The organism is Bacteroides sp. OF03-11BH (genome assembly GCF_003604005.1).
Taxonomy (GTDB): Bacteria; Bacteroidota; Bacteroidia; order Bacteroidales; family Bacteroidaceae; genus Bacteroides; species Bacteroides ovatus.
Window position 1 is genome coordinate 1 of record NZ_QTMW01000008.1, and the last position, 57,671, is coordinate 57,671.

Sequence of the window (57,671 nt, forward strand, 5' to 3'; positions counted from 1 at the left end):
ATATCAAGAAATAAAAATACCACTCAAAAATTATTTTGAGTGGTATAAGTGGTCATGTCGTAAAATATATTGGAATATCACGGGTTATCGGAATATTCCGTCCATTTCCTTGGCGAACTTTTGGTTGGGAATACTGGGTAAATCGGAAACGGGTTCCCTGTACTTGGACTTGTAATAGTCTTCATCAATATCCAGGTGTTTCAGGATGGCTTCCTTCCATTTGTCCTTATCCTGCCCCGGCAACTGCTCCCTCATCAGGGAAATCAGATAGCATACCCGTATCTTTTCCCTTGGCTTTATTTTCAGTACGCACTGGCAGGGATGCAGATTCATGCAGGCATAGAAATCCGGTGCGGTAATGTCTTCAAACTGTTCCCCTGCACAAACTTCATGAATTAGGGAAATCAGCTTCATGCTGAAATATTCAGGCAATCCGGCAGTCGTAGCTGTAGTCGATGCGGTTGTAGTTTCAGCTTCCGGCTGGCTGTCTGTACGGCTCTGCCTGTCTGCTTCGTTCGGTTGGCTTTCTTCGTCCGGTACATATTTGGTCAGGATGCCCATGAAGTGTACGCTAAGCAGGTAGATGTCGTCGCAACGGTTTTTCATGTATTGCCGGGCTTCTTTCCAGAGAAGGGTTTGCTGCTCATAAAGATGGTCCAGCTGGGCTTTCTCCCTTTCATATTCAGCCTTGCAACGCTCATATTCTCTTTCCGCCAGCTTTTCTTCTTCGGGTGTATGCTCTCGGTAGCCAATGGAATCATAGCGGTTGTTGGCTTCGTTCATCGGTTTGCGCAGCCTGTTTACCACTTCCATCTCTTCCTTGATGGTTTCCTTGTAGCGGTCTGCGTATTGGTAGCATACACGTATGATCACTTCGTCATGGAGAAGGCGGTAAGATTCATAAAGCCGTATGTATTCTTTGACTTCCTTTTTCAGACTTTTCAGCAGCAGGGTACATGGTTCTGGCGGTGTATGCAGCACCAGTTCAAGGATAGCTTGCTCAAAAGCCTTTATATCGCTCCATTCCGAGTAGAAATCAACGATGAATTTCTGCTTTTCAAAAGAGAAAGTATGGCTTACAATCCAATCTTTGCAGATTCTGTTCAGCTCCCCGTATTGAGGAATGAGGGTTGTTATCGTTTTCTGCATGGCATACTCTTATTATTGGGGATCCTTGTCAAGGAAAGAAGCCAGTTCTTCTTCCACTTCTTCTACGCTGGGCAACGCTGATTTCAATTTCTCGGGAATCGCCTTGCTCAATTGGTAATCGCTGATGCCGATGGGCTGGTCATAGCCGGAAAGGGCATACTGGGCAACCACTTCGTCCTTTCCTCTGCACAACAAAAGACCGATGGTCTTGTTGTCGTGTTCTCCTCTCAACTTATCATCCACCACGTTGATGTAAAAGTTGAGTTGTCCGGCATATTCCGGCTTGAAAGGAGTGGCTTTCAATTCTATGACAATATATGCGTGCAACGGAATGGAATATAGAATCAGGTCGGCAAAGAAATCGCTGTTTCCGACTTGGAAGTGCTTCTGCCGGGCAACGAAGGCAAAACCGTTGCCCATTTCCAACAGGTAGCGGGTAACGTGTTTCACCAGCTGTTCTTCAATATCCCTTTCGTCTGCTTTTTCTTTGGCTCCTGCCAAATCAAAGATGTACGGGTCTTTGAGTAGGTAATTGGCAAGGTCGCTTTGTGGAGCCGGAAGTGTGGTCGTGAAATTGTTTACCTTGTTGTTGCTGATTTGTCGGCTATACAAATCACTGTCAATTTGCATTTTCAATACATTGCTGCTCCATCCCATTTCCACAGACTGCTTCATGTACCAGTAGCTTAGACCTAAAGGTAGCGAACTGTCAAGTATAGTCATTTGGCTTGTCCAGTTTATTTTGGCTATAGGAGAGGTCAAGAAAACTTCTTCTATTTCCCTGATTCCCATCCTGTAAATGGCAGACACGGTTTTTCCCACATCTTCAAATTGCGCAGGAACTTCCTGCGTAATTGCTAATGATTGACAATCAATCGATTGTATTTGCGCAGTAAGTTCCTGCGTAAATTGCTTGTCATTCAGTTTTAATACTTCATTGGTCACACTCTGTATGGTTGGGACAGACAGGCTTGCATCTGTTTCTATGAAACTTTGCAACGCTCTTAAAGGATATGCTTTTGCAAACTGGCACATATAGGTAAGGTTACGTTCCGAATAGCCTTTCTTTTCAGGGTAATGCAGTCGGATAGCCTTTGCCAACTGCTTGATGATTTTGCTTCCCCATCCGTGCAGCTGCTGGTGATAAAGGATGTAATTGCCTATCTTCCAGTAATGGAACAGCATTTGTGCATTGGCTGCAACAATCAGCCTTACTTGTGCCTGTTCTATTTCCGAACCGACCGCTTGTATGAATGCATCAAAATTCGTTTTCTCTATGTTGGATTCCTTGTTGCTCATATTGTGATGATAATTTCTACAAATATAGTCATTGATAACTATCTATGAAACTGTTTGATACTTTTATAGTTGATTAAACTTGTTCATGGCATTTGCCTTAATATCATCCGCTATGTCAATGTAGGGTTTCATAGCTTTGTAGTCGCTGTGTCCCGTCCATTTCATGACCACCTGTGCCGGGATTCCGAGAGCCAGCGCATTGCAGATGAATGTCCTTCTTCCTGCATGGGTACTGAGCAAAGCGTATTTGGGTGTGACTTCATCAATACGTTCATTTCCCTTGTAGTAGGTTTCCCGTACAGGCTCGTTGATTTCTGCCAGTTCGCCCAGCTCTTTCAGGTAATCGTTCATCTTCTGGTTGCTGATGACGGGCAGAGCCATGTAATTCTCGAAATGGATGTCCTTGTATTTGTCCAGTATGGCTTTGCTGTATTTGTTCAGTTCAATCGTCAGGCTGTCGGCAGTCTTGACTGTGGTTATTTCGATGTGGTCGGACTTCACATCGCTTCTTTTCAGATTGCGAACATCCGAATACCGCAAACTCGTAAAGCAGCAGAACAGGAAAACATCACGCACACGTTCCAGGTATTGCTTATCCTTGGGTATCTGGTAGTCTTTCAGCTTGTTCAGTTCATCCCAAGTCAGGAAGATTACTTTTTTCGAGGTGGTTTTCAGTTTCGGTTTGAATGTATCGTATGCAATGTTCTGATGATGTCCTTTCTTGAAGCTCCAGCGCAGGAACCATTTGAGGAATCCCATTTGCTTGCCGATGGTGCTGTTTCTCATATCCTTGGTATCACGCAGGAAGTTGACGTATTCGTTCAATCCAAACTCGTCGAAATAGTTGAACGTTGCATCCTCCTTGAACTCTTTGAGGTGGTTCCTCACTGCTGCAAATTTTTCATAGGTGGATGCCGTCCAGTTATTCTGGTTACCGCACTCTTTTACAAACTCATCGAATACCTCCCAAAAGCTGACAGGGGCTTCTTCCGGCTGTTCTTCGCTGGTGTCTTTCATTCTCATGTTGAAAGCTTCCTTCAACTGTTGGGTCGTTGGCATGACCTCCTGCACCTCAAATTCCTTGAAAATATTCTGGATTTCGGCATAGTATTTCAGCAAGTCCGTATTGATTTCGGCTGCACTCTGCTTTAGCTTGTTGGTACATCCGTTCTTTACCCGCTGCTTGTCTGCATCCCATTTGGCTACGTCAATCCGGTAGCCCGTTGTAAACTCGATGCGTTGGCTGGCAAAGATGACACGCATACGGATGGGTACGTTCTCTACGATTGGCACACCGTTCTTTTTCCGGCTCTCCAATGCAAAAATGATGTTGCGCTTGATATTCATAATTGGGTGCGTTTGAAATTCTACACCCAAATATACACCCAATTATTGAGATAGCAAAAGACATTTAGAAACATTTAGTTTTACTCTATGTTGTAATTTGCACTTGATTATCAGTTGTTTGCGGTTTTATGAGATTCTGTGAAAGTATAAGTTCGAGAGCCTGTCTCTCCGCTAGAAAGCAGCTTTTTGCTGCTTTCTGTTTTTATGGAGAGTTTTTTCTCTAGTTGGTAATTGTAAGGAGAGGTGCTCGAGTGGTTGAAGAGGCACGCCTGGAAAGCGTGTATACCCCTAAAGGGTATCACGAGTTCGAATCTCGTTCTCTCCGCATCATTTTTTTTACATTTTAATATTAATGAACGGCTGTTTTGACTTATCAAGGCAGCCGTTTGTTTTATATTGTTTTCGGGAATTCGGTTATTCCAATTCTTCAATAATCTTCTTTACATCTACCGGTTGTAATCGACCATATACCTTCTCGCCGATCATCACTACCGGAGCCAGTCCGCAGGCGCCTACACAACGCAGACAGTCTAATGAGAACTTTCCGTCCGGGGTAGTGTCACCGACTTCGATACCTAATACACGTTTGAACTCTTCCAGCAGTTTTTCTGAACCACGTACATAACAAGCTGTACCCATGCAAACAGAGATGGGATGTTTTCCTTTGGGAGTCATGGTAAAGAAAGTATAGAAAGTAACGACACCATACACTTTCGATACGGGAATTCCAAGTTTGGAAGCGATAATCCGTTGCGTTTCCTCGGGTAGATACCCTTGCAAATGCTGTGCCTCATGCAAAATATTGATAAGTTCGCCCGGTTTGTTTCCATGCTTGTCGCAGATCGTTTTGATTTGCTCTGCCATGTCACAGGCTAGTTTGATATCTGACATAATACTCTTCATTTAAAAGTTAATCAATCGCTTTGTTGAAATAATGCGTATGCAGGAGAGTTTCCGATTTCTCACCTAGCGGTTTGCCGAGATAATCCTCGTATAATGTCTTGATATACGGATTCTCGTGCGATTTGCGCAAAGGTTTGTTGGCGTCTTCACGGTAAAGTGCGTTGGCGCGTGCATAGAGTATTTCCGAGTTGCCGTGATGCAAAGGCTGCCCGCCGCCACCGATACAGCCTCCGGGGCAAGCCATAATTTCGATTACATGATATTCGTTATGTCCGTTCCGTATATCTTCCAGTAGATGACGAGCGTTGCCTAGTCCGTGTGCGATGCCTACTTTTAATTCAAATCCGTTTAGGTTAATGGTAGCACGACGGACGCCATTTAGTCCGCGTACCTGTTCGAAATTTACATTTTTCAAAGGTTCTCCGGTATAGATTTCATAGACAGAACGGAGGGCGGCTTCCATTACACCACCTGTTGTTCCGAAAATGACACCGGCACCTGTCGATTCACCCATCGGGTTGTCGAATGGGCTGTCCAGTACGAGAGGGAACCCGATATTGGCACGTTTAATTAGTCGTGCCAGTTCACGGGTAGAGATAGAATAATCCACATCGGGGATACCGTTCACTTTGAATTCATCACGTGCACATTCGTACTTTTTAGCCAGACAAGGCATGATAGATACGACAACCAGTTTTTCTCTGGGTATGCCCATTTTCTCCGCCCAATAGGATTTGGCAATGGAACCGAACATCTGTTGTGGGGAGCGGGCGGTGGACGGAATGTCCAGCATGTCCGGGAAATGATGTTCGAAGAAGTTGACCCATGCCGGACAGCAGGAAGTCAGGATAGGTAATCGTACGGATTTATCTCCGTTGAGATAGCGCGTCAGACGGTTTAGTATTTCCGATCCTTCTTCCATGATGGTGAGGTCGGCGGCAAAGTCAGTATCGAATACATAGTCGAATCCCAGTTCACGCAGTGCATAAACCATTTTTCCGGTTACCAGAGTGCCGGGAGGAAATCCGAATTCTTCACCTAGGGCCGCCCGTACGGCAGGTGCGGTCTGCACAATCACTACTTTGTCCGGATTAGCCAGATCGTCGAGCAGACGGTTGGTGTAGTCACGTTCTGTTAATGCGCCTACGGGACAGACAGCCACGCACTGACCGCAGTAAGTACATTCACTTTCCGTCATCATTCGGTCAAAGGCAGGAGCGATGGTTGTATTGAATCCGCGACGGATGGCACCCAATGCTCCGACCGTCTGTACATCATTGCAAACACTTTCACAACGGCGACAGAAAATGCATTTATCCATATTACGGACGATAGAAGCGGTAATTTCCCGTTTGCGGGGGGACAGCTCACCGCCATTGAAAGGCATTTCGCGAATGTTGAAACGCAGTGCTAACGTTTGGAGCTCGCAGTTGCCGCATTTAGGGCAAGTGAGGCAGTCATTGGGGTGATCCGAAAGGATCAGTTCAGCCACCACTTTGCGAGCGTTCATTACGCGCAGGGTACTGGTTTTTACTACCATGCCCTCCGTGCAACGGGTAGCGCAGGCAGGAGCCAGGTTGCGCCGTCCCATCACTTCAACCACACAAATACGGCAGGAAGCCGGATTATTTTTTATACAGGTTCCTTTCAGGTCGATATGACACAGCGTAGGTATATTGATACCGATTTTGATAGCGGCTTCAAGAATAGTGCTTCCCTCGGGCACAGTGATGAAATGACCGTCTATCTGGAGAGTAATTTGTTTTTCTTCCATAGTAAATAAGATTTTAGCAGACAAGAATAGCGTTGAATTTGCAGCGTGCCATACACATGCCGCATTTGATACATTTATCGGGAGCAATGACATGTGGCTTACGCACCAGTCCGCTGATAGCATCCGCCGGACAGTTTTTGGCGCATAGATGACAACCAATGCAACGTTCCGGACTGATGGTATATGTTAATAGTGATTTACATTGCTTGGCGCGACAAGTCTTATCCCGCACGTGCTCCATATATTCATCGTAGAAGTTATCCAATGTGGATAAAACGGGATTCGGAGAGGTTTGTCCCAGTCCGCAGAGGGCCGTATCTTTGATGACTTGTCCCAAAGTGGCAAGTGTGTCCAGGTCTTTTTCTGTGCCTTTTCCTTCTGTAATCTTGTTCAGTAGTTCCAACAGACGTTTGTTTCCAATGCGGCAAGGTGTGCATTTCCCGCAGGACTCTTCCACTGTAAAATCCAGATAAAAGCGGGCTACGGATACCATGCAGTCGTCCTCATCCATGACAATCATCCCTCCTGAACCCATCATGGAACCGGCCGAGAGAAGGTTGTCAAAGTCAATGGGAGTGTCCAGATGTTTTTCTGTCAGACAGCCGCCTGACGGTCCTCCTGTTTGTACAGCTTTGAACTTCTTTCCGCCTTTGATGCCTCCTCCGATTTCGTAGATTACTTCCCGAAGAGTAGTTCCCATCGGCACTTCGATCAGTCCGACATTATTAATCTTTCCGGCAAGAGCAAACACTTTGGTTCCTTTGGAACGTTCTGTGCCAATCGTTGCAAACCAGTCGGCTCCTTTGGTTAGAATAATGGGAATATTGGCAAGCGTTTCCACATTATTCACATTGGTTGGTTTTCCCAGATAACCGGATTCGGCAGGGAAGGGAGGTTTCAGAGTCGGCTCTCCCCGTTTTCCTTCCATCGAATGAATAAGGGCAGTTTCTTCTCCGCAGACAAAAGCTCCGGCTCCGTATCGTATTTCTATGTCGAAACTGAAATCTGTTCCTAAGATATGATCTCCTAGTAATCCGTATTCGCGTGCCTGATTGATAGCTGTTTTCAGTCGGTTGATAGCTAACGGATATTCGGCACGGATATATACTAATCCTTTGGTGGAACCAATGGAATAACCGCAGACACACATCGCTTCTACAATCGAATGTGGGTCGCCCTCCATTATGGAACGGTCCATGAATGCACCGGGATCTCCTTCGTCGGCGTTACAAACCACGTATTTGACATCTGACTGTTGCTTGTTGGCAAATTCCCATTTCAGTCCCGTCGGGAAACCGCTACCACCACGTCCGCGAAGTCCCGAACGTTTGATAATATCAATAACGTCCGTCGGCTGTTTGTTAAGCAGGCAATCGGCCAATGCAAAGTATCCTTCACGGGCGATATACTCTTCAATATTTTCGGGATCGATAAAACCACAGTTACGCAATGCGATGCGGAGTTGTTTCCGGTAGAAATCCATGTGCTTGGAGTCGCTGACGGTATGTTCCGTTTTAGGATCTACATACAGCAACCGTTCGATTCTTCGTCCTCCGATGATATGCTCGTTGATGATTTCTTCCGCATCTTCGGGAGTGACTTGGGTGTAAAAGGTATTATCGGGGATAATTTTCACGATAGGACCTTTTTCACAGAAGCCGAAACAGCCTACGGTGATGACTTCTACTTTGTCGGTGATTTCGTTCTTTTGGATGGCTTTTAGAAGATTGTCTGTAATACCCTGGCTGGAAGATGCCTTACAGCCTGTACCACCGCAGATCAAAATCTGAAGATGTTGCGCACCGGATGCCAGTCCGTAACACTTTTCAGTCACCTTTTCATTACTTTCTTCGCGCAATGAAAGATTGTGCTCTGCTCTCTTCCTGATTGTTGCCAAATCATGGATAGATAAAATTTTCATAAGTATCAGAATTGTTAGTCGGTTTTTTGCAAATATAATTCTTTGTTTGAAATAACAGCGTAGTCTCGTACAAATAAAATTGTTCTTTGACGGAGGATTTAGGTAAATAAATCTCTATCTTCGTATTTAATAGGTATCAAACCTAAAAAATATAACTGAAGTATGAGACGAATTTTACTTGGACTATGTTTTCTATCCTTTCTGAACATTGCATCCGGACAAGAGATTCCTTTGCCGGAAAAGATGCCGCAGACACATCCGCGGGTACTGACTACTCCGGCGGGAAAGCAGGAAACATGGAAGCTGATTAAAAAAGAAGAATGGGCGAAAGATGTTTTCAATAAATTGAAGGAACGGACGGAAGTATATACGAACCTGACGGATGCTCAACCGGCGTGGTTGCTGTCTCGTTTGGCAATGTACTGGAAGTCTCATGCCACGGAAGTATATGTGAAAGGTGAAACGTTCGACCATGCAGGTGGTGAAAGAGCTCCTTATCCCACTGTGCGCTACACGGGAATCCGTGGCACAGCTGCTACCCACGGTCGTCCCAAATTGGCGGATGTCGTTCCTTATGATGATGAGGACGGGAATGTCACTTTCTGCAATAATGCACTTCCCGACCGTCCTATGGAGAGTGTACACCCATCCAAAACAGGCCGGAATATTGAAAGCCTGAACTGCGAAATCCTGGGAATTGCCCGTGATGCCGCTTTCCTTTATTGGATGACGGATGAAGAGAAATTCGCTAAACTTGCCGCAGGGGTCTTTGATACATATATGACAGGTATTTATTATAGAAACGTGCCCATCGACCTGAATCACGGCCATCAGCAAACATTGGTAGGATTGACTTCTTTCGAAGTCATCCATGAAGACGCACTCCATATCGTTGTACCTTTATACGATTTTCTATATAATTATCTAAAGGCCAATTACCCGGATAAAATGGAAATCTACGCCGGAGCTTTTAAGAAATGGGCGGATAATATCATTGCGAACGGTGTACCTCATAACAACTGGAATTTGCTACAGGCACGGTTTATTATGAATGTCGGATTGGTATTGGAAGACAATAAGGAATATGCCGACGGAAAAGGACGTGAATATTATATCGACTATGTGATGAACCGTTCCAGCATCCGCCAGTGGAGTCTGACGCGATTGGCAGATTATGGTTTCGATATAAATACGGGAATTTGGGCAGAATGTCCGGGATATAGCAGTGTGGTAATCAATGATTATGCCAATTTCGTGAATCAGTTTGATACGAATCTGCAATATGATTTGGTGAAAGCAATGCCTGTATTGTCGAAAGCGGTAGCAACCACTCCCCAATATCTGTTTCCCAACCGTATGATTTGTGGCTTTGGAGATACGCATCCGGGATATTTGAGTACGAATTTCTTTATCCGTATGATACAGAATGCACAGGCGAACGGGAAGAAAGAACAGGAAAACTATTTCACGGCTTTATTGAAATGCCTGAACCCGGATTTGGGAAATGATAAAACAGAAAAGAAGAATGTGCGTGTATCTGTCAATTCTTTCTTTGAAGATAAACCGCTGACGCTAAATACCAAAGTGCAGCCGGGAAAGATAGAAGATTATGTTTCTCCTTTGTTTTATGCTCCCAATGTGTCATGGCTGGTACAGCGCAACGGTATGCATCCGCGCAACAGTTTGATGATTTCGTTGAATGGCAGTGAAGGGAACCACATGCACGCTAACGGCATTTCGATGGAACTTTATGGAAAAGGATACGTACTGGGGCCGGATGCAGGTATCGGGCTTTTCCTGTACAGCGGACTGGATTATGCGGAATATTATTCTCAATTCCCCAGTCATAATACAGTTTGTGTGGATGGAATATCGAGCTATCCGGTGATGAAAAGTAACCATTCTTTTGATTTGCTTTCCTGTTTCCCGGCATCAGCGGAACCGGGCAAAGCATTTACGTCCGTTACTTACAGTAACCTTTATTTTCGTGAACCGGAAAGCAGGGCGGATCAGACCCGTATGATGAGTATTGTCACTACCGGGGCGGAGACGGGGTATTATGTCGATGTATTCCGCAGCCGGAAAGAGAAAGGAGGCGATAAGATGCACGATTATTTTTATCACAACCTTGGGCAGACTTTGACATTGACGGCAGCAGATGGCAGCGACCTGAATCTCCAGCCTACGGAAGAACTCGCCTTTGCAGGCGCACATCTTTACGCTTATTCCTATTTATATGATAAGAAAGTGGCTGCAACCGCTAAGGATGTCAAGGCAACTTTCACCATAGATATGAAAGATAAGGACGGCGATGATATATACATGAATCTTTGGATGAAAGGCGAACCGGATCGTGAAGTCTTTACGGCTTTGGCGCCAATGACCGAAGGGCTAAGCCGTACACCGAATATGCCCTATAATATAAAGGAGCAGCCGACGCTGACATTTGTTGCCCGTCAGCATGGAGAAGCATGGAATCGTCCTTTTGTTTCGATATATGAACCGAGTACAAAAAAGGAACCGTCTGCTATTCAGTCCGTCTCTTATTTTGATGTAGAAGGAGCAGGTTTAGAAGATTTTGCCGGAATCTGTGTGAAAAGCAAAAATGGACGTATAGATCATATCTTCTCTCTATCTGATGCTGCACAAACCGCTACTTATCAAGGAATGAAAGTGAAAGCGGATTATGCTGTTATCAGCAATGAATATGCAGGAAACCGGACGTTGTTTTTAGGGAATGGAACCCAATTGGTTGCACCCGGGGTAATGATTCAGACCGACAATGCCGCTAATGTATTGCTCGAAAAGAAAGAAGGGAAATGGTATATTATTTCTTCTGCTCCCTGTACGGTTGTTATCGGCGATAAGAAGATAAAATCCGATGCTTCGTCGGAGCCTATGTTGTTGCGTATCTGATGTTTCATTGGTAATAAAGAAAAATTGTATATCTTATCCGTAGTATGGTATATTATGGCCTAAGATGGAAATTGTTGCAATAAAAAACAAAAAAAGCGTGTTTAAACGTTTTTAATACTATATTTTTTCTAATTTTGTGGCTTTCTGTCCAAGTAGTATATAAAATGGACAGTAAGCCCTTTTTTGTGGGTAAATATTTAGTGGGAAATATTTAGTGGGAAATAAATGATGGTATATGTGATGAGAAATGGTCGCAGGGTAATAGCTGCGTTATCATTTCTGTTATTATGTTGTGGTGTACATGTGCACGCACAACGGGTGGCTGTAAAGACAAATGCATTGGGTTGGCTGACCGCCAGTCCGAATGTAGAAGCAGAATTTGTATTGGGTAGTCATGTCTCCTTGAACATGGGGATTGCTGCGAACCCAATCAGTACAGACAACTTTAAAACGACTTTCACGCATTTTCAGCCTGAAGTTCGTTACTGGCTAAATCGTCCGATGGTGAGTCATTTTCTTGGAATCACCGCTTTCGTGAATAATTTTGATATGATGGTAAAAGATGTGCATCACAAAGGCGATGCATACGCCGCCGGTTTGACCTATGGATACGCATGGGTGCTGGGCGATCATTGGAACATCGAAGCAACTGCCGGAGTGGGTGTGTTGCGCTACCGTCAGTTTAAGTATGATAAGGGTACTCCGAAACCGGGTGCGGTCAACGATAGTAAGACCACCATTGCACCTGTCAAACTGGGGGTATCCTTTGTTTATATTATTCGATAACGAACATTAGCTAGTCAGAAAAGAGAATGAAAATCAATTTGAAACGTGATAGATTAACAGGTATACTTCTCGTGGCGATGATGTTCGTCGGTATGAATGTATCCGCCCAACGGATCCGCGTGCAGGGGCATATCACAAACCCGCAGGGAAAAAGTGTTCCGAATGTAAATGTGTTGAATCCGGTCAATGACGAACGTATAGAAATGTCCGACGAGGATGGCCGTTACAGTGTCTTGGTTGAGAAAAACGGCTCGTTGAAGTTTACATGTGTCGGTTATGAAGACAAAACAGTGAAGGTGGCAGGAAAGCAGATTCTGAATGTAGTATTGAAAGATGCCGTCATCGAACTGGACGAAGTTACAATTACTTCCAAAGTGAAGGACAAAGTGATTCCGGAACCTACGGACATCGAAATCAAAGGTAATTATTTCCATCTGAAAACTCGTGTCCCGGTGCCTAAGGAGATGTTTAACTCACATCGTCGCTTGGTATTGCAGCCTTCCATTTATGATGTGACACTGAAAAAGCGTCTGTTGATGCGTCCTGTTGTATTCGACGGGGATACTTATAATACAACGCAAAATCGAATGTACGATTATGATATGGATAAAGATCCTTTGCACGATTACATCCGTGTGAAAACTACTTCTTCACGCAAGGGGGATATTATTGCTTACCATGATTCTATCTATATAGAATATCTGCAACATGACTACCGTGCAGATGTGCATCTGGCGATGGAAAATTACCGGAATATCATTTATCGTGACTCTTTCTCCATTGCACGCGGAACGGTCAACCCGCTTCGCTTCTTGGAGTATAAATTCTCCGCTTTCAGCCTGACGGACGAGAAATACCTTCCGAAACCCGTGATGCAGTTGCGGGATACGAAAGGTGAGGTAAACTTAACCTTCCTGGTAGGTAAAGCCGACCTGGATGATAAGAATCCACAAAATCAGGTGGAACTGAACCGGTTGAATCAGGAATTGCGTGGTATTGAGACGAACCCGGATGCCTCTTTGAAGAGTTTTCATATTACGGGGGTGGCTTCGCCGGACGGTTCTTACGCGACGAATCTTCGTCTGGCAAAATTGCGTACGGATAAGGCCCTGGAACGTATACTGGCACAACTGGACCCGGAAACACGTAAACTGTTGGAGGTGAAATCGGATGCATCGGTTGCCTCCTGGAAGGAGGTAGCTGAATTGCTGAAAAAAAACTCCAAGCCGGAACTGGCTAAAGAAGTAGAGGACTTAATCAAACAATATGCAGCTACTCCTTACCGGTTGAATGGGGTCTTGAAATCGAAACCTTTCTACAAGGAACTTGCGGCTACTTATTTGCCTAAATTGAGAAAGGTGCAATATACCTATGGTTATTCAATCTTCCGTTCTTTGACGGACGACGAGATTAGAGAACTTTACAGAAAGAATCCGAAGGAACTGACCCGTTTCGAATATTACCGTATGATTACGACAGCAAAAACTCCCGACGAAAGGGAAAAGTATTGTAGGGAAGCTCTTGAACTTTATGATAACTTTACGTATGCAGCCAATGAACTGGCAGTGGCAACGATACAGAAAGATACTCCGGATTCACGTATTCTCGAACCGTTTGTCAGTAAATCGGCACCGGCGGAGTTATTGTCCAATCAGGCTATTGCCTTGCTGCATGAAGGGAAATATACAAAAGCAGATTCAGTCTTGACCTTGGTTCCCGAAGAAGCGGTTTCTGAAGATTTGCAGGCCATTGTTCAGGCATTGGCCGGTTATTATAATGATGCTTTCGAAAAGGTGGCGGCTACCAGCCCTTTCAATGAGGTGGTGATGCTGCTGGCAATGAAGAAGAATCAGGAAGCATGGGATAAGATTTCTACCATGGATGTAGAGACCGCCCGCGAATATTATATAAAAGCGATTGCCGCCAACCGCCTGGAGAAAATAGGTGATGCGATTATGAGCATTGAGAAGGCCCTTGAACTTGATCCTTCCTTATTGGAAGTAGCGAAGGTGGACGGTGATATTATTGACTTGCTGCCGGAAGAGCAGAAAATTAAATAATGATATATACAACAAGAGTAAACGATGAATATCTTCAGAATCAACAATAAATATGTAGCAGTGGCAATCTTCCTGATGCTTGCTGTTACCTTACAGGCACAGGATTATGGTGCATTGCAATATATGTTACAGAAACGGCCTGCAAATGAAAAGTTCGAGAGCAATAAATTCAATGAACATCTCTTTTTCTCTGCCGGAATAGGGCCATACAGCTTGTTAACAAGTGGAGATAGTCAGGATGGAATGGGAATGACCGCCCATCTCTTTATGGGAAAGTGGATTACTCCGGTTCATGGACTTCGGATAGGGGTGAATTTAGGTTATCTGCCGTCGAGTATCTACGATTCTAAAATAAAAATGGGTGGCGGCAGCCTGGACTATCTGTTGAATATGTCCTCCCTGGCATACGGATACAATGCAAACCGTTGTTTTGAGTTAGTAGGGATTGCAGGTATAGAAGCCGGTTATTCTAAGGTGGGCGACAATAGCGATCGTTCCGAAAAGTATCCGGATTTGAAAGGCGGCGGTCAGCTTTATTACGGCGCTCATCTCGGTTTACAGGGAAATGTACGTCTTTCTTCTACATTGGATTTGTTTGTAGAACCGCGGATCGGATGGTATAATGACGGTTTTGCGTATACGGAAAGTTGGAGAAACTATAAAATGGCTGGTTCGGTTCTGGTAGGTCTGACCTATATGCCTGCTGCTCCGATGGGAACTAAGATTCATTTCGATGATTTCGATAAAAGTTCCTTCCTGAATCATATGTTTATCTCTTTATCCGGTGGTATCAGTACACTGAAAGTTCCGGGAATCAAGAATACGATTAAAGGATTAGGTCCCCAGTTCTCTGCCGGAATCGGTAAATGGTTCAGTCCTTCTTCCGGTCTGCGTTTGTCCGGGACGGTTGGACTTTCAGACACCCCTTCGGGCAGTGCAAGCGGCTACTTTAAACATGTCGATCTGCATGCGGACTATCTGTTGAATATCAATAATGTTCTTTGGGGATATGATGAAGACAGAATATTTAGTCTGATCGGTATTGCCGGAGTTAACCTGGCAGGTACGAAAGGAGTGGATAAAACCGCCAAGTATGCTCCGGGAATAGGAGTCGGTGTGCAAGGAAGTTTCCGTATCAACCGTTCTGTGGATTTATTTATAGAACCTCGCCTCAATGTGTATAATAAGAGATATGCAGGAGGTCGCGGAGTAGGTGGCAATACGGATCAGCTCGGAGAGTTGAATTTTGGTTTGACTTATCATACGATTGACCGTGCGGCACGTCCGAAGAACGGATTCTCAAGCAATCACATCGCAGACAATCTGTTTATGACTTCGGGAATCGGTGTGCAAATGTTCCTGAATAAGACGAATCTTGAAAACCTTGGTTCTTTAGGTCCGCAGGCTTCTGTCTCTATCGGTAAGTGGTTGAGCCCTTATTCCGGTTTGCGCCTGGTGGGTACGGGTGGATTCTTTACGAACTATGTAGTTCCGGGAAGTGTTAAAGCGGGCAAACTTAGACATGCCAGCGTCAGTGGTGGTCTTGATTACTTGTGGAACATAACGTCTACCATGAGTGGATATAATTCCGATCGTATCTTTGATTTAATAGGTTCGGTAGGTGTCAACCTTGCTTATACTTCCAAATCAGACCATAAGTTCCAACCGGGTATTAATGCAGGCATACAGGGATTATGGCATGTGAATGATTTTCTCGGTTTGTACATTGAACCGCAGATTCGCTTGTATGGAGATAAATTCATTGAAGGTAATCTGGGCTTTATGCAGAAAGACGTAATGGTAGGAGTCAATGCAGGTTTCCACTATCGCTTTGTTCCTTATTCAAAAGCAGCCAATCGCAGCGTGTTTGGTCAGGATGACAAGCGTTACTTCATCTCCGGTGCACTTGGATTGGGTAGCTTGCTCGTAGCCAACAAAGATTTGGTGAAGAATGCAGGTGTAGAAGCAAAAGGAAGCATAGGTAAATGGTACACTCCGTTATCTGCATGGCGGGTAAATGGAACAATTATGTACAAGGCCAAAACGTCGTCGAAGATGAATCTTCATTATGCCGGTTTGGGTATGGATTATATGATGAGTCTGGCCACATTGGCAAAAGGATACAGCCCCGACCATGTGATAGATGTTGTTCCTTTTGTGGGAGTTACGGCCGGACTGGTACGCCGTTACGGTAAGTTCCGAGCAGTGCCGGGACTGGATGCCGGTGTGCAGGTAAAGCTGAAAGTGGCTTCTTCTTTGTATCTGTATGCCGAACCTAAAGTCGGTATCCGTACCGATACATACGATGGCTCCGAACAGGGAAGACCTGACCGCGTAGCTTCCATGGTAGGTGGATTATTGTACAGATTCAAGATGCCTACTTTCCAATAAGAAGAAAAATAAGAAATCGAATAAAAAGGGTTGCGCAATACCGGATTAGTGATTGTGCAACCCTTTTTGTATTCCATTTCCAAGAAATTACGGTTACATAAACGTTACATTAATATTACTTCCATTTCTACCTGATAATGAATAAAATGAATCTTTAGAATTCATTTTCTCCCTTGCTATTCTCCTCTACTTTTGCTCCAGAAATTAAAACGAAAACGTATGAAAACGATTACTGAAGCAATATCGAAACAAAGTTCAAACAGAAGATTAGCCGATTTCCTCTTTATTCTATGGGCAGGTGGAGCAGCCCTTCTTTCTTACTCACTGGTTTATACATTGCGCAAACCTTTCACAGCTGCTACTTTTGACGGGATAGAAGCATTCGGCTTTGATTATAAAGTACTGGTTACTATCATTCAGATAGCAGGTTATCTGATAGCCAAGTTTATAGGTATCAAGTTGATTTCCGAATTGAAGAGAGAGAATCGCCTGAAGTTTATACTCGTTTCCATTGCCGTAGCGGAATTGTCATTGGTTGCGTTCGGAGCACTTCCCACTCCTTATAATATGTTTGCCATGTTCTTCAATGGATTGTCATTGGGCTGTATGTGGGGAGTTATTTTCAGTTTTATCGAAGGTCGCCGCACTACGGATATTTTGGCCAGTCTTTTAGGAATCAGTATTGTTATCAGTTCGGGAACGGCAAAATCCATCGGATTGTTCGTTATGAATACATTGAACGTCAGCGAATTTTGGATGCCGGCACTTATCGGTGCTTTTGCACTTCCTTTATTGGCTCTTTTGGGATATAGCTTAACCCGTTTGCCACAACCTACGGCACAAGATATAGAACAAAAAAGTAGTCGTGTAACTCTGAATGGCAAGCAACGGAAAGAACTGTTCATCGACTTTATGCCATTTCTTGTATTATTGTTTGTAGCTAACCTAATGTTGGTAGTGCTTAGAGATATTAAGGAAGATTTCCTGGTGAAGATTATTGATATGAACGGACAGTCCTCATGGATGTTTGCGCAGGTAGATACAGTCGTTACATTAATAATTCTGGCGTTATTCGGAGCGATGGCCTTTGTGAAAAGTAACATAAAAGTTTTGGTTGCCCTGCTGGGATTGGTCGTACTTGGGACAGCCACCATGAGTTTTATATCTTTCAATTATGATTCTCTGCAATTGGATGCAATCACCTGGCTGTTTGTCCAAAGTCTCTGTCTGTATATTGCCTACCTCTGTTTTCAAAGCATTTTTTTCGACCGCTTCATCGCTTGTTTCAAGATAAAAGGAAATGTCGGTTTCTTCATTGTGACCATTGATTTTATCGGATATACGGGAACTGTACTTGTCTTGATGTTCAAAGAATTTGCCCATGCAGACATAAACTGGTTGGAATTTTATAATATATTATCCGGTTACGTAGGACTGATCTGTACGGTTGCTTTCACCTGCTCCATGATTTACCTGATACAGCGCTATAAAAAAGAGAAACAACTGAAGAAAGCGAAAGAAGCCGAAATGAGCAACGGGATAAAATTTACGGGAGAAGGTATGGAGCCAACTACTTTTTCACAAATTTGATAAAAGGTGGACGATGAAAATAATAGGACTATATTTGAAATTCTCCTTCCTTCTATCTCTAATACTAACGACTTCCCGGATAACGGCACAGAATCTGCCCGATGGCATACAATATAAAATCACCGGGCGTCTATTAATGGATGGAGGAGTGTATCTGAAGAATCCGAATAACTTTGGCAACGGCACGGAATTTAATGACCTTCGCATCGGTGTAAAAGCTACCTATCAGAACTGGGGAATGAAACTGGAAATGGGATATGCCGGAAACAAAGTAGCCATCAAAGATGCTTTTGCCACCTATTCCTATAAGAATAGTTCCATTCAGATAGGACAATTCTATGAGCCATTCAGTCTCGATATGATTTGTAGTACATTTGATCTTCGCTTCAACCAATCTCCGGGAGCTGTGCTGGCATTGACAAATAGCCGACGTATGGGAGTAGCCTATTCCTATCGTACCCAATATTACTATCTGTGTGGCGGATTCTTTACCGATAATGATTTGAGCAACCTGAAAAACGCATCGCAAGGATATGCCATTGACGGACGTTTGGTTTACCGTCCACTTTATGAGCAAGCGAAACTGGTACATATAGGATTAGCAGCTATCCATCGTACACCGGACGGCACGCTTCCCGAAGATGAGAACAGGAATACGTTTACTTATAAATCTCCGGGCGTGAGCACGATTGATAATCGTACATTAATACAAGCAGATGTAGATCATGCAGCATCTCAATTTAAAATAGGAACCGAACTGCTAATTTACTATCATAAATTCTTTCTTCAGGGTGAATACATCCGCGCCCATGTAAAACGGGAAAAGGGTTTTGAGAACTATACGGCACAAGGAGCTTATCTGCAATGTTCCTGGCTATTGTTGGGACAGAATTATCTGTATGACGAAGAAGTAGCCTGTCCCGGAAGACCGGAAGGAAAAGCACTCGAACTATGTGCCCGTTTCAATTATCTCTCTCTGAATGATGCCGGAATAAAAGGCGGAACACAGAAAGACCTCTCCTTCGGATTGAATTACTATATCAATAAACACATTGCTGTCAAATTGAATTATAGCTACTTCATCCCCGGCTCGCATATCAAAGAGATCGAAAGCACAAACTTTAGTGTAGTACAGGGACGTTTTCAATTCATATTCTAGTACTTGTCAGTTCCGTTCGAATAAAGCTATAATAAAGAATAGGAAGGTGTATTGTATACTAGTTTTACTAAATGTTTCAAAGACATATCGAGAGCACTGCCGACTCAATATGCAGAACCGTATGTAAAAAGTAAAAAATAAGAAGACAGAAAAAACTGGAATGTTCTAGGTAAATCTCCTTTATTGTTCGTAATAGACAATAAAGGAGATTTTTTGCATTGGTTATTTTTTCTATAGTTTCTGTTACCAGTTTGCCAACCTGGGTGGAATAGAAAGTATAGTTTTAGAAAGAACTTCAATAAACAGAATAATTAAAATATAACATAGTTTAGTGATATGAATATAGTAGGAGTTTTATCAGGTAAAAGAAAATGTTTGTTAGCAATAGCTATTGCATTTTCGACATTCGGGAATGCCCAATTAGTAACCTATCCGGAAGGATTGAACACTGGTATGCCACATAATGATGATTATACAGTCAAAGTACGTGAAGCAGGCGGTGAATGGAAAGATGTATTCGAATATGAAGTCCAAGTAGATATGGATCGGGTACAATCTGCTTCAATGGTACAGTTTGATATGGGGAGTCCTGTAGAAGTGATGGTGAAAAAGAACAATGGCACAATTCAGGATGTGAAAATCCGTCCGTTAGCAATAGGTATACAACATACGGTAAACCACAATGCTATCTTTTTTACACTCACTAGACCTCAATGCCTGTCGATTGAGTTTAACGGTGATCGTTTGCATAATCTTCATTTGTTTGCTAATCCTTTGGAAACAGAAACTTATACTGAAGGCAGTGACAAGGTAATGTATTTCGGACCGGGTGTCCATCGTCCGAAAGATTTGCCGAATACACAGATACAGATTCCTTCCAATACTACTGTTTATTTAGCTCCCGGAGCTATTGTAAAAGCTAAATTATTGATTGACAAAGCTGAAAATGTACGCATTGTCGGGCGTGGTATTCTCGACCATCCGATCCGTGGAATAGAAGTTACTCATTCTAAAAATGTATGGATTGACGGTATTACAGTTATAAATCCAGATCACTATACAGTATTTGGTGGTGAGTCTACAGGGTTGACCATCAATAATTTAAAGTCTTTTAGTTGTAAAGGATGGAGTGATGGCATAGATCTGATGTGTTGCAGTGACGTATTAATAGACAATGTTTTTATGCGGAACAGTGATGATTGTATTGCCATCTATGCCCATCGCTGGAACTATTACGGAGGAAGTCGTAACGTGACTTTACAGAATTCAATCCTTTGGGCGGATATTGCTCATCCGATCAACATTGGAGGACACGGTAACCCGGACGATAAGGTTGGAGAGATTCTTGAGAATATAACTGTCCGTAATGTCGATATTCTGGAACATGATGAAGATGATCTTCTTTATCAGGGTTGTATGGCAGTGGATTGCGGTGATAAAAACTTGGTACGCAAGGTGTTATTTGAGGATATCCGTGTAGAGAATATCCAGGAGGGAAGATTGTTTCATATTAATGTTCGTTTTAATTCAAAGTATGATAAGCAACCCGGCCGGGGAATTGAAGATATTATTTTTCGGAATATCATTTATAATGGAGTAGGGGAGAATCCATCTCTATTGAAAGGGTTTGATAAAGAACGTTCCGTCAAGAATATCATCTTCGATAATGTGATTATCAACGGTATGAAGATGAAAAATATAGATGATTTTATCACGAATGAATACATAAAGAATATCACAGTCAAATAGCATAATCTGGTACATGAAGTATGAATGGGAAAATCTCTTTGTATTAGGTGCAAACTTTTTTTCTTCTAAGACCAAACTTTCTTTAGGTTAAACATAAACTATAAATGCAAGTTTCATTTGTATAATTAGAACTTGCAATTATATAAATGAAACTTGCGTTTTTATAATCAAAGCTTGCAATTATAGATTTCTATTAGATAAAAGTAACTTTTGTATTAGAAGGAAAGAACTTTGCAATAGGAAGATAATAACTTATCTATTAATAGATGAGAGCAAAGCTGCATTGGGATCAGAATTAAGGAGTCTGGAAGAGAACCATGAGTATAAATACAAGAGTTTTATTTCTGGGTTTATGCTAATCAAAGTAAATGTTTCATTCACTTTGAACTCCTTTCTATTACTAAATACTATCTTTGCTTATCACTTGTATAAAAAACGAATCGCACTATGATTAACAAAATTATATGGATTATTGGGATTGTATGGATTGGGAATATTCAAAATGGAGTGCAAGCGCAACGACGTAACTTTATCCATCCCGGAATCACCTATACCCAAGGTGATTTAGACCGGATGAAAGCTATGGTCAAGGCGAAACACGAGCCTTATTATTCTACTTTCCTGAAATTAAAGGAATCTCCCTATTCTTCACTCAATACGCAAGTTATCAATCGGGGAAAACAAATCAGAGAAGGACGTTTTAATGCTACTATCGGAGTAGATGGCAGGCGGGCACATGACTTAGCTTTGCTTTGGCATCTGACGGGCAATGAGGCTTATGCTCGTAAAGCGGTCGAATATCTGAATGCTAATTCTTATTATACCAATACAAGTAGTCGTGGAACAGGACCATTAGATAACGGAAAGATTTACCTTTTAATTGATGCCGCCGAATTAATGCGTGATTATTCCGGTTGGAAAGTAGAAGACCAGCAACGTTTTAAAAATATGTTGGTCTATCCTGGATATAGCAATACGGAAGATTTCTCTTCCAAATATGCAAATTACTGGGATGATTCAAAGAACGGAGTTACATTCTATTGGAATATTTTTAATTTCGATGCCGCAAGGTTTGGTAATCAAGGACTTTTCGCTGCTCGTGGAATGATGGCAATGGGGATTTACTTAGATAACGAAGTAATGTATGACCGTGCTTACCGTTATTTATTGGGAATGAAGCATCGACCGGATGATTTACCTTATCCTTCAGGACCGACGGTCACTAGCAAAGAACCGATTAAGAAATCACCAACCATGCTTGATTATAAATTGGAAGGAAGAGAAAACAAGATTTCAGATTATGGATACGATGAACAGCTACAGTATTATATCTATCCAAACGGTCAATGTCAGGAGTCGAGTCGCGACCAGGGACATGTATTGGCAGGTATCCACAATTATGTAGCTATCGCAGAAATGGCATGGAATCAGGGAGATTCTTTGTATAATTGTCTCAATAACCGTTTGCTTCTTGGTTTGGAATGGAACTATCGTTATAACCTCTCTAAAGTCCAGACCTATGAAGAGCAAAAAGAGCCTTGGGAACCGACAAGTTATAGTAAGAATTCAAATGAAGTTACCTTTGAGAACGGAAAATTTCTCCAGATAAAAAGCCGTAGTGGACGTTGGGAATCCGTAGCCGTATCTCCTCACGGACGTGGAGACGTAGCAGGTAGTGGCGGAACTCGTGAAATGGCATTGGCGCATTATGCAGTACGTGCTGGATTGCCGGAGAACAACTATACCTGGTTGAAACGTTACCGTGATTATATGATAGAACATCACGGTTGCGAAAACTGGGGGATAGCACCCAACTGGTTTTATGAATGGACTGGCTGGGGAACATTGACCAAGCGATTGACTCCCTGGATGGCAGGCGATCCCGTTTCTTTCTCTACGGGAAAGCGTGTATCAGGAATTCATTTGCTACCTTGTGAAATATCGGCTGCCGATTACGATTATTATTGTCTTGCGGAAGATCCCGAAGGGCATACCTATCACAATGTAGGAAAGAAACGTGGCAACGAATACAGACCTGACGGAGCAGTAGAGCTACGAAAAGAAGAAGATAATTACGTCGTTACCCAAATAGAAGATGGAGAATGGATGAATTATACTGTAAGTATTCCTACCGATGGAGATTATACCGTTTATCTTGTTTATCAATCAAAAGGAAATTCTTTATTGTCCGTAGCTTCTGATTCGGAAGTAAAGACAGAACCCATGCAATTACCCAGCTCTGTACAATGGACGGAAAGAGAAATAGGAAAACTCACTCTTCCCGCAGGAGCTTGTGTACTTCGTTTACAGATAGAGCAAGCCGGAGATAAACTCGAAATTCAGAAAATAATAGTAAAGCAGGATAAGGGGATTTGATTTTTCGTTCGTACTTAATATAGTACTACAAAAAAAGATGGCCATGAAAATTCGAATATGTTTGTTAATCATACTAATGGGATTATTGTATCCGGGTTATATTAGCTCGCAAGAATCCCCTTATGTATTCCGCCAGATTGGAGTTGTCGAAGGATTACCGGATAACTATGTAAAAAGCGTTTTCCCCATTCCCGACGGACGTATCGGTGTGCGAAGTACTGTGTTATTAAGCCTGTATGATGGTGCGAACTATTCAAATTTCCCTTTCAATATTCATGGCGAATATTCGATAGCATATAACCATATTATTCCCGAACAATATATTGATGCCGACAAACGTTTGTGGATGAAAGAACGCAAGAGCCTACGCGTCTTCGATTTGACTACCGAACAGTACATCTATAACGTAGATTCTTTATTTCAACAATTCGGCTTAAAGGATAAAGTGGCGGACCTGATTATTGATTCAGAGAAATATTGTTGGTTTCTGACGCCGGGTTCCTCTGTCTATATGTACGATGCAGAGACAAAATCAATCGAACAGGTTTGTAGGAATGATGAGTTTATGGAATACTATGGAGGATTACTCGGAGTAGAAAGTCATGGAAAATACAGTTGGATGGTTCATCAGAAAGGGGCTATCCGTTGCTACGATTTAGAAAAGAAACGTTTCGTGCATCAACTTGATTTCCTGAAAGACCAACTGAAACCGGATGACCGTGTGGTTTTGAAGATACTCGATAATGGTGACTTTTGGTTGATGTGGGATCGTGGAGTAGGCTATTATGATGTCTATAATAAAAAATGGAACCAAATTTCAGGTATCCAACTCGGACACTATTCATGGTTTACTTCTATGGATGTGGATAAAGGTGGAAATGCATGGGTAGGAACCGTTATCGATGGATTCTATGTCATTGATATGCACAATTTCTCTGTAACCCGGACACTGGATATTCCTTTATTATCAGGTAATACAGTACGAAACGGTATTCAAAGCATCTATTGCGACCGGGAAAATAATTCCGTTTGGATAGGACTTTATAATCAGGGAATGTGTTATTATCATCCCAGCATGAATAAAATAGTGCTGTACAATAAGAAGATGATAAATGGCGACTGGAAAGGAGAGGAAATCCGCTGTATGCTCGAAACATCTAAAGGAGAAATTCTGATGGGTACTACGCAGGGTGTCTATCGCTATGAACCGGAGACTAAAAGCATGAACAGATTCTATCATGAATTCAGTCAGAAGAATTGCCGTGTACTTTATGAGGACAGCAAGAAGCGTGTTTGGGTCGGAACATACCACGATGGGCTCTACTGCATAGATCATGGAAAGGTACAATCTTACGATTATCCCGATACGGATTATCAGAATGAATTGGATTTCAGTAATATCCGTGTCATGGTCGAAGATTCTTCCGGTCGATTGTGGGTAAGTATATATGGTGGTGTAGGATTATTCAATCCTGAAAACGGGCAAATAAACTTATTGTCCGAACAGTTTCCCGAACTCAAAAAATATAAAGTAGCGAATGCATTGGCCATAGATAATCGATCCCGGTTGGTCGTAGGCAGTGATAATGGACTCTACATTTACGATCCTGCAACGAATAAAATATGGATACCGGAGGAAGACGGGCAGGCTAATTCTATTTTCAATCAGGGAAGTATCAAGTATAATCAGATCCTCAAAGACCATGAGGGAACTTTATGGTTTGCTACACAATATGGCTTGAGCGTTTTGACTTACAATGGGCAAAGCTACACATTAGGGAAAGAAGAAGGTCTGTCTAAAGCTATCCTGAACGTAGTGGAAGATAAGAACCATGATATATGGATTTCGACAGTCACTTCTATTTATAAGATAAAAGTAGACAGAAGAGCAGATAAATACAGTTTTCATGTAATCAGCTGTCTGTCGGAAGATGAAATCCGTCAGGATGATTTATATAGTTTCCCTTCGTTAATGACCAGGGACAATCAGCTTTTCCTGGGGCTGATGAACGGCTTTATTGCTTTCTCACCAGAAAACATGATAGATAATCAGTGCCTCAATCGTCCTCTGTTTACCTCATTCCGCTTGTTTAATGTTCCGGTTGTTTCGGGCGAAATATATAACGGACGTGTCTTATTTGATAAAGCATTAAGTTATTCGGACGAAGTACAATTAAAATATGATGAGAACTATATCACACTTGAGTTTTCTGGTCTGAACTTCCCTAATCCTTCTCAAACCTCTTTCCGTTACCAACTGGAAGGATTTGACAAAGAATGGACGGAAACCCTTTTTGAGAATGGACAAGGACGTGTGGTCTATAATAATCTCCCTTCGGGCGAATACATCTTCCGTGTGTCCGCTGCCGGAAACGACCGGATATGGGGACCGGAGTCTGCATTCAAAATTGTAATTCATCCCCCATTCTGGGATACACTGGCCGCTCGTATTTTCTATGCAATTTTAGTTATTCTCTTAATCTTCGGGCTGATCTACGTAATAAACCGCCGCAACCGGCAGAAGATGATTCGTATGCAAGAAGAGGAAGCGTTGAAGCAGAAAGAAGAACTGGATCAGATGAAATTCCGCTTCTTCACAAATATAAGCCATGAACTCCGCACTCCGCTGACATTGATTATCACGCCATTAGACATGGTGATACGTCGATTGACAGACGATGCGATGAAAAAGCAACTGAATACCATCTATAAGAATGCTCAAAACCTATTGTCATTGGTGAATCAGCTACTCGATTTCCGCAAACTGGAAATGAAAGGAGAGAGGTTGCATCTGATGAACGGCGATATGGAGGAATTTATTGTTTCTGCCTATAACAACTTCATGCCAATGGCAGTAGAGAAGCACCTTAACTTTGTGAACCAATCTGAACATAGAGCGCTTTATATGTTCTTCGACCGGGATAAGGTACATAAGATTATGAATAATCTCTTGTCCAACGCCTTCAAATATACACCGCAGGGAGGCACAGTGAACTTACAGCTCGCGACAGAAGAGATAGAAGAAAGAAACTACGTGAGAATATCCGTATCTGATACTGGAATCGGAATATCCGAATCAGACCTTCCTTATATCTTTGACCGTTTCTATCAGGTAGGAAATGAAGGGGACGAAAAAATAGGCAGTGGCATCGGACTTCATTTGGTAAGGGAATATGTAAATATACATGGTGGCCGTATTAAAGTGGACAGTCAGATAGATCGTGGATCAGTATTCACCGTTTGGTTGCCGATGGACCTGAAACCGGAACCGAACGAACTGCCGGAAGAAATCATCGGAACGGAAACACCAGACATTAAAGAGAAAGAAACCACTACATCTACAGTCGATGATAACCTGAAGAAACTGTTGTTAGTGGAGGACAATCAGGAATTCCGTACTTTCCTGAAAGAACAGTTAGAAGATTTTTATCAAATCATTGAAGCGGCAGACGGCGAGGAAGGAGAGCGAAAAGCGATAGAGGAAAATCCGAACCTGATTATCAGCGATATTATGATGCCGAAAGTAGACGGTATCGAACTTTGCCGTCGGATCAAGACGAACGTGCAGACTTCCCATATACCTGTGATATTGTTGACGGCCCGCACTGCCGATGATATCAAGATTAACAGCTATGAGGTAGGAGCAGACTCTTATATGTCAAAACCTTTCAACTTTGATATGCTCATGGTACGCATCGAAAAGCTGATAGAGCAACAGGAAAAGAGAAAACAGGAATTCCGTAAAAACATAGAAGTAAATCCGAGCGCTATCACTATTACTTCAGTAGACGAACAACTCATACAGAAGTGTCTGGAATACATAGAGAAGAACATGGATAATCCTGAATATGGTGTAGAAGAGTTGAGTGGTGATTTGGGTATGGTGCGTATGAGTCTTTACCGTAAGTTACAATCCATCACCGGACACACACCGACGGACTTTATTCGCAGCATCCGTTTGAAACGGGCGGCACAGTTATTACAAGGAAGTCAGTTGCCGATTGTTGAAATAGCGAACCGGGTAGGATTCAGTTCACCCAGCTATTTCTCGAAGTGTTTTAGAGAAATGTTCGGGATGCTTCCCAAGCAATATGCCGAGGAATCGGGAAGAAAAGAATGACATTGTGTTTGTGTTTGTAGTTTAATTATTACATTTGCGCTCAATAAGTGAGATAATTTTAAGTTCTTGTTCACATTGGGGCAGAAGAAGTTTTATTTTATAATATATGTTGATATGAAAGTATTAGTTTTAATTTCATTGGTAGGAGGTTTGATGTTATCCTCTTGCGGAGGTAGCAGTTCAAAAAATAATGCAAATGTTAAGGAGGTAAATCCTGCAGATACCATCTATTTGGGAGACTTACGTGAAAAATTTGCAAATGATAGTGTTTTCTTTAAAATAGTGGCACCGGATTTGATGTTGATGGATTATCAGTATCTTTGGGCAGTAACAGAATCGGAAGCAGTAGAGAAAGGACTGACAAAAGAATACTATAAACGTGTGAAGAAAGAAATCACCGATACGAATGAAGCGATCAAAAGAGGTGTGATGAAAGGTGCGAACGTAAAACGTATACCGGATTTCCAGGCATCACAGGAAAATAAATAATGAATCCTTCCGGATGAAAGCTTTCATCCATGCAAATATAAGAACAGGGGAGTCGTCAAATGTAACGACATCCCCTTTTTTATTGGTGTGACAGTTAGATTTATCCCGATGAAATGGGAAGTTTTTGCAAAAATACACGCTTGTTACGATAGTTTTGTTATCTGTTACTTTTGTGATATTTGAATTTGAAACTTGTTCCTACTTTTGTATCATCGTTAAACGGATAAATTTAATGCCATGAATAAACAGCAAGCTACATTTGACGACTTCTTCTCTGAATGCTATCTTAAATATAAGGAGTATATCAAGAACTATATCGCTATCCGCATTTGCCATCCGCATGAAGCGGAAGATTTGGCACAGGATGTCTTTGTCCGCTTATGGGAACACAGGGCATTCGTGAACAAAGATACAGTCTGGTCTTTGCTTTTTACCATCGCTCGCAATATAGTAACCGATAAAATCCGTCGTTATTATAAACAGGAAGATTTCGTCGCCTACATATATAATAGGATGGAAGACACCAGTCGGAATACCACAGAAGATACCATTCATTTTCGTGAACTAAAGAAGATGCATGACCAGGTTATGGAAGCTCTTCCTGTCAAACGCCGTCAGATTTATGAACTTAGTTTCAATCATGAACTCTCTTGTCCTGCCATTGCAGGAAAGCTGTCCTTATCTCCCCGTACAGTAGAATGTCAACTATTACTGGCTCGTAAAACGGTTCGCACCTATTTGAAAAATGAATTCTCCAAAGTCGGTTAAATACCAGATTCGGAAAAACACATATTAACTTTAACAATTTAATAGTATTATGGAAATTAAATCCAAATTCTTATGTTCAAAAGGAGTCGCATTGGCTTTCGCCATGCTGCTGGGTGGTTCGCCCGGTGTATTGCTCTATGCAAATGATTCTGTAGAAGAGAGTTTGATGGTAGTCCAGACGGGCCGCACCATCAAAGGACTTGTGACAGATGCGAATGGTGAACCACTAATTGGTTGTAATGTAGTGGTCGTAGGAAGTAATGCAGGAGTAATTACCGATATTGACGGTCGGTTTACGCTGAATATTCCTGCTGATGCCAAACAGATAAAAGTTAGCTATATCGGATATGTAGATCAGATTATTAACCTTCATGACCGCTCTGATTTTAAAGTGGTATTAAAGGAAGATAATAATGCACTGGACGAGGTTGTTGTAGTGGGTTATGGCACGCAGAAAAAAGCGACGTTGACAGGGGCGGTAGAACAAATTGGTAGCCAGGTATTGGAAAGTCGTGCCATTACCAATGTCGGTGCTGCTCTGCAAGGAGCCACTCCGGGTTTGGTAGTCACTCGTTCTTCCTCACGTCCGGGTAATGAAGGTTTAAATTTTCAGATTCGTGGTCTGACATCTGTCAATGGAGGTAGTCCGTTGATTATTGTAGATGGGGTACCTGTATTGAATTCAGAGTCATTCCAAAATCTAAACTCAGATGATATTGAGAATATTAGTGTTTTGAAAGACGGTTCAGCTTCCATTTATGGGGCGAAAGCAGCTAATGGCGTTATCTTGGTAACTACCAAAAAAGGTAAAGGCAAGACAACGGTTGATTATGGCTTCAATATGCGTTTTACTACCAATGGTATTATGGCTTTCTCTCCCAGTATGCAGGAATATGCTTCCATGTGGCTGGAAGCCAATAAAGAAATGCCGGAACATGACTGGTGGGGCTGGGGAGAAGAAAACCTGAAGAAGATGGCTCAAGGCATTGAAGGTATTTATGAGTCGACTGTAGCCGATTGGGGTACGATGTTCGTTGGTAATGCCAATCGCCTGGATGAATTGTTTGCCCGCCGTTATTCTTACCAGCATAACTTGAGTGTAGCAGGTTCTACGGATAAATCCGATTACCGCATTTCATTAGCTTATGCTGATAACCAGGCTAATCTGGCTACAGCCTATGACGGACAGAAACAGTTGAACTTGCGCTTGAACTACGGAATCAAATTGACTGATTGGTTCAAACTGGAGACTTCAGCCAGTATGATTAAAACAAATACCGAAACACCCACACATGGTATCGACCGTACACTTTACGGAAACGATGCTCCGTTTTTCCCGGCAAAAAATCCCTATGGACAATGGTACGCTAACTTCGGTAATGTAGGTGATCGCAATGCGGCAGCAGCTACAACGGATGGTGGACGTGACGAGAGAGAGAAGTTGACTACTCGTGTCGATTTTAAAGCATTGGTGGATATTTGGAAAGGAATCACTTTCGAGGGTACTGCTTCATTTCAAAATGAGGAATATCGCAGAGAACGCTATTCGCTTCCGGTACAGTGTTACAATTGGTTCGGCGAGCAGACGGCGAAGTTAGTATATGAAACAACACAAACCCTTAGTACTCCGCAAGATGTGCTGAATTTTAAAGATTCCCATCAGCCGGGATATTTGGTACAGGCAAATAATGCCCGGTATCAGTACTATTCAGGGTTATTGAAATATAAGCGTACATTTGCCGAAGTACATAATATAGATGCTATGTTCGGCATCAATGCCGAGAAATGGGTGACTAAGAAAGTTGTTACCGCCCGTGAGAAGTTTGAGGATGCCGGAATTTACGATTTGAATTTGGCTACGGGTACACAGGGTAACGGTGGAGGAAAGACTCATAATGGTACCTATTCATATATTGCCCGTTTGAATTATAACTATGCGGAAAAATATATGGTTGAATTGATGGGGCGTCGTGACGGAAATTCCAAGTTTGCTCCCGGTTATCGTTTCAAAAGCTTTGGTTCTGTCTCTTTGGGATGGGCATTCTCGGAAGAACAATTTGTAGAATTTTTAAAACCTGTTCTTTCTTTTGGTAAGTTGCGTTTAAGTTACGGTAGTTCGGGTAATGATGTCGGGCTGGGTGATTACGATTATGTGTCTACTGTCTCTCTTGGAACAGCCGGTTTTGGAACTATACCTGCCAATCAGGTATCTTCAGGTTTTGGCGGTTTAATTTCTTATGACCGTACTTGGGAGAAAGTTTCACAGAAAAACTTTGGTATCGATCTTAACTTTTTCGATAATCGTTTGAAAGCTACATTCGATTATTTTATAAAAGATAATACCGGTATGTTGGTAAATGTCACATATCCGGGTGTATTAGGAGGTAAAGCTCCTAAAACGAATAGTGGTCATTTGAATGTAAAAGGTTGGGAATTCACTATTGGATGGCGCGATCAGATTAAAGACTTTTCTTACTATGCCAACTTTAATATTGGTGATACAAAGAGTCTGTTGAAAGAGATGGAAGGAGCAGATTCTTATGGGGCTGGTTGGAATGCAGCCGTGAATGGGTATCCGTTGAATTCGTACTTCCTTTATCGCACAGATGGTTACTTTAAAGATCAGGCAGAAGTAGACCGCTATTATGCACTCTATGGAGAGGGTAAAGAAGATTTGACTGGTGTAGGAGCAGGAAGTGCAAGCCGGTTGCGTCCAGGTGATACCAAACGTTTGGATTTGAATGGTGATTATAAGATTTCCGGTGCAGGGAATGAGAATAGCGATTTGCAATATCTCGGTGACTCCAATCCACATTTTGTTTTCGGTTTCACACTGGGAGGATCATGGAAAGGTATTGATGTGAACGCAATGTTCCAAGGTGTCGGCAAGCAGTATGTTATCCGTAATGACTGGATGGCTTATCCTTTTCAAACACGTACTGCCAATCAGAACCCGACATATTTGGGAAAGACATGGACAGAGAGCAATCCGAATGCTGAATTCCCTCGCTTGACTACCAATGCGAATCTCGCACGCTGGAATTATCAGAATAACGACTTTATGATGCAGAATAACCGCTATATCCGTTTGAAAACATTAATAGTCGGCTACACATTGCCGCAGATATGGACGCGCAAGGTGAAACTGGAAAAAGTACGTGTTTACTTCTCTGGTAATGATTTATGGGAAGCTACTAGTATTCGAGACGGTTTCGACCCGGAAATGGGAGCAGCCTCCAACAACAGTGGATACCCGTTTGCACGTACTTGGTCGTTCGGTCTGAACATCACTTTATAGTAGCTATGGAAAATTAAATACAGAATAGAAGATATGAAAAAGATAACGAACTATATATTAATTTGCACCTGCGCATTGGGATTTTCTTCATGTGTGAATACGTTCCTTGACTTGGAACCACTGGATGCCAAGACAGATGTGATTTATTTCAAAACTCCGGAGCATTTCCGTGAATATGCTAACGGGCTTTACGGGCAATTATTGGGATGGCAGTCTTCCTATGGAAGTATATTCGATCACATGGATGCGGCATCCGATCTTTCTACTTGTTTCAGATATTCGTATGGTGTGGGGACCGGTGTGATGGGAGTTCCTAATGACGATAGCCGTTGGGGTAATTGCTATGGTAATATTCGTGCCACTAATCACATGTTTGAAAGAGCAGTTTCTTCCTATACAGGTAATTTAGCGGATATTAAAAAAGAATTAGCCGAAGGTCATTTTTTCCGTGCCTATAACTATTTTTACTTATTGAAGTTTTTTGGTGGAGTGCCTGTCGTTACGAAAGTTCTCGACGTGACTTCACCGGAGTTATATGGAAAACGTAACAGCCGTTATGAGGTTGTCAACTTGATTCTCTCCGATTTGGATGAGGCTATTGCAGGGTTGCCGTTGGAACAGAATATAACCTCTGCCGACAAAGGTAAAATCAGCAAACAGGCTGCACAGGCATTTAAGGCTCGCGTGTTACTTTATGAAGCTACCTGGCGTAAGTACAATGGCACTTCTACTGATTTTGAAGGTTCTGCCGGTCCGGCTTCCGATCAGGTAAATGCTTTTCTGGAAGAATCCGTTCAATTATCCGAAACAGTGATGGGAGATGCTGCTTATTCCCTTTGGAATTATAACAATGTTGCAGCTATGAGAAATATGAGCAATCGTTACCTGTTTAATATTGAAGAAGAAGCCAGTAATCCTGCCGGTGCCGGAAGAGCGACGAACAAGGAATTTATCATCGCTTCTGTATATAGTCAGGAAACGCGTAAAGGACAGGTAGATTTGAATCAGGTGATTTATACGGATATGCGTCCCAGCCGGAAATTGATTGATATGTTTTTATGCACTGACGGGCTTCCGGTCAGCATGTCTGATAAGTTCCAGGGATATAAAAATCCGGGGGACGAATTTCAGAATCGGGATTTCCGTTTGACTTCTTATATAGGTTCATATGCTACGAGCCTGACTGTTGAGAACTGTGGGTATGGTGTTTCCAAGTTTGCTATTACCGATATTCAACGCCAAAGTAAAGATGAATCGGCCAATTATCCGGTACTTCGGTTGGCAGAAGTATACTTGAACTATGCCGAAGCTGTGATGGAACGCTATGGTGAAATATCAGATGACCAGTTGAATAAGTCGATAAATAAAATCCGTGCCCGTGCGGGAATTGCTAACCTAACAAATGCATTGGCAAAGCGAATTCAGGAAGGAGTGCCGGCAAATGCGAGTAAGACAGTCAATCAGGTAATGTTGGATGAGATCCGCCGTGAACGTGCTTTGGAACTCTATATGGAAGGTTTCCGTTGTGACGATCTGAAACGTTGGGGTATTGCGGAGAAGAATCTGAATGAGTCTCGTTGCGGTGCGGTAGTAGGTAATGCCAGCTATCCGACGGCATTTATAGACGAAAACGGGAATGCTACCAGTGCTTTCAATCCGGCTATCTTTACGAAGGGGACGGAAGAAGTGGAAACAGGTAAAGGCAAATTACCTTGTGTAGTGCTCCTCAAATCATCCGACTGCGCATTTACTAAGGGAGATTATTTGTGGGCGATTCCAAGAAATCAAATCAACCTGAATTCAAATCTGGTACAAAATCCAGGATATTAATCATTCAATCGTTTAACGTATAATACCATAGATTATATGAAGTTTTTATTCAAATATACATTTCACTTGGCAATACTTGCTTGTGTTTCCGCACTTTTCTCCGGTTGTGAGCAAGACCCCAAGTATAGAGTTTATGATTATCCTGTGCCAGTAGTGGAGAGCATTTATCCTACGGACGGATATGTCACTACACAGGTAGTTATTACGGGAACCAATTTTGGTGACCGTGCTGAAGCAGTGAAAGTTTTCTTCGGTGAAGCCCAATCCAATAAAGTACTCGATTGCAAAAATAACCGTTTGGTAGTGGAAGTGCCGGAAACTGCAGTAACAGGCAATCTGTCTTTACAGATTTATAATAAAAAGGTGGAGAATATCGGTCATTATACAGTACTGCCTACGCCACGTGTCATTACAGTGACTTCTGATAGTGAAGACGGTGAAGGGGTAGCCGATACGGGAGACAAGGTCACTATAACAGGTGAAAACTTTGGTACGGATCCATCCGATATTTCTGTTAGTTTCAATGGAACGCCGGCCGAATTTGAGCTGGTGGATGAGTCTACTATTGTTGCGACAACTCCTGCTGATTATCAGACAGGTAGTGTGACTGTGACTATTCACGGATATACAATGACAGGTGGTGCAATGTTCAATCCTAACTCGAAGGGTGATGTGACAGTGCTTTATCTTCAAAACTATAAGCAGCCGTTTGCCAAGGCAAATGATGAAAGTTGGAAGAACGGTGAATGGTGGACTCCGGCAGTGTGGAATCAAAATGTAGCATCGTTCAATGCAAAAGGCAATACGACTGTTTCCGGAATGCAATATAAATCAGAAGAAGGCTTAACGTTAGCATTCCAGAATGGATGGGATAAAGAAGCTTATACGAATGGGAAAATGTGGCAGGTTGCTACGCTCCGTCCTGGTAAATACAGACTGGAAGTCACTTATGCATATACATTGGTAGTTACTGATGCGGGGAACTTTATTTCCGTATTGATAGCTAAAGGAGATAGTGAAAGTGATATACCGAATGTCGCTGATCTTGAGCAACTAAATGGAGTTTATGTGGCCTATGATAAAATGGGAACAGCGAATGATTCGGGTACGTTGGTTACACCTTCATTTGAAGTGACGGAGACAACGGATGTTGTCATTGGATTCCTGACTTCTCTGGCTAAAGGTAATTCATACTTTAAGGTGACAGAATTGAAATTGATTCTTGAATGATGTGGAAAAAGAAAAAAGAGTAATTCATCGTGATAATATAATTAAGATTATGAAGAAAATATATAACTATCTGTTTCCCGTTTTTCTCTCGCTTTTCGCATTAGCTGCTTGTGACGAGGATAACGAAGAAATTGTTTCAATGAGTTACACTGATCCTGTGGCGACTGTAACAAAGATAGATCCCGTAGAAGGATATGTTGGGAATGAGTTTACCGTAAGTGGCAGTGATTTTGGTATCATAACAGAAGATGTGAAAGTATTTATCGGTTCCCAGGAGGCAGTAGTAGTCTCCTGCGCCGATGATGCTATCCTTGCGAAAGTGCCGGAATCGGCAACAAACGGAAAGATAACCGTTGAGGTTTTCGGGCAACGTGTGGAGACTGATCTAGTTTATCGTGTACTTGGTAAGCCGGGTGTCAGCGTAGTGAAACCTTCTTATGGTTTTCCGGGTGCCAGTATCGTTTTCGAAGGACAAGAATTTGTTTCTTCTAAAACACTGTATACTTTGACTTTCGGGACTTCCACAGACAAGGCAGAGATTGTGGGTACACCTACTGATACCGAATTTACGGCCAAAATTCCCGAGACAGCTGTCAGTGGAGTTATGACACTTATTATGGCAGAACAAACGATTGATTTGGCTTCTTATCCTTTCACTGTGTTGAAGCATGCAACGCTTGATACTCCTAAGGAAGACGAACCGGTTCCATCAGGTTTTGCTGGCAGTAAATTTGCAATAACAGGAACCAATCTTGTGCAAGAATTGCTGGATAAGTCTGTTGAAGGGTTGGAGCCTTTGAAAGTAACTTTCTTTAAAGCTGGCGGAGAACCTGTAGAAGCTGCAATAGATACAGATAATTTGACGGATAAGAGTATTCCACTCACTGTACCTGCTTCGTTGGAAGCCGGAGATTATACAATTACTGTCATTACTCCGTTTGAAGCTATCGGGACACAGTTGAAATATACGGTATTACCGATGCCGACAGTAACAGGCATTTCAACGAAAGCCGGATACATTAATGCGGAAGTAACGATCATTGGTCAGAACTTTGGTACGAAAGCTGAAAATATTCAGGTCTTTTTCGGAGAAACAGTTTGTGATAAAGTGACACTGAATGATAAAGGTAATATCGTAGTGAATGTTCCCAAAGGAGTTTCATCTGAAGCTCCGGTGAAGATTAAACTGATAATTCAGGGTAAGGAAATAGAGATGGGCGAATCAGGCACATTTGAGGTTTGGGCAACTCCGGAAATCACTTCTGTTGAAACACCGTATATTTATCCTTATGGTACATTAGTAAAAGCCGGACAGGAAATAGCATTTACAGGAAAAGGTTTTGGAACGGATAAGAATTCTGTTACAGTTACTTTTGAGGGAATATCCGTACCCGTTACGGTTAAAGAGATTACTACGACTTCTATTACTGTAACGGTTCCGCAAGGTTTCAATGGTGGAAAAGTAACAATGGTGTTTGAAGGTATTGCACAACCCGTAGAGAGTGATATATTGCGACCTCTGCCGACGGATGGAGATATTTCTCAATATGTACTCATGAACTATAAACAGCCTTTTGAATATGTAAAAGAAGGTGGAGATAAAGGATTCCATAAAAAAGGAGAGTGGGCAAAAGCTGCTTATTGGATAGTTCAGAACTCTAACTTGACTGCTGGTGAAGGAGGTGCTGCTGTTGATTTGGCATTTAAAACGAAATATGGTGATGGAAGTGATGCAGGTTTGGCTTTACAAACAGATTGGGGATTTGACAATCCTAAAAATGATGGTAAGGTATATCAGACTTCTCATCTTCAAAAAGGAAAATATAAGTTGACGGCACACGTTTATGAATATGATGGCAGAGGTTTTACCGGTTATGTTGCGGTTTGTAAAGGTAATGAGATGGCAAATACGAGTGATATACCAAGTAAGAGTTTGGCAAACGCTTCTATTTCGGGTACGGGTGATGTAGTAGTTGATATTTCTGTTGAAGAGCCTACCGATGTTGTCATTGGTTTTGTATGTACGATTACAGTAAAACAAGGACGGGCTAAGATAGATAATTTCAAATTAGAGTTAGTAGAGCAATAAACTATAATTGGGTGCACCGTAATCAATGGTAGATGCGGTGTACCATTAAACCAAAAAAATGATGAAAAAGATATATTATATAGTCGTGGTATTCGCTATCCTGTTTTTGGCAGGATGTGGTGACGGCATTGACCTTCCGGGTGTCAATGTGGAAACTGATTTGAATAAAATTCCTCTTCCTGATAATAACGTAAATTTGGAACAAGTTGAACTTAAACCGTCAACGGAACCCATGCTGCATGAAGGGTTGCATACAGAGGAAGACTTCCAGCGTATCCGGGATAAAAAAGCTGCCGGAGAAGAGCCTTGGGTAAGTGCTTATCAATTATTAGTAGAAAGTCAGTTTTCGCAGAAGACGGCAGATACTTATCCTACGGAATGGATTAAACGTGGAGTTTCCGGTGATGAAAATTATATGAATGCAGCCAGAGGAGCCACTATTGTATATCAGCAAGCGCTTCGTTGGAAAATTGAACAAGATGATGAATATGCGGCAAAAGCGGTGGAGAATCTGAATAAGTGGGTACAGACTTGTGTAGGTGTAACAGGTAATACGAATTTATCGCTTGCTGCAGGACTTTATGGTTATGAATTTGCTATTGCCGGTGAATTATTGAGGGATTATGGAGGATGGGATCGTGCGGACTTCGCAGCGTTCCAGAATTGGTTGCTTAAAGTGTTTTATCCTGCTAATGATGATTTCCTGAAACGTCATCACGATACGAATGCGTTACATTATTGGGCTAACTGGTGTCTTTGTAATATAGCGGCTAAAATGGCTATCGGCATTGTAACCGATCGTCGTGATATTTATAATGAAGGTATCGCCCATTTGCAGACGGGTGATACAAACGGACGTTTACGTCGTGCTATCTATCACGATTATGCACCGGACTATAACTTTGCTCAATGGCAGGAAAGTGGACGTGACCAAGGACACACGTTGATGTGTGTCGGATTGATGGGAATTATTTGTCAGTTGGCATGGAGCCAGGGAGACGATTTCTTTGCTTATGATGATAATCTCTTCCTACGGGCCTGCGAATATGCCGCTTGCTGTAATTATACCAATGAGACTGTACCATATACTACTTATATATGGCAAAAACAGAGTCAATGGGGATATCCGATTCCGGAAGAACAAACAACACTTGGTGGCGGTAAATGGATCAAACGTGCGATATGGGCGTTGCCTTACTATCATTACAAAGGGATAAAAAACATCTCGGATGATAATCTCAAATATACTAAGATTGCTACCGAATATGTAGGAATAGAAGGCGGCGGCGGTTATTATGATGCTAACTCTGGTGGGTATGATGTACTTGGACTCGGTACATTGATGTATGCACAATAAATGAATAATTCAAAATGAATAGATTGATACGAATAGCGCTTACATTTTTACTTGTAATGACTTCAGGAGTTATACAGGCAGAAATTGTCATCTATCCGGTGCCACAAGGCATCTACTATGCCCGCCATAATGACGATTATACAGTAAAAGTACGGCAAGTGGGTGAAAAAGATTGGGTAGACCTTTATGAATATAATGTAAAGGTGGATATGGATACCAAGTCGGATGCAACCATGGTACAGTTTGATTTTTCCGGTAAAGTGGAAGTGCTGGTGCAAAAGAATAACGGGGAACTCCGTTCAGCAGTAGTGCGTCCACTATCTAAAGGCATTCAGCCGGAGATAGACGGAAATTTTCTGCTGTTCACATTGGATAAACCACAAAAGCTCTCTGTAGAGTTCAACGGTGACCGTTTGAATAATCTGCATGTGTTTGCCAATCCGATCATTGAGAATGTGCCTGATAAAAGTGATCCGAATGTGATGTATTTTGAGTCCGGCATACACGAACCCACAGATGTGGCAGGCAAATGCTTCCGTATTCCTTCCAACACGACTGTCTATCTGGAAGGTGGAGCGGTGCTGAAAGGTTGCCTGACTTGCGACAGTGTAGAGAATGTAAAGATTCTCGGACACGGTATGTTGCTTGAACCGCAGCAGGGAATATCGGTGGCATACTCCAAGAATGTACTGATTGATGGAATTACAGTTGTCAACTCCCGTCACTATACAGTTTCCGGTGGACAATCACAGAGAATTACTATCAAGAATCTGAAATCATTCAGTTATCAGGGTTGGAGTGATGGATTGGATTTTATGTCTTGCTCGGATGTAGTGATTGATGATGTTTTTCTTCGTAATTCAGACGACTGTATAGCCATCTATACGCATCGTTGGAATTATTATGGAGATTCTCGTAATATCCGTGTACTTAATTCTACACTATGGGCGGATATTGCTCACCCTATCAATATCGGTACGCATGGAAATACGAAAACAGGAGATGAGGTTTTAGAAGATATATTGTTCAAGAATATCGATATCTTGGAACATGATGAGGACGATCGTGATTATCAAGGCTGCATGACTATTAATGTAGGAGATCACAATCTGGCACAAAACATCACTTTTGAGGATATTCGTGTGGAACATATCCAGGAAGGACAGTTATTTCATCTTCGGGTGATGTATAACCAAAAATATAACACAGGTCCCGGCAGAGGTGTCAGAAACATAACGTTCCGTAATATTTCATGTACCGGGAAATATATCAGTCCTTCTTTGATGGAAGGTTATGATAAGAATAGGAAGGTTGAGAATATTTTGTTTGAGAACATAATGTTGAACGGCAAACGGATCACTTCTTTGGAAGAACTGAATATAGATAAAAAAGATTTTGTAGGGAAGATACAGATAAAGTAGCTAACAAATAAAAGATTGTGTTGATTTTACCCTCACACTCTCACCCGGCTCTCAATCCCTTTATCCATCGTACTTTCGTGGGTGAGGGTAAAGGTGAGGGTAGTGTGAGGGTAAAATTTACCCTCACACTGCCGACGCTTACCAAATGATATGAGTATGCATTGGCATTGAAAGGTTTAGCTATTGAGAGAACAGTCCGTTGTATTTATTGTATCGGAATTATATGATTATAACTAAAAGCCTAGAGACAGAATGGTTGTTTCTTGTCTTTGAGACAGAATCTTCCTGCTTTAGAAACTATAGTTTCCCGCCTTTGGAACTGGAGTTTCGAGCCTTTGGAACTAAAGTTTCAAGACGGGAAACCATCAGTTTCAACGCTTGAAACAAAATGTTTCCCGCCTTGAAACAAATAACGAGGTTATTGCTCTGACGAAGCTCTGACTATATCAGTACTGTAATGATTATAATATTATCTGTCGTCTTTTCTCATCATCTACTACAGCCATCATTCCCTCTACTTGTGCAAGAGCCAGCATACGTCCGTGGAAGGAATATCCCGGATTATAACCTTTATCTTCATCTCCCAGCATCATTCGTCCGTGGTCTACACGCATTGGTAATCCCGGATTCTCATTTTCGAAGATACGGATAAGATCAATCAGATGTCCTCTTCCCGTAAGATGGGAGCTTTCAATGAAGTTTCCACCTTGCATGGCAGCTGTGCTGCGCAGATGTACGAAATGAGTTCTTTTTGCAAATTTCTTAGCCAACTCACGTGTATCGTTATGTTCGCCTGCACTCAAAGAGCCTGCACAGAAAGTCAATCCATTATGAGGATTATCTACGGCATTCAGGAACCATTCAATATCATTTTCATTGGTAACGATACGTGGTAAACCTAATACCTGGAATGGAGGGTCATCCGGATGTACGCACATATTAACTCCATATTCTTCGCATACAGGCATGATTGCAGATAAGAAATAACGCATATTTTCACGCAAAGCATCCCGGTTTATATCTTTGTACAAAGCAAGTAACCGCTTGAAGATGGAAACCGGATTTTTATCTCCTTCTTTGATATTGCCATTAACAAAACCTTGAGTCTTGACAATGATCGTATCAATCAAAGCGTCTTTTTCTGCTTCTGTGATAACCTTATCCAACTCGGCAACTTTATGCAGTTCTTCTTCTGTGTAGTCTTTTTCAGCTCCTTCACGTTCCAGTATTTTGATGTCGAAGTAAGCGAAACGAATACGGTCGTAGTAAAGCGAACTGGTACCGTCCGGCCAAGGGTACTGTAAATCCGTACGTATCCAGTCGATTACCGGCATGAAGTTGTAACAGACTGTTTTCACTCCGCATTTACTTAGGTTGGCAAGACTTACTTTATAATTTTCAATCAACTGTTCACGTTCCGTACCCGCATATTTGATTGCCTCACAAACCGGAAGGCTTTCCACGACCGACCAGCGCAACCCATACGATTCAATATACGATTTTAAATCGTTGATGGCTTCTACTGTCCAAATCTCTCCGTTCGGTACCTCGTGTAATGCAGTGACGATTCCTTCAACACCTATCTGACGGAGCATCGGCAAGGTGATTTTATCTTTCTTGCCGAACCATCTCCATGTTTTTTCCATCATAGCGTTTGAATAAATTAAAAGATTAAATATTAAACGCCGCTGAATGCACTGAAACCACCATCGATAGGCAACATAGCTCCCGTTACGAAACTAGCGGCTTCACTGCACAGGAATTGTACAGCACCGTTCAATTCTTTGATATCGCCGAAACGATTCATCGGAGTTTTGGCTAACACCTTTTTACTTCTGTCGGTCAATGAACCATCCGGGTTGATAAGTACACGACGGTTTTGGTCACCGATAAAGAATCCCGGAGCGATAGCATTTACACGGATACCATCACCGTATTTCAGTGCCATTTCGCTTGCCAGCCATTGGGTGAAGTTGGCTACTGCCGTTTTAGCGGCCGAGTAACCCGGTACACGGGTGATAGCACTATAAGCAGCCATAGAAGATACATTGATGATGCATCCTTTCTTCTGTTTTGCCATTACCTTACCGAATATCATAGACGGATAAACTGTACCGTTCATATTCAGGTTAGTCACTTTTTCCCAGCAAGAGATGTCCATATCATAGAAGTGCTGATCCGGTTCGAGAGTAGCTCCCGGCATATTGCCACCGGCAATGTTCAATAGAATATCGATCTGTCCCCATTTGGCTACGACTTCTTCGGCTACTTTCTCCAGGCTGGCGATGTCAAGTACATTACCGATGATGCCGATTACATCGTTACCGTATTGCTTAAGTTCAGCCACACGGTTGTCCAGTTGCTCCTGACGAATGTCAATAGCTACAACTTTTGCTCCCTGCTGTACAAAGTGTTGGGCAATATTTCCGCCCAGTACACCACCTGCTCCGGTAATAACAGCAACTTTACCGGCAATACTAAATAATTCGTTCATGTTTTCTATCAAATGTTTTTATGAATGGATGCAAAAATAGCGGGTTTTTATACATGCTATGATGCGTATTTTTGCAAGATATTTACCTATCTTTGCAAAAGCAGTTTAGAAAGGAGATTTATGAAGAAGATAATGAATGAGAAGTTGACTATTACGACTTCTAATCCCGTCCGTGCCCGCTTTTATGAATATCCACGTTTCACGTATCCGTGGCATTTTCATAGTGAGTATGAAATTATTTATGTGGAGAAGGGAGAGGGGGATTGTCTGGTGGGTGACAGCATTATCTCCTATTCAAAAGGTGATTTGATTCTTTTCGGTTCCGAACTGCCTCATAGTATGCAAAGTCCACCGGACGGCGGGGAAGAATCTGATAACGAAGAAAAATCCGAACTGAAAGTAAGAGGAGTCAATATTCAGTTTGAAAAAGACTTCATGCATTATTCTATATCTCAATACTCCCAGTTTATTCCTATCAGGAATTTATTGGAGGATGCTTGCAGAGGAATTAAATTCACAATTACCCGTTCGGGGAAAATCATTAAGCTATTAAAACAAATACCTTCTGCCAAAGGAGTAGATCAAATTATCCTGTTGCTTTCACTCCTACAAATGATGGCTACCAGTAATCACAGGAAGTATCTGACTACTTCTCATTATACTCCGTCTCCTTCGATTATGCGTAATGAAAGAATGGAAAAAGTGATTGCCTATTTGAATAAACATTATACCGAGTCTATCGGTCTGGATGAAATTGCTTCTTATACAGCGATGAACCCTACTGCTTTCTGCCGATACTTTAAAGAAAACACAGGAAAAACATTCAAAGAGTATGTACTTGATATGCGTATCGGATATGCTTGTAAACTATTGAATAGTAGTATGATGAATATATCTCAAATCAGTGCTACTTGCGGATTTGAATCACCTGTACATTTTAACCGCATTTTTAAAAGGGTGACAGGAATGACACCTACTTTTTATAGGGAACAGATGGAATAAGCTTTTCAGGCAATAAACATTTGAGTATAATTTCTTTCTCGTTCGTATATAATAGGAAAGATGAATAAACATGAACGTAAATAGAATGAAGAAAAGAATTTTGCTTTTGTTGTTGGTGATACCGGCATTGATAAAAGCGCAAGATGTGATGACAGAAACCCGTCAGGAACTGACGTCTCCTGATGGAGCTTATCGTTTTACCTTTTATCAACGTGCGGTAGGAGAGGATAATGCACAAATGTATTATACCTTGACTTATAAAAATCGTCCGGTGATTGAAGAAAGTAAACTGGGTGTTCTGATTGAAAATCAGTTGTTTGAATCGGCGTTGGGTATACCGAATGATACTTGTCATTTTTGGTGTGAGAATCTGAAGTTGACGGGGACTGAACATCAAAAGACGGACGAGAGATGGAAGCCTGTATATGGCGAGCGTGCGGAGGTTCGTGATTGCTATAATGAGATGACCTTGAAGTTCAAGAAAGGAGAAGGAAAAGGTAATCGGGATGGTGGTTATGATAAGCGTAAAAACTACTTTATGAATATCATAGTCCGCGCCTATAATGAAGGAGTTACTTTCCGCTATCATTTTCCGGAAATGACAAACGGGCTTTTCTTGCATATCGTCGGTGAGCAGACTAGCTTCACAATGCCTGAAGGAACGATGGCGTATTATGAACGTTGGGCACAAGGGCCTTATGAACTCCGTCCGTTGGAAGGATGGGGCAAAGAGGAGAGTGAGCGTCCTTTGACATTGAAACTGCCTGATGGATTATCTGTAGCCTTGTTGGAAGCGGAAATGGTGGATTATGTTCGTGGTAAATTCCGTTTATCGGCAGAGAAACCTTCCACTTTGGAGACAAGCCTGTATAGTAGCGTCGATATTATTTCTCCTTACAGTACTCCGTGGCGTGTAATCATGGTTGGCGAACGTCCGGTCGATTTAATTAATAATAATGATCTTGTCTTGAATCTGAATCCGGCTTGCAAACTGGCTGATACTTCTTGGATCAAACCCGGGAAAGTATTCCGTTCGGGCGACTTGAAACAAGATAGAGTAAAAGCGGCCATTGATTTTGCGGCAGAACGCGGTATTCAGTATGTACACATGGATGCAGGCTGGTACGGACCGGAAATGAAAATGAGTTCGGACGCTACTACAGTTTCTTCTGATAAAGACCTTGATATACCTGCTTTGTGTAAATATGCCGAATCGAAAGGAATCGGACTTATGGTGTATGTCAATCAGCGTGCATTAGTGCAGCAGTTGGATACTCTGTTGCCTTTGTATAAAAAATGGGGATTGAAAGGTATCAAGTTCGGTTTTGTACAGATAGGTAATCAGCGTTGGAGTACTTGGCTGCATGATGCAGTTCGTAAATGTGGAGAATATGGTCTGATGGTAGATATTCATGACGAATATCGTCCGACAGGTTTCAGCCGTACTTATCCTAACCTGATGACGCAGGAAGGTATTCGTGGAAATGAAGAAATGCCGGATGCCACACACAATACGACTCTCCCTTTTACCCGCTATCTGGCAGGTGCAGGAGACTATACGCTTTGCTATTTCAATAACCGGGTGAAGAATACGAAAGCACATCAGTTGGCGATGGCAGCTGTGTATTACAGTCCTTTGCAATTTATGTTTTGGTATGACAGACCGGAATTCTACCAGGGAGAAGAAGAACTGGAATTTTGGAAAGCAATTCCGAGTGTATGGGATGACAGCCGCGCGTTAGATGGGGAGATTGGTGAATATATCGTTCAGGCACGTCGTTCGGGGAATGACTGGTTTGTAGGAGCAATGACGAATACGGAAGCCCGCACAATTACATTGACTACGGATTTTCTGGAATCAGGTAAGAAGTATATGCTTCACCTGTACGAAGATGATGACAAGCTGAATACACGAACGAAAGTACGCAGTACTCATAAGAAGATAAAAGCCGGAGATAAGCTTGTTTTGAAGCTAAAAGCAAGTGGCGGAGCCGCATTGCATTTCACTCCGCTTAAGTAGGCAAGTTTATGTTTCTTTTTAGGCACGGATAACGCAGATTACACTGTTGCTTTATGCAACCATCATTTCTAAAACCGTGAAATCCGTGTAATCCGTGCCTGAAAAATATAGTGAGGTATTATTTGCTATAATTAATCAACCACTTCACCATTTCCGGGTCGTAATGAGAGAAGAGGAGAGTTTTCTCATTCATTGAGTGGAAAGGTTATTCAAGGAATTAAAGAACTAATTCCTTGAACAACCTTTCTAAAGTATTATCTAAATCTGTAGAGAATCCCGGATGAGGACGGGATACTTGAATACAGGAGCTTTTTACCGCAGTCAGCCACCGGAAGCGGTCCGGAATGTCCATATTGGCAATAACTCCTCCTTCTTTATTTCCCTGACAAATCTTGTCGAAGACTTTCAGACCTTCTATCAGACAGTTGATGTCCAATTCGGAAGAGAACAGTTTCAATTTGTTTTCGTCTATTGTATAAAGGGATTTAAGATACTTGCACCGTTTGGAAAACAGTACAATACCTACATTAATAAATTCCTCACGTTCAACCCTGGGGACGAAACGGATGACTGCGTATTCATATAAGTGCCTATCTTGCATTTTGCGCTTCATTTACAAATGTTTCGGAATGGTTTATCCTTTCTTCTAAAAATTGAATATAAATATCTCTCAGGTCTTGCGGAGTTTCCTGCCCGTCCGTCCAGTTCAGCCAGTCATCGGGAACTGCATTGACTATTTCCCGGATTTTATCAGAAGTCAGCAGTTGCTTGAACTCAGCATCCACCTCTTCCAATTTATCGGCAAACGGCAACAGCACATGGTCTTTTATCTGCACGAACGGACTAAGCGCATGCTTTTGCCAAGTAGTCCATGAATGGTGAAAATAGAGGGAAGCCCCATGGTCAATCAACCACAGTTCCTTATGCCACATCAGCATATTTGTATTTTTGATAGTACGGTCTACATTGGTCAATAAGGCATCCAGCCACACAATTTGCGAGGCTGTCTTACTGTCCACTTTATGCACAACGGGGTCGAACGTTAATGCTCCCGACAGAAAATGCAGCCCCAGATTCAACCCGCGGCTCCATTGCAGTAAATCCTGTATTTCTTCGTCCGCTTCCGTCCGTCCGAAAGCCTCGTCCAGGTTCAGAAAAACAATCTCTGGTACTCTGAACCCCAACGTACGGGCAATTTCCCCGCCAATCAGTTCGGCAATCAGCGCTTTCGTCCCGTGTCCTGCCCCTCTGAACTTTACCACATACTTAAATTCATCGTCAGCTTCGGCCAAAGCCGGTAATGAGCCCCCTTCCCGCAGGGCAAGAATATATCTTGTGACATTTGCTGTACGTAAATCCATATAACTCCTTTCTTAATAGAGAATAAAGATACAACGTTTTTGTGAAATAGCCAGTGAAAGACTTCCGATAATAATAGTTTTTTTATATTTTTCGGTTGAGTATATGTAGTCATTACTGCGTATTATATGGGAGAATGATAAATGAATTAAACATGAAACTATTTCGGTTTTTTATATTTGTAATATTGGCTGTTAGTTTATTACCAAGTAGCATAGCTGCCGAATGGCAGTGGTCCGTGCAGATTTCGGGTATTGTTTCCAACGAGACGAATGACCATCCGCAGGCTTTTTTATGGATACCGTCTGATTGTGTCCAAATAAAAGGGGTTATGATAGGTACTCATAATATGACGGAAGAAACTCTGTTTGAGAACGCCTTGTTTCGGGAGAAAATGTCTGAAATAGGTCTGGCACTGATATGGATAACTCCGGGGTGGGATCAGAAATGGGACATAACTGCCGGAAGCCAAAAGGCATTTGAACAAATGTTGGATGACTTTGCTTCTGTTAGCGGATATAACGAATTGAAATATGCTCCGATTGTTCCGTTCGGACATTCGGCAATGGCTACCTATCCGTGGAACTTCGCTGCTTGGAATCCCGACCGCACATTAGCCATTATCTCTTTACATGGAGATGCGCCACGCACTAACCTTACCGGATATGGTCGTGACAATATGGAGTGGGGGAAACGTACGATTGACGGCATCCCTGGATTGATGATTGAAGGCGAATACGAATGGTGGGAAGACCGTGTAAATCCGGCTTTGGCATTCCGTATGATGTATCCTAAAAGTTGCGTCTCTTTCCTTTGCGACACAGGACGCGGGCATTTCGATATAGCCGACCGTACCGCTGGTTATATTGCGTTGTTCTTAAAGAAAGCACTGGAATATCGTATGCCCGCAACGTATGATTTGGATAAGCCTGTGGAATTGAAGAAGCTGAATCCGCAGAATGGCTGGCTTGCCGAAAGGTGGCATCCGAATCAGAAGAAACGTGCAAAAGCTGCTCCTTATAAAGAGTATAAAGGAGACTCGCACGATGCATTCTGGTATTTCGATAAGGAAATGGCTGAAATGACGGAAGAACGCTATCGCCGGGAAAGAGGTAAGAAACCACAATATTTAGGTTTTGTACAAAAGGGGCAATTACTCACATATAATCCCAAATCCCATGTGAAAGTTGCCGCCCGCTTCCTGCCGGAAAAAGACGGATTGACTTTTCATCTGAAAGCTGTATATACGGATAGCTTGCATACTGCAATTTCTGGCGAACATTCGCTCACTTCTCCTGAAATAACCCGTATCTGTGGTCCGGTTCAGAAAGTGAACGACACAACCTTTACTGTCCGTTTCTACCGTATGGGAATGTACAATAAGCGCCGTACGGGAGATATTTGTCTTCTAGCCAGCAATGATGGTGACAAGCACTATAAAAGCACTGTTCAGGAACTTAGTTTCCGGATTCCCTATCGCAATACGGAAGGTAAACGCCAGCATATTCTTTTTCCGGGTCTTGACGATGTGAAGAAAGGCACGGAAACTATCTCTTTACATGCAACTTCCGATTGCGGGCTACCCGTATATTACTACGTGAAAGAAGGGCCGGCAGAAATAGAGGGAAACAAGTTGGTATTTACTCGAATTCCCCCACGCAGTAAGTTCCCGTTGAAAGTGACTGTGGTGGCATGGCAATATGGATTGGCAGGAGAAGTACAGACTGCCGAACCGGTAGAACGGAGTTTTTTCATTTATCCATGAAATATTAAATTCGTATTTTTGCATTGAGTAATAGGCGGAGTCTATTCGTATCCAATAATAAATAAGGATATTAAAAATGATTATGAATAAGAAATCTTTAGTTGCAATCGCATTATTGGCAGTATCGGCTATATCGTCGGCTCAATCTGTGTACCCCGGACAGCACCAGGGGAAAATGAAAAAAGAGACAGTGGCTCCTGTTCGGGTAGAAAGTTTTGATTTGAAAGACGTCCGTTTATTACCGAGTCGCTTTCGTGACAATATGTTGCGGGATTCCGCATGGATGACCTCTATCGACGTAAGTCGCCTGTTGCATAGTTTCCGGACAAATGCCGGAGTCTTTGCCGGTCGTGAAGGCGGTTATATGACAGTGAAAAAACTCGGTGGTTGGGAATCCTTGGACTGTGAACTTCGCGGACATACTACCGGACATCTGCTTTCGGCTTACGCTTTGATGTATGCTGCTACCGGAAGTGAGATTTTCAAGCTGAAAGGGGATAGCCTTGTCAACGGGCTGACCGAAGTTCAGAACGCTTTGAAAGGCGGATATTTAAGTGCTTTTCCCGAAGAACTGATAAACCGAAATATCCGTGGAAAGAGTGTTTGGGCACCTTGGTACACCTTGCATAAGCTTTATTCCGGTCTGATAGACCAATATCTGTATGCAGATAATCAGCAGGCTTTGAAAACAGTGACTAAAATGGGCGACTGGGCTTATAACAAACTGAAGCCACTTAGTGAAGAAACCCGCAAACTCATGATACGCAATGAGTTTGGAGGTGTCAACGAATCATTCTACAATTTGTATGCTATCACAGGAGATGAACGTTACCGTTGGTTGGCCGAATATTTCTACCATAATGATGTAATTGACCCGTTGAAAGAACTTCGGGACGATTTGGGAACCAAACATACGAATACGTTTATCCCGAAAGTCATAGCCGAAGCGCGTAACTATGAACTGACAGAGAATGAGACTAGCAAAAAGCTCTCGGAATTCTTCTGGCATACCATGATTGACCACCATACTTTTGCTCCGGGATGCAGTAGTGATAAGGAGCATTTTTTCGACCCGAAGAAATTTTCTAAACACTTGACCGGCTATACCGGAGAAACCTGCTGTACTTATAATATGTTGAAACTTAGTCGTCATCTTTTCTGTTGGACGGGCGATTCATCTATTGCCGATTATTATGAAAGGGCACTATATAATCATATCCTGGGACAGCAAGATCCGGAAACAGGAATGGTTACTTATTTCTTACCCTTACTTTCGGGCTCACATAAACTGTATAGTACCAAAGAGAACTCTTTCTGGTGTTGTGTCGGCAGCGGATTCGAAAATCATGCTAAATATGGAGAAGCTATCTACTACCACAACAACCAGGGAATCTACGTAAATCTGTTTATTCCTTCCCAAGTCACCTGGAAAGAAAAAGGATTAACCCTTCTCCAGGAAACGGAATTTCCGAAAGAGGAAACGACCCGGTTTATTATTCGTGCCGAGAAACCGGTTCGTACTACTGTTTATCTAAGATATCCTTCATGGAGTAAAAAAGCGGAAGTTCTTGTGAACGGTAAAAAAGTAGCAGTAAAACAAAAGTCGGGTTCTTACATCGCTATCACCCGTGACTGGAAAGATAATGACCGTATCTCGGCTACTTACCCGATGCAGATTGAATTGGAAGCCACTCCCGATAATCCGAATAAAGTGGCTTTATTGTATGGCCCGTTAGTGCTTGCCGGAGAACGGGGTACGGAAGGTATGCAGGCTCCCGCACCTTTCTCTAATCCTGCTCTTTATAATGATTATTATACTTATAATTTCCATGTGCCTGCCGATTTGCGTACCTCATTGAAAGTAGATATGAAACATCCGGAACGTACTTTGCAGCGTACAGGAAAAGAACTGAAATTTACAACAGAACAAGGAGATGTGATTCGTCCGCTTTATGATTTACATCATCAGCGTTATGTGGTATATTGGGATTTGCAGTCGAAATAGAAAAATTTAAGAACGAATTACACGAATTACGCGGTTTTATAATTATAATTGCATCAAATATAATTGCATCAAACAACAGCGTAGTTCGTGTAATTTGTGTTTAATACGAAGTTAATAGATAACGAAAATGAAGGGAAGATTATTAATCATAATTTTTATAAGTATCTGTTTTATTGCAGGTTCCTGCAATGTATCATCCGTACAAGGGAGTCGTTATAACTTCTCTTCATTAGATTCTGTTATTCAAGGCTGGGTGAGTAAAGAGTACTATCCAGGTGCTTCTATCTGTGTAGTAAAGAATGATTCTGTCATTTTTCAGAAGAACTATGGTAGCTATACTCCTGATACAAAAGTATACGTAGCCTCTGCCGGAAAATGGGTGGCGGCTGCTGTTATCGGAGCGGTTGTGGATAGTACCAGTTTGGACTGGGATGACCCTGTGGAAAAGTGGTTGCCGGAATTTAAGGGAGATGCCAAAGGAAAAATCCTTTTGCGACAATTGTTATCTCATACTTCCGGAGTGCGTCCCTATCTTCCTGAACCGCGTGTAGATAATTACAATCATCTGGATTCCGCCATTATTGAGATATTGCCGTTAGATACGGTTTTTACTCCGGGAAGCCGGTTCCAATATGGAGGGCTTGCCATGCAGATTGCCGGAAGAATGGCGGAAGTGGCAATGGGGAAAGAGTTTGAAACTCTTTTTCAGGAATTATTAGCACAGCCATTAGAAATGAAAAATTCTCATTTTACTCCGATAAATACAGATGGCGGACATGCCCCGATGTTAGGTGGTGGTCTGTGTACTACCTTGAACGATTATATTCATTTCCTGTCTATGATTTATCACGAAGGAATATATCATGATAAGCGGATACTGACAACCGAGACTGTAAAGGAAATGCAGGCCGACCAAGTGAAAAATGCTGTTGTTTCTCCCGGAGAATATACGGAAAGAGCATTGGGACAGTCTCATAATGGCATTTACGGATTAGGTGAGTGGCGTGAACTGGTCGATAAAAAGACAGGAGAAGCCTATCAAATCAGTTCACCAGGATGGGCTGGCGCTTACCCGTGGATCAATAAACGGGAGAATGTTTATGGCTTCTTTATTGCTCATGTAGTCGGTGCTTCCAGTAAAGAAGATGGTTTCTCATCTTTTTATGGTAGTCCTGTAATTTCGAGAACTGTTTCAGAGATTGTAAAGGGACATCCGTTGGTTGTGAAACAAGGCTGCGTTGAAGTGGGCAACGGTTCTCTTTACTATGAGGAAGCCGGCACAGGTGCTCCCGTCATCCTTGTTCATGGTCATTCTTTGGATCATCGTATGTGGGATGAACAATTTTCCGTACTGGCAAAAAATATCGTGTGATCCGCTATGATTTGAGAGGATATGGCATTTCGTCTTCACAAACGGAAGACTATCAATTCACACACGCTGAAGATTTAGTTACTTTGATGGATTCTTTGCACATCAAGAAAGCGCATATCGTCGGACTTTCTTTGGGTGGGTTTATTACTGCTGATATGTTGGCGTATTTCCCTGACCGGATGTTATCTGCTTTTTTAGCCAGTGGAAACATTCGGAAATCGAAAGGCCCAAGTGAACCGATGACTCCGGAAGAAGCAAGAGTACGTGATAAGGAGATTGCTGCTTTGAAAGAGAAAGGGGTAGATGTGATGAAGAAAGAGTGGTTTGAAGGATTGATGAAATCCGGTGGAAGTCAGCGTGAACGAATGCGTGAGTCTCTATGGAAAATGATCGATGAGTGGGATGCGTGGCAACCTTTACACAAAGAAGTACGGGTGGTAGCTGGTTTGGATGCCATCGAGGAATTGAAAAAGAATCATCCCGATGTACCTGCTTTAATTGTTGAAGGTCATTCTTCCGGTAACCGATTCTCAAAAGAACCTCCCATTTTACAATATCTTCCCAATGGAAAACTGAAAGTAATTGACGATTGCGGACACATGCTGAATATGGAACGCCCGGAAGAATTTAATGCTGCATTGGAAGAATTTTTGAAAAGCGCTCAATAAAGAATAATATTGTAACTGATTAATATATTATAGAACAAGGCCTGCATTGTTTTTTTCCATGCAACGTTCAGAAGTGAGAAGAAACCGACAACTGTTATTGTGAATGGTAATAACTTCCCTGTTGTTTACAAAAACGCTCATGTGAAAGTGAAATATCAATAAATCTTCAATAGCATTGAGTAAATAATTTCTCCCCTTCGTATTTGTTTATCACATATAACAGATACGAAGGGGAGACTTTTTTTATAAGAAGGAATGTGCTCTTTTGGAGATTTTTATGTATGTTTGTCACATGTTTAATATGAAAGGAAACGGTTGTAAGTGAAGAACACGATTAAATATCTGATTCTTTTAATCATATACTTGGTTTGTGGTGTAAATCTGCAAGCCCAGAATTATACATTTCGTAATGTAGTCATGTCCGATGGACTGTCCGGGTTATTGGTGAATGCCATTTATAAAGACTCGGAAGGTTTTGTATGGCTAGGAACAGATAATTGCCTCGATCGTTTTGATGGTGTGAAAGTTCGACATTATGAATTTCGAGGCGTGGATTCCGGAAGAAAGAAACGGGTGAACTGCATCACGGAAACAGCCGACAATCAGCTTTGGGTAGGAAACGGTATCGGACTTTGGCGTCTGAATCGTGCGAACGGCCAGTTGGAGAGAATTGTTCCCGAAAAGATAGATTTTGCTGTAAATACCTTACTTCCGGATGGAGATATTCTCTATATCGGTACGGAGAAAGGGCTGTTCATCCAAAAGGACGGGCAATTGCTCCAAGTATTGACCGACCGGAATATGCTGGCTGCCTGTAATCGAATTATGGATCTCTGTCTGAATGAAGATAAAAGTGCGTTATGGCTGGCTACAGTGCAAGGTTTATTCTCTTATTCATTGAAAGATGGTAAGATTGATTCCTGGCATTTCCAGGAGAATGTTCCCGAGGCCGATTACTTCCGCTGCCTGACTCGTATTGGAGAAACCCTTTATCTAGGTACAATGAGCCAGGGAGTCGTTCGTTTCGATATAAACAAAAAGAGCTTTTCGCATACAGTATCTTTAGGCTGTGATGTCATTTCCGACATATCCAGTGATGGAAAGGAGACTGTATATATAGCAACAGATGGCAATGGCGTTCATTTCCTTTCGCATAAAGCCCAACAAGTGACACGTCGTTTTTGTCACGATGTAAGTGATAAAGAAGGTATTCGCAGTAATTCCATTTATTCACTATTGGTGGATGACAGAGGTGCTGTTTGGGTGGGGCACTTTCAGGCAGGTTTAGATTACTCACTTTATCAGAATGGTCTTTTCCAAACTTATGCTTATCCTCCTCTGTTTAACTCTGCCAATCTTTCCATTCGTTCTTATGTCAACAGAGGACACGAAAAGGTCATCGGTTCACGTGATGGTTTGTATTATATAAATGAAACTACCGGAGTCGTAAAGAGTTTTGTGAAACCTGTTTTGACTTCAGATTTGATATTGACAATTTGCTTTTATGAAGGCGAATATTATATCGGTACGTATGGCGGAGGTATGATGGTGTTGAATCCGGAGACGTTATCTCTAAAATATTTTGCCCAGGGAGGAGATGGAGATGCAGAGCTGTTTCAGAAAGGACATATCTTTTGTGTGCGACCGGATGAAAAAGAAAATCTCTGGATAGGCACTTCACAGGGATTGTTCTGTTATAATAGACAGGCAAAGCAGATCAAACACTTTACCAGCGCCAATTCCCAATTGCCGGAAGGTAACGTTTATGAAGTTAGTTTTGACTCTACCGGCAAAGGATGGATTGCCACGGAAACCGGTATGTGTATATATGATCCTGCTTCTCAAAGTTTACGATCGAATGTGTTCCCTGAAGGATTTGTGCATAGGGATAAGGTGCGTACCATTTATGAAGATACAGGACACAACCTTTATTTTATTCGTGAAAAGGGAAGTCTGTTTACCTCTACTTTAACGATGGATCGTTTTCGGAACCGTTCCGTCTTTTCTACGCTTCCTGACAATTCGCTGATGTCGATCGTGGAAGATAACCAAGGTTGGTTGTGGGTGGCTTGCAATGATGGATTGTTACGCATAAAGGAAGAAGGAGAAGAGTACGATGCCTTCACTTTCAATGATGGAGTACCGGGACCCACCTTTACGAATGGGGCTGCTTATAAAGATGAAAAAGGAATATTATGGTTCGGCAACACCAAAGGTTTGATTTATGTCGATCCGAAGCGCGTGGATGAAGTGCGTGGTAAAGTCCGTCCGATTGTGTTTACGGATATATTGGCTAATGGCATTTCTTTTACCAACCCGTCTTTAAAATATAATCAGAATAATCTGACTTTCTGCTTTACGGATTTTGCTTATGGTCTGCCTTCTGCTCTATTATACGAATATCAGTTGGAAGGAGTGGATAAAGACTGGAAACTATTGGCTGCGCAGAATGAGGTTTCCTATTATGGATTATCTTCCGGAACTTATACGTTCCGTGTGCGCCTTCCGGGAAATGAACAGTCGGAGGCTGTTTATCAAGTGACGGTGCGTCCTATGATACCTTGGTGGGGATGGGCACTTTCTGTTTTATTAGTTATAGGCATTATTGCTTTTATACGATATTATGTGTGGAATCGTATGCGCCGCCTGCTTACTTCTCCTGCATCGGCAATCTCCGTATCCGTAGAGAATACACAGCAGAAAGACCGAATGATAGAACAGGCGGAAGTGATTTCTGAAGAGTCTTCTATCGCTGCAACCGAAGAAAAGTATAAAACCAACAGGCTGACTGAAGAAGAATGTAAAGAACTCCATAAGAAACTGGTTGCTTATGTGGAGAAAGAAAAGCCATATATTAATCCTGATTTGAAAATGGGCGATCTGGCTTCTGCTTTGGATACTTCTTCGCATTCATTATCGTATCTTTTGAATCAATATCTCAATCAGTCTTATTATGATTTTATAAACGAATACCGCGTCACTCAATTCAAGAAAATGGTGGTAGATAGTCAATATTCCCGCTATACATTAACAGCACTGGCAGAACTTTGCGGCTTCAGTTCTCGCGCTTCTTTTTTCCGTTCATTCAAAAAGAGTACGGGAGTCACTCCGAATGAATATATTCGTAGTATAGGTGGAACAGCCAAAGAAGAGTAACTTTTCGACTTATTATCACTGAAATCTATTTTATACTCATATCCCTTTCACCCTTCACACCGCCCTATTCATCGGGGTTATAGGGTGAAGGACCTCCCTTCACCAAGTGATTTTCCTTTTACTAGTCTTTTTCTCGTAATCTATTAATAGATAAGTTCTTCTTCTCCCTATATAAACTTCTTTTGGTCCTATTGCAAAGTTGTTTTTTATAGGGAGTAATCTATAAACGCAAGCTTTGTTTTTATAAATGAAACTTGCGTTTATAAAAACAAAGCTTGCAATTATATAATTGAAGCTTTCATTTATAGTTTACCCTTAATCAAACATAACTTTGCAATAAGTGCAAAGCAAGTTTATCTTTAATGAAACGGAATTTATCTATTAATGTTCGTACTTCATTAATAGCTTTGATGTGACAATGAAACGATCAAATAATAAAATTGAAGAGGGGAAGAGGATGGGAGCAAACGAGCGTAAGTGGAGCAAAGATACGTTGATTTGAGTGATTTGAGTCTCATTTTATAAAGTGATACTCTCTTTTTTGTAAACGTAATATATTGATAATTAGAATTGTATGTTTAAATAAGTCTACCTAGATTCATTGAGATTGATCTGCTTTATTTTCTGGCTGTTATATCCCAAATCACCTCTATATTTGCATCGTGATCAAAACCGAAAAAGATAGTATTATGGAGACAATAGCTAACACTTCCGACAACATTATCACCCGTTCTTATGAAGAATATTATCAGGTGATTCTTACCTATATTACTTATCGTATCACTCATCGCTACGAAGCGGAGGATTTAACCCAGGATGTATTTGTACGTCTGCTGGACTACAAGCAAATGCTCCGTCCGGACACAGTGAAATATTTCTTGTTCACCATTGCCCGCAATATTGTAATCGACTATATCCGTCGTTATTATAAGAAACAGGAGATAGACAGCTACATCTATGATACTATGTCCGCTTCTACCAATGAAACCGAAGAAAAAATTATCGGTGATGATTTAATGACAATGGAACGGACCCGCTTGGCAGCTATGCCCGAACAACGTCGGTTAATTTATACATTGAACCGCTTCGAAAATAAAACGTCTCCGGAAATCGCAAATGAACTGAATTTAAGTTGCAGGACGGTGGAAAACCATTTGTTTCTGGGACGTCGTGAAATGCGCGAGTTTTTCCGGAATTGTATATAATCTTATTCATTAATAAATAACCCTTTGTGCTTATGGAAAAGGAGTCAGAATTTACAAAGAGGTACTTGTATGCCTCACCTTATTTTAGAGAACAAAAATTTAATACTATTTTTAAACCTCAAATTTAATTTTATGAATGATATCTTAAAATGTTCGCCGAAAAGATTTTTATTTTCAATGGTGGTTGCTTCTGCCTTATTGACAGGAATACCCCAGAAGACTTATGCAGAAGTTGACAGGTCACAATCTGTGATGCAGACTGTGACTGTGAAGGGAACTGTGTTGGATGCAAATAATGAACCAATAATTGGTGCTAGTGTGCTGATGAAAGGAACTACTAATGGTACAATCACGGATATAGATGGAAACTTTACACTTAGCAATGTCAATCCGGGGACTTTGGTTGTTTCTTATATTGGATATAAAACAAGAGAAATTAATGTGAATGGTAGCGCACCTGTGAAAATTACATTGCAGGAAGATTCTGAAGTGTTGGATGAAGTGGTGGTTGTAGGCTATGGTACCCAAAAAAAATCTTCATTAACAGGTGCTGTTACGGTTGTAGGAGCTAAAATGCTTCAGGAAAAAGGAGGACTGTCTAGT

At 41.9% G+C, this 57,671-nt stretch carries 36 protein-coding genes and 1 tRNA gene (1 of these 37 running past the window's edge); 27 read left to right on the forward strand and 10 right to left on the reverse strand.

Annotated elements, in window-relative coordinates:
* Nucleotides 1-84: 84 nt before the first annotated feature.
* The 3 genes from DXA54_RS07875 to DXA54_RS07885 all read right to left on the reverse strand — a co-directional run bounded on the left by DXA54_RS07875 (nt 85) and on the right by DXA54_RS07885 (nt 3,795).
* A complete protein-coding gene (locus tag DXA54_RS07875) occupies nt 85-1,149 on the reverse strand; it encodes a hypothetical protein (RefSeq protein WP_120079171.1) in 1,065 nt (354 codons plus the stop codon).
* Nucleotides 1,150-1,161: 12 nt separating this feature from the next.
* Nucleotides 1,162-2,448, reverse strand: coding sequence for a YhcG family protein (locus DXA54_RS07880; protein WP_007756662.1), 1,287 nt, complete (start codon nt 2,446-2,448; stop codon nt 1,162-1,164).
* A 63-nt stretch (nt 2,449-2,511) separates the two neighbouring features.
* Entirely contained in the window at nt 2,512-3,795 is a 1,284-nt protein-coding gene (locus DXA54_RS07885) for a site-specific integrase (RefSeq protein ID WP_007756660.1), read from the reverse strand.
* Nucleotides 3,796-4,032: 237 nt separating this feature from the next.
* On the opposite strand from DXA54_RS07885, the gene DXA54_RS07890 reads away from it, so the two are divergent.
* Nucleotides 4,033-4,120 (forward strand) — tRNA-Ser (locus DXA54_RS07890).
* 89 nt (nt 4,121-4,209) lie between these two features.
* Here DXA54_RS07890 and nuoE read toward each other — a convergent pair.
* Genes nuoE through nuoF form a run of 3 tightly spaced genes read right to left on the reverse strand, consistent with a single transcriptional unit; the run spans nt 4,210 to nt 8,393 of the window.
* Nucleotides 4,210-4,686, reverse strand: a complete 477-nt coding sequence (gene nuoE / locus DXA54_RS07895) for an NADH-quinone oxidoreductase subunit NuoE (RefSeq protein ID WP_004305841.1) — start codon at nt 4,684-4,686, stop codon at nt 4,210-4,212.
* 19 nt (nt 4,687-4,705) lie between these two features.
* Complete coding sequence (locus DXA54_RS07900) at nt 4,706-6,472, reverse strand: NADH-dependent [FeFe] hydrogenase, group A6 (RefSeq protein WP_004305843.1); 1,767 nt, start codon at nt 6,470-6,472, stop codon at nt 4,706-4,708.
* 13 nt (nt 6,473-6,485) lie between these two features.
* Nucleotides 6,486-8,393 carry an NADH-quinone oxidoreductase subunit NuoF gene (gene nuoF, locus DXA54_RS07905; RefSeq protein WP_120079173.1) on the reverse strand — a complete coding sequence of 636 codons (1,908 nt, stop codon included), beginning with the start codon at nt 8,391-8,393 and terminating at the stop codon, nt 6,486-6,488.
* Between the two features lie 162 nt (nt 8,394-8,555).
* On the opposite strand from nuoF, the gene DXA54_RS07910 reads away from it, so the two are divergent.
* The 17 genes from DXA54_RS07910 (at nt 8,556) to DXA54_RS07990 (ending at nt 40,022) form a co-directional block, all read left to right on the forward strand.
* On the forward strand, nt 8,556-11,309 hold the full coding sequence (locus DXA54_RS07910; protein WP_120079175.1) for a heparinase II/III family protein: 2,754 nt from the start codon (nt 8,556-8,558) through the stop codon (nt 11,307-11,309).
* Nucleotides 11,310-11,549: 240 nt separating this feature from the next.
* Nucleotides 11,550-12,095: a DUF3575 domain-containing protein gene (locus tag DXA54_RS07915; RefSeq protein ID WP_004305849.1), complete on the forward strand. Its 546-nt coding sequence runs from the start codon at nt 11,550-11,552 to the stop codon at nt 12,093-12,095.
* 26 nt (nt 12,096-12,121) lie between these two features.
* Nucleotides 12,122-14,155 carry a tetratricopeptide repeat protein gene (locus DXA54_RS07920; protein WP_015532778.1) on the forward strand — a complete coding sequence of 678 codons (2,034 nt, stop codon included), beginning with the start codon at nt 12,122-12,124 and terminating at the stop codon, nt 14,153-14,155.
* Nucleotides 14,156-14,179: 24 nt separating this feature from the next.
* Nucleotides 14,180-16,546 (forward strand): hypothetical protein, encoded by a 2,367-nt coding sequence (locus DXA54_RS07925; protein ID WP_009039931.1) that lies wholly within the window; start codon nt 14,180-14,182, stop codon nt 16,544-16,546.
* A 219-nt stretch (nt 16,547-16,765) separates the two neighbouring features.
* Complete coding sequence (locus DXA54_RS07930; protein WP_009039930.1) at nt 16,766-18,136, forward strand: DUF5690 family protein; 1,371 nt, start codon at nt 16,766-16,768, stop codon at nt 18,134-18,136.
* Between the two features lie 13 nt (nt 18,137-18,149).
* Nucleotides 18,150-19,295: an OprO/OprP family phosphate-selective porin gene (locus DXA54_RS07935; RefSeq protein WP_004305856.1), complete on the forward strand. Its 1,146-nt coding sequence runs from the start codon at nt 18,150-18,152 to the stop codon at nt 19,293-19,295.
* 336 nt (nt 19,296-19,631) lie between these two features.
* Entirely contained in the window at nt 19,632-21,044 is a 1,413-nt protein-coding gene (locus tag DXA54_RS07940; RefSeq protein ID WP_117610809.1) for a glycosyl hydrolase family 28 protein, read from the forward strand.
* Nucleotides 21,045-21,491: 447 nt separating this feature from the next.
* Complete coding sequence (locus DXA54_RS07945; protein ID WP_120079177.1) at nt 21,492-23,420, forward strand: alginate lyase family protein; 1,929 nt, start codon at nt 21,492-21,494, stop codon at nt 23,418-23,420.
* 43 nt (nt 23,421-23,463) lie between these two features.
* Nucleotides 23,464-27,540: a hybrid sensor histidine kinase/response regulator transcription factor gene (locus tag DXA54_RS07950; protein WP_117610831.1), complete on the forward strand. Its 4,077-nt coding sequence runs from the start codon at nt 23,464-23,466 to the stop codon at nt 27,538-27,540.
* Nucleotides 27,541-27,654: 114 nt separating this feature from the next.
* Entirely contained in the window at nt 27,655-28,029 is a 375-nt protein-coding gene (locus DXA54_RS07955) for a hypothetical protein (RefSeq protein ID WP_004305864.1), read from the forward strand.
* A gap of 237 nt (nt 28,030-28,266) precedes the next feature.
* A complete protein-coding gene (locus tag DXA54_RS07960; RefSeq protein ID WP_004302348.1) occupies nt 28,267-28,797 on the forward strand; it encodes a sigma-70 family RNA polymerase sigma factor in 531 nt (176 codons plus the stop codon).
* A 49-nt stretch (nt 28,798-28,846) separates the two neighbouring features.
* Nucleotides 28,847-32,095, forward strand: coding sequence for a SusC/RagA family TonB-linked outer membrane protein (locus tag DXA54_RS07965; RefSeq protein WP_008648447.1), 3,249 nt, complete (start codon nt 28,847-28,849; stop codon nt 32,093-32,095).
* A gap of 33 nt (nt 32,096-32,128) precedes the next feature.
* Nucleotides 32,129-33,925, forward strand: a complete 1,797-nt coding sequence (locus DXA54_RS07970) for a RagB/SusD family nutrient uptake outer membrane protein (protein WP_004305870.1) — start codon at nt 32,129-32,131, stop codon at nt 33,923-33,925.
* Nucleotides 33,926-33,961: 36 nt separating this feature from the next.
* Nucleotides 33,962-35,155 (forward strand): DUF5013 domain-containing protein, encoded by a 1,194-nt coding sequence (locus DXA54_RS07975; protein WP_008648444.1) that lies wholly within the window; start codon nt 33,962-33,964, stop codon nt 35,153-35,155.
* A 49-nt stretch (nt 35,156-35,204) separates the two neighbouring features.
* Nucleotides 35,205-37,244, forward strand: a complete 2,040-nt coding sequence (locus DXA54_RS07980) for an IPT/TIG domain-containing protein (RefSeq protein ID WP_050428261.1) — start codon at nt 35,205-35,207, stop codon at nt 37,242-37,244.
* Between the two features lie 58 nt (nt 37,245-37,302).
* Entirely contained in the window at nt 37,303-38,601 is a 1,299-nt protein-coding gene (locus tag DXA54_RS07985; protein WP_008648440.1) for an alginate lyase family protein, read from the forward strand.
* Nucleotides 38,602-38,615: 14 nt separating this feature from the next.
* The gene (locus DXA54_RS07990; RefSeq protein ID WP_120079179.1) at nt 38,616-40,022 is read left to right on the forward strand and encodes a glycosyl hydrolase family 28 protein; all 1,407 of its coding nucleotides are present in this window, start codon (nt 38,616-38,618) and stop codon (nt 40,020-40,022) included.
* Between the two features lie 461 nt (nt 40,023-40,483).
* Here the strand turns inward: DXA54_RS07990 and uxuA are convergent, their stop codons facing one another.
* Nucleotides 40,484-41,671, reverse strand: coding sequence for a mannonate dehydratase (gene uxuA, locus DXA54_RS07995; protein WP_008648437.1), 1,188 nt, complete (start codon nt 41,669-41,671; stop codon nt 40,484-40,486).
* A gap of 29 nt (nt 41,672-41,700) precedes the next feature.
* A complete protein-coding gene (locus DXA54_RS08000; protein WP_008020332.1) occupies nt 41,701-42,516 on the reverse strand; it encodes an SDR family oxidoreductase in 816 nt (271 codons plus the stop codon).
* A 120-nt stretch (nt 42,517-42,636) separates the two neighbouring features.
* Between DXA54_RS08000 and DXA54_RS08005 the strand changes: the two genes are divergently transcribed.
* Nucleotides 42,637-43,518, forward strand: a complete 882-nt coding sequence (locus DXA54_RS08005; protein ID WP_004310215.1) for an AraC family transcriptional regulator — start codon at nt 42,637-42,639, stop codon at nt 43,516-43,518.
* A gap of 70 nt (nt 43,519-43,588) precedes the next feature.
* Nucleotides 43,589-45,538 carry a glycoside hydrolase family 97 protein gene (locus DXA54_RS08010; protein ID WP_008648435.1) on the forward strand — a complete coding sequence of 650 codons (1,950 nt, stop codon included), beginning with the start codon at nt 43,589-43,591 and terminating at the stop codon, nt 45,536-45,538.
* Between the two features lie 217 nt (nt 45,539-45,755).
* Here DXA54_RS08010 and DXA54_RS08015 read toward each other — a convergent pair whose 3' ends face one another.
* Together DXA54_RS08015 and DXA54_RS08020 are read right to left on the reverse strand one after the other, a co-directional pair.
* Nucleotides 45,756-46,139: a DUF3037 domain-containing protein gene (locus DXA54_RS08015; RefSeq protein ID WP_008648434.1), complete on the reverse strand. Its 384-nt coding sequence runs from the start codon at nt 46,137-46,139 to the stop codon at nt 45,756-45,758.
* Nucleotides 46,129-46,899: a HipA family kinase gene (locus DXA54_RS08020; RefSeq protein WP_008648433.1), complete on the reverse strand. Its 771-nt coding sequence runs from the start codon at nt 46,897-46,899 to the stop codon at nt 46,129-46,131. Before DXA54_RS08020 ends, DXA54_RS08015 begins: the two co-directional genes overlap by 11 nt.
* Nucleotides 46,900-47,051: 152 nt before the next feature.
* On the opposite strand from DXA54_RS08020, the gene DXA54_RS08025 reads away from it, so the two are divergent.
* The 7 genes from DXA54_RS08025 to DXA54_RS08050 form a co-directional block, all read left to right on the forward strand.
* Nucleotides 47,052-48,662, forward strand: coding sequence for a hypothetical protein (locus tag DXA54_RS08025; protein ID WP_008648432.1), 1,611 nt, complete (start codon nt 47,052-47,054; stop codon nt 48,660-48,662).
* An 82-nt stretch (nt 48,663-48,744) separates the two neighbouring features.
* Complete coding sequence (locus DXA54_RS08030; protein ID WP_032852534.1) at nt 48,745-50,667, forward strand: glycoside hydrolase family 127 protein; 1,923 nt, start codon at nt 48,745-48,747, stop codon at nt 50,665-50,667.
* Between the two features lie 127 nt (nt 50,668-50,794).
* Nucleotides 50,795-52,039: a serine hydrolase gene (locus DXA54_RS08035; RefSeq protein ID WP_008648430.1), complete on the forward strand. Its 1,245-nt coding sequence runs from the start codon at nt 50,795-50,797 to the stop codon at nt 52,037-52,039.
* Nucleotides 52,036-52,707: an alpha/beta fold hydrolase gene (locus tag DXA54_RS28500; protein WP_008648428.1), complete on the forward strand. Its 672-nt coding sequence runs from the start codon at nt 52,036-52,038 to the stop codon at nt 52,705-52,707. Before DXA54_RS08035 ends, DXA54_RS28500 begins: the two co-directional genes overlap by 4 nt.
* Before the next feature lie 321 nt (nt 52,708-53,028).
* Nucleotides 53,029-55,863 (forward strand): two-component regulator propeller domain-containing protein, encoded by a 2,835-nt coding sequence (locus DXA54_RS08040; protein WP_008648426.1) that lies wholly within the window; start codon nt 53,029-53,031, stop codon nt 55,861-55,863.
* Nucleotides 55,864-56,552: 689 nt separating this feature from the next.
* A complete protein-coding gene (locus DXA54_RS08045; protein WP_032852533.1) occupies nt 56,553-57,068 on the forward strand; it encodes an RNA polymerase sigma-70 factor in 516 nt (171 codons plus the stop codon).
* A 69-nt stretch (nt 57,069-57,137) separates the two neighbouring features.
* Nucleotides 57,138-57,671, forward strand: the 5' portion of a protein-coding gene (locus DXA54_RS08050) for a SusC/RagA family TonB-linked outer membrane protein (protein WP_032852532.1). The gene runs 2,754 nt beyond the window's last position; the window shows 534 of its 3,288 coding nt (coding positions 1-534); the start codon lies at nt 57,138-57,140; the stop codon falls past the right edge of the window.

Bases quoted from the DNA above. Each gene is read 5' to 3' on its own strand.
- DXA54_RS08045 (WP_032852533.1), top strand. From the start codon at position 56,553: ATGGAGACAATAGCTAACACTTCCGACAACATTATCACCCGTTCTTAT.
- DXA54_RS07920 (WP_015532778.1), top strand. From the start codon at position 12,122: ATGAAAATCAATTTGAAACGTGATAGATTAACAGGTATACTTCTCGTG.
- DXA54_RS07875 (WP_120079171.1), bottom strand. From the start codon at position 1,149: ATGCAGAAAACGATAACAACCCTCATTCCTCAATACGGGGAGCTGAAC.
- nuoF (WP_120079173.1), bottom strand. From the start codon at position 8,393: ATGAAAATTTTATCTATCCATGATTTGGCAACAATCAGGAAGAGAGCA.
- DXA54_RS07950 (WP_117610831.1), top strand. From the start codon at position 23,464: ATGAAAATTCGAATATGTTTGTTAATCATACTAATGGGATTATTGTAT.
- DXA54_RS07910 (WP_120079175.1), top strand. From the start codon at position 8,556: ATGAGACGAATTTTACTTGGACTATGTTTTCTATCCTTTCTGAACATT.
- DXA54_RS08005 (WP_004310215.1), top strand. From the start codon at position 42,637: ATGAAGAAGATAATGAATGAGAAGTTGACTATTACGACTTCTAATCCC.
- nuoE (WP_004305841.1), bottom strand. From the start codon at position 4,686: ATGTCAGATATCAAACTAGCCTGTGACATGGCAGAGCAAATCAAAACG.
- DXA54_RS07955 (WP_004305864.1), top strand. From the start codon at position 27,655: ATGAAAGTATTAGTTTTAATTTCATTGGTAGGAGGTTTGATGTTATCC.
- DXA54_RS08035 (WP_008648430.1), top strand. From the start codon at position 50,795: ATGAAGGGAAGATTATTAATCATAATTTTTATAAGTATCTGTTTTATT.
- DXA54_RS08015 (WP_008648434.1), bottom strand. From the start codon at position 46,139: ATGCAAGATAGGCACTTATATGAATACGCAGTCATCCGTTTCGTCCCC.
- DXA54_RS08025 (WP_008648432.1), top strand. From the start codon at position 47,052: ATGAAACTATTTCGGTTTTTTATATTTGTAATATTGGCTGTTAGTTTA.
- DXA54_RS07940 (WP_117610809.1), top strand. From the start codon at position 19,632: ATGAATATAGTAGGAGTTTTATCAGGTAAAAGAAAATGTTTGTTAGCA.
- DXA54_RS07960 (WP_004302348.1), top strand. From the start codon at position 28,267: ATGAATAAACAGCAAGCTACATTTGACGACTTCTTCTCTGAATGCTAT.
- DXA54_RS08010 (WP_008648435.1), top strand. From the start codon at position 43,589: ATGAACGTAAATAGAATGAAGAAAAGAATTTTGCTTTTGTTGTTGGTG.
- DXA54_RS07925 (WP_009039931.1), top strand. From the start codon at position 14,180: ATGAATATCTTCAGAATCAACAATAAATATGTAGCAGTGGCAATCTTC.
- DXA54_RS07930 (WP_009039930.1), top strand. From the start codon at position 16,766: ATGAAAACGATTACTGAAGCAATATCGAAACAAAGTTCAAACAGAAGA.
- DXA54_RS07880 (WP_007756662.1), bottom strand. From the start codon at position 2,448: ATGAGCAACAAGGAATCCAACATAGAGAAAACGAATTTTGATGCATTC.
- DXA54_RS08030 (WP_032852534.1), top strand. From the start codon at position 48,745: ATGAATAAGAAATCTTTAGTTGCAATCGCATTATTGGCAGTATCGGCT.
- DXA54_RS07900 (WP_004305843.1), bottom strand. From the start codon at position 6,472: ATGGAAGAAAAACAAATTACTCTCCAGATAGACGGTCATTTCATCACT.
- DXA54_RS07945 (WP_120079177.1), top strand. From the start codon at position 21,492: ATGATTAACAAAATTATATGGATTATTGGGATTGTATGGATTGGGAAT.
- DXA54_RS07985 (WP_008648440.1), top strand. From the start codon at position 37,303: ATGATGAAAAAGATATATTATATAGTCGTGGTATTCGCTATCCTGTTT.
- DXA54_RS07915 (WP_004305849.1), top strand. From the start codon at position 11,550: ATGAGAAATGGTCGCAGGGTAATAGCTGCGTTATCATTTCTGTTATTA.
- DXA54_RS07885 (WP_007756660.1), bottom strand. From the start codon at position 3,795: ATGAATATCAAGCGCAACATCATTTTTGCATTGGAGAGCCGGAAAAAG.
- DXA54_RS07970 (WP_004305870.1), top strand. From the start codon at position 32,129: ATGAAAAAGATAACGAACTATATATTAATTTGCACCTGCGCATTGGGA.
- DXA54_RS07935 (WP_004305856.1), top strand. From the start codon at position 18,150: ATGAAAATAATAGGACTATATTTGAAATTCTCCTTCCTTCTATCTCTA.
- DXA54_RS07975 (WP_008648444.1), top strand. From the start codon at position 33,962: ATGAAGTTTTTATTCAAATATACATTTCACTTGGCAATACTTGCTTGT.
- DXA54_RS07990 (WP_120079179.1), top strand. From the start codon at position 38,616: ATGAATAGATTGATACGAATAGCGCTTACATTTTTACTTGTAATGACT.
- DXA54_RS08020 (WP_008648433.1), bottom strand. From the start codon at position 46,899: ATGGATTTACGTACAGCAAATGTCACAAGATATATTCTTGCCCTGCGG.
- DXA54_RS08000 (WP_008020332.1), bottom strand. From the start codon at position 42,516: ATGAACGAATTATTTAGTATTGCCGGTAAAGTTGCTGTTATTACCGGA.
- DXA54_RS07965 (WP_008648447.1), top strand. From the start codon at position 28,847: ATGGAAATTAAATCCAAATTCTTATGTTCAAAAGGAGTCGCATTGGCT.
- DXA54_RS07980 (WP_050428261.1), top strand. From the start codon at position 35,205: ATGAAGAAAATATATAACTATCTGTTTCCCGTTTTTCTCTCGCTTTTC.
- uxuA (WP_008648437.1), bottom strand. From the start codon at position 41,671: ATGATGGAAAAAACATGGAGATGGTTCGGCAAGAAAGATAAAATCACC.